The 57671-nt window shown below is 43.8% G+C and carries 50 protein-coding genes and 1 tRNA gene (2 of these 51 running past the window's edge); 23 read left to right on the forward strand and 28 right to left on the reverse strand.

Annotated elements, in window-relative coordinates; translation table 11 throughout:
• The 8 genes from acs to MINF_RS00805 form a co-directional block, all read right to left on the reverse strand.
• Positions 1–1048 carry the 5' portion of an acetate--CoA ligase gene (gene acs, locus MINF_RS00760; protein ID WP_012462510.1) on the reverse strand. The gene continues 911 nt to the left of window position 1, outside the view, so 1048 of the gene's 1959 nt are visible here — the first part of the coding sequence; the start codon lies at positions 1046–1048; the stop codon falls past the left edge of the window.
• A 76-nt stretch (positions 1049–1124) separates the two neighbouring features.
• On the reverse strand, positions 1125–2075 hold the full coding sequence (locus tag MINF_RS00765; RefSeq protein WP_012462511.1) for a sigma 54-interacting transcriptional regulator: 951 nt from the start codon (positions 2073–2075) through the stop codon (positions 1125–1127).
• A gap of 1121 nt (positions 2076–3196) precedes the next feature.
• Positions 3197–5344 (reverse strand): glycoside hydrolase family 3 N-terminal domain-containing protein, encoded by a 2148-nt coding sequence (locus tag MINF_RS00780; protein WP_048810002.1) that lies wholly within the window; start codon positions 5342–5344, stop codon positions 3197–3199.
• A gap of 292 nt (positions 5345–5636) precedes the next feature.
• Positions 5637–7019, reverse strand: a complete 1383-nt coding sequence (der, locus tag MINF_RS00785) for a ribosome biogenesis GTPase Der (protein ID WP_048810003.1) — start codon at positions 7017–7019, stop codon at positions 5637–5639.
• 12 nt (positions 7020–7031) lie between these two features.
• Positions 7032–7643: a CDP-alcohol phosphatidyltransferase family protein gene (locus tag MINF_RS00790; RefSeq protein WP_012462519.1), complete on the reverse strand. Its 612-nt coding sequence runs from the start codon at positions 7641–7643 to the stop codon at positions 7032–7034.
• On the reverse strand, positions 7640–8974 hold the full coding sequence (locus tag MINF_RS00795; protein ID WP_012462520.1) for a glutamate--tRNA ligase: 1335 nt from the start codon (positions 8972–8974) through the stop codon (positions 7640–7642). Before MINF_RS00795 ends, MINF_RS00790 begins: the two co-directional genes overlap by 4 nt.
• A 117-nt stretch (positions 8975–9091) precedes the next feature.
• A complete protein-coding gene (gene amrB / locus MINF_RS00800; protein ID WP_238523569.1) occupies positions 9092–10051 on the reverse strand; it encodes an AmmeMemoRadiSam system protein B in 960 nt (319 codons plus the stop codon).
• Between the two features lie 51 nt (positions 10052–10102).
• On the reverse strand, positions 10103–11410 hold the full coding sequence (locus tag MINF_RS00805; RefSeq protein WP_048810004.1) for a glucose-1-phosphate adenylyltransferase: 1308 nt from the start codon (positions 11408–11410) through the stop codon (positions 10103–10105).
• 43 nt (positions 11411–11453) lie between these two features.
• Between MINF_RS00805 and glmS the strand changes: the two genes are divergently transcribed.
• Entirely contained in the window at positions 11454–13307 is a 1854-nt protein-coding gene (gene glmS / locus MINF_RS00810; protein WP_012462523.1) for a glutamine--fructose-6-phosphate transaminase (isomerizing), read from the forward strand.
• A gap of 3 nt (positions 13308–13310) precedes the next feature.
• Here glmS and MINF_RS00815 read toward each other — a convergent pair whose 3' ends face one another.
• The 3 genes from MINF_RS00815 to aroC form a co-directional block, all read right to left on the reverse strand.
• Entirely contained in the window at positions 13311–14198 is an 888-nt protein-coding gene (locus tag MINF_RS00815; protein WP_012462524.1) for an NAD(P)H-dependent glycerol-3-phosphate dehydrogenase, read from the reverse strand.
• The gene (gene plsY / locus MINF_RS00820) at positions 14199–14843 is read right to left on the reverse strand and encodes a glycerol-3-phosphate 1-O-acyltransferase PlsY (RefSeq protein ID WP_012462525.1); all 645 of its coding nucleotides are present in this window, start codon (positions 14841–14843) and stop codon (positions 14199–14201) included. It lies immediately after the preceding gene.
• A 73-nt stretch (positions 14844–14916) separates the two neighbouring features.
• Positions 14917–16017 (reverse strand): chorismate synthase, encoded by a 1101-nt coding sequence (gene aroC, locus MINF_RS00825; RefSeq protein WP_012462526.1) that lies wholly within the window; start codon positions 16015–16017, stop codon positions 14917–14919.
• 250 nt (positions 16018–16267) lie between these two features.
• On the opposite strand from aroC, the gene MINF_RS00830 reads away from it, so the two are divergent.
• The 4 genes from MINF_RS00830 to trxA are packed head-to-tail and all read left to right on the forward strand — an operon-like array spanning position 16268 to position 19120.
• Positions 16268–16795 carry a shikimate kinase gene (locus MINF_RS00830; protein WP_012462527.1) on the forward strand — a complete coding sequence of 176 codons (528 nt, stop codon included), beginning with the start codon at positions 16268–16270 and terminating at the stop codon, positions 16793–16795.
• On the forward strand, positions 16753–17625 hold the full coding sequence (gene proC, locus MINF_RS00835; protein ID WP_012462528.1) for a pyrroline-5-carboxylate reductase: 873 nt from the start codon (positions 16753–16755) through the stop codon (positions 17623–17625). The genes MINF_RS00830 and proC overlap by 43 nt, the downstream gene beginning before the upstream one ends.
• Before the next feature lie 16 nt (positions 17626–17641).
• A complete protein-coding gene (locus MINF_RS00840) occupies positions 17642–18304 on the forward strand; it encodes an O-methyltransferase (protein WP_012462529.1) in 663 nt (220 codons plus the stop codon).
• A gap of 6 nt (positions 18305–18310) precedes the next feature.
• Entirely contained in the window at positions 18311–19120 is an 810-nt protein-coding gene (trxA, locus tag MINF_RS00845) for a thioredoxin (RefSeq protein ID WP_012462530.1), read from the forward strand.
• A gap of 11 nt (positions 19121–19131) precedes the next feature.
• On the opposite strand, the gene MINF_RS00850 is transcribed toward trxA, so the two are convergent.
• Entirely contained in the window at positions 19132–20004 is an 873-nt protein-coding gene (locus MINF_RS00850; RefSeq protein WP_012462531.1) for a cation diffusion facilitator family transporter, read from the reverse strand.
• 166 nt (positions 20005–20170) lie between these two features.
• Here MINF_RS00850 and MINF_RS00855 point away from each other — a divergent pair, with 166 nt between their 5' ends.
• Positions 20171–20512, forward strand: coding sequence for a hypothetical protein (locus MINF_RS00855; RefSeq protein WP_012462533.1), 342 nt, complete (start codon positions 20171–20173; stop codon positions 20510–20512).
• Between the two features lie 737 nt (positions 20513–21249).
• On the opposite strand, the gene MINF_RS10845 is transcribed toward MINF_RS00855, so the two are convergent.
• Together MINF_RS10845 and MINF_RS00870 are read right to left on the reverse strand one after the other, a co-directional pair.
• Entirely contained in the window at positions 21250–22053 is an 804-nt protein-coding gene (locus tag MINF_RS10845) for a hypothetical protein (RefSeq protein ID WP_012462535.1), read from the reverse strand.
• Between the two features lie 151 nt (positions 22054–22204).
• Positions 22205–25012, reverse strand: coding sequence for a bifunctional YncE family protein/alkaline phosphatase family protein (locus MINF_RS00870; protein ID WP_012462537.1), 2808 nt, complete (start codon positions 25010–25012; stop codon positions 22205–22207).
• A gap of 146 nt (positions 25013–25158) precedes the next feature.
• On the opposite strand from MINF_RS00870, the gene MINF_RS00875 reads away from it, so the two are divergent.
• A tRNA-Arg gene (locus MINF_RS00875) sits at positions 25159–25231 on the forward strand.
• Positions 25232–25516: 285 nt separating this feature from the next.
• Here the strand turns inward: MINF_RS00875 and rpiB are convergent.
• The 9 genes from rpiB to MINF_RS00930 all read right to left on the reverse strand — a co-directional run bounded on the left by rpiB (position 25517) and on the right by MINF_RS00930 (position 34751).
• Positions 25517–25963 (reverse strand): ribose 5-phosphate isomerase B, encoded by a 447-nt coding sequence (gene rpiB, locus MINF_RS00880; protein WP_012462539.1) that lies wholly within the window; start codon positions 25961–25963, stop codon positions 25517–25519.
• 37 nt (positions 25964–26000) lie between these two features.
• Positions 26001–27416, reverse strand: coding sequence for an NADP-dependent phosphogluconate dehydrogenase (gene gndA / locus MINF_RS00885; RefSeq protein ID WP_012462540.1), 1416 nt, complete (start codon positions 27414–27416; stop codon positions 26001–26003).
• Between the two features lie 275 nt (positions 27417–27691).
• Complete coding sequence (locus MINF_RS00890) at positions 27692–28177, reverse strand: UvrB/UvrC motif-containing protein (RefSeq protein ID WP_012462543.1); 486 nt, start codon at positions 28175–28177, stop codon at positions 27692–27694.
• A gap of 127 nt (positions 28178–28304) precedes the next feature.
• On the reverse strand, positions 28305–29177 hold the full coding sequence (gene ilvE, locus MINF_RS00895; protein WP_012462544.1) for a branched-chain-amino-acid transaminase: 873 nt from the start codon (positions 29175–29177) through the stop codon (positions 28305–28307).
• A 67-nt stretch (positions 29178–29244) separates the two neighbouring features.
• Positions 29245–29934: an ABC transporter ATP-binding protein gene (locus MINF_RS00900; RefSeq protein ID WP_012462545.1), complete on the reverse strand. Its 690-nt coding sequence runs from the start codon at positions 29932–29934 to the stop codon at positions 29245–29247.
• Positions 29927–31177: an ABC transporter permease gene (locus tag MINF_RS00905; RefSeq protein WP_012462546.1), complete on the reverse strand. Its 1251-nt coding sequence runs from the start codon at positions 31175–31177 to the stop codon at positions 29927–29929. Before MINF_RS00905 ends, MINF_RS00900 begins: the two co-directional genes overlap by 8 nt.
• A 43-nt stretch (positions 31178–31220) precedes the next feature.
• Complete coding sequence (locus tag MINF_RS00910) at positions 31221–32078, reverse strand: prephenate dehydrogenase (protein ID WP_012462547.1); 858 nt, start codon at positions 32076–32078, stop codon at positions 31221–31223.
• The gene (gene hisC / locus MINF_RS00915) at positions 32075–33199 is read right to left on the reverse strand and encodes a histidinol-phosphate transaminase (RefSeq protein WP_012462548.1); all 1125 of its coding nucleotides are present in this window, start codon (positions 33197–33199) and stop codon (positions 32075–32077) included. The genes MINF_RS00910 and hisC overlap by 4 nt, the downstream gene beginning before the upstream one ends.
• A 1069-nt stretch (positions 33200–34268) precedes the next feature.
• A complete protein-coding gene (locus MINF_RS00930; RefSeq protein WP_012462550.1) occupies positions 34269–34751 on the reverse strand; it encodes an arsenate-mycothiol transferase ArsC in 483 nt (160 codons plus the stop codon).
• A 104-nt stretch (positions 34752–34855) separates the two neighbouring features.
• On the opposite strand from MINF_RS00930, the gene nuoB reads away from it, so the two are divergent.
• The 8 genes from nuoB to MINF_RS00970 all read left to right on the forward strand — a co-directional run bounded on the left by nuoB (position 34856) and on the right by MINF_RS00970 (position 44189).
• Entirely contained in the window at positions 34856–35368 is a 513-nt protein-coding gene (gene nuoB / locus MINF_RS00935; protein ID WP_012462551.1) for an NADH-quinone oxidoreductase subunit NuoB, read from the forward strand.
• A 29-nt stretch (positions 35369–35397) separates the two neighbouring features.
• Positions 35398–36039, forward strand: a complete 642-nt coding sequence (locus MINF_RS00940; protein WP_012462552.1) for an NADH-quinone oxidoreductase subunit C — start codon at positions 35398–35400, stop codon at positions 36037–36039.
• A 4-nt stretch (positions 36040–36043) separates the two neighbouring features.
• Complete coding sequence (gene nuoD, locus MINF_RS00945; RefSeq protein ID WP_012462553.1) at positions 36044–37300, forward strand: NADH dehydrogenase (quinone) subunit D; 1257 nt, start codon at positions 36044–36046, stop codon at positions 37298–37300.
• Positions 37301–37358: 58 nt separating this feature from the next.
• Positions 37359–37874 (forward strand): NADH-quinone oxidoreductase subunit NuoE family protein, encoded by a 516-nt coding sequence (locus MINF_RS00950; protein WP_012462554.1) that lies wholly within the window; start codon positions 37359–37361, stop codon positions 37872–37874.
• 22 nt (positions 37875–37896) lie between these two features.
• Positions 37897–39273 (forward strand): NADH-quinone oxidoreductase subunit NuoF, encoded by a 1377-nt coding sequence (gene nuoF / locus MINF_RS00955; protein ID WP_012462555.1) that lies wholly within the window; start codon positions 37897–37899, stop codon positions 39271–39273.
• Positions 39274–39306: 33 nt separating this feature from the next.
• The gene (locus MINF_RS00960) at positions 39307–41001 is read left to right on the forward strand and encodes a molybdopterin-dependent oxidoreductase (RefSeq protein WP_012462556.1); all 1695 of its coding nucleotides are present in this window, start codon (positions 39307–39309) and stop codon (positions 40999–41001) included.
• A 37-nt stretch (positions 41002–41038) separates the two neighbouring features.
• Positions 41039–42166 carry a complex I subunit 1/NuoH family protein gene (locus MINF_RS00965; RefSeq protein ID WP_012462557.1) on the forward strand — a complete coding sequence of 376 codons (1128 nt, stop codon included), beginning with the start codon at positions 41039–41041 and terminating at the stop codon, positions 42164–42166.
• A gap of 103 nt (positions 42167–42269) precedes the next feature.
• Positions 42270–44189 carry a diflavin oxidoreductase gene (locus MINF_RS00970; RefSeq protein ID WP_012462558.1) on the forward strand — a complete coding sequence of 640 codons (1920 nt, stop codon included), beginning with the start codon at positions 42270–42272 and terminating at the stop codon, positions 44187–44189.
• 22 nt (positions 44190–44211) lie between these two features.
• On the opposite strand, the gene MINF_RS00975 is transcribed toward MINF_RS00970, so the two are convergent.
• Positions 44212–45051, reverse strand: coding sequence for a L,D-transpeptidase family protein (locus tag MINF_RS00975; RefSeq protein ID WP_148205072.1), 840 nt, complete (start codon positions 45049–45051; stop codon positions 44212–44214).
• A gap of 120 nt (positions 45052–45171) precedes the next feature.
• Here MINF_RS00975 and MINF_RS11285 point away from each other — a divergent pair, with 120 nt between their 5' ends.
• A complete protein-coding gene (locus tag MINF_RS11285; protein ID WP_012462560.1) occupies positions 45172–46518 on the forward strand; it encodes a hypothetical protein in 1347 nt (448 codons plus the stop codon).
• A 217-nt stretch (positions 46519–46735) separates the two neighbouring features.
• On the opposite strand, the gene MINF_RS00985 is transcribed toward MINF_RS11285, so the two are convergent.
• Positions 46736–47473, reverse strand: coding sequence for a hypothetical protein (locus MINF_RS00985; RefSeq protein WP_048810008.1), 738 nt, complete (start codon positions 47471–47473; stop codon positions 46736–46738).
• Positions 47474–47591: 118 nt separating this feature from the next.
• On the opposite strand from MINF_RS00985, the gene miaA reads away from it, so the two are divergent.
• From miaA to lpxA, 3 genes are read left to right on the forward strand one after another with little or no spacing between them, the layout of a single operon-like run.
• Positions 47592–48581: a tRNA (adenosine(37)-N6)-dimethylallyltransferase MiaA gene (gene miaA / locus MINF_RS00990; RefSeq protein ID WP_012462563.1), complete on the forward strand. Its 990-nt coding sequence runs from the start codon at positions 47592–47594 to the stop codon at positions 48579–48581.
• Between the two features lie 37 nt (positions 48582–48618).
• Positions 48619–49917, forward strand: a complete 1299-nt coding sequence (gene hflX, locus MINF_RS00995; RefSeq protein WP_012462564.1) for a GTPase HflX — start codon at positions 48619–48621, stop codon at positions 49915–49917.
• Between the two features lie 45 nt (positions 49918–49962).
• Positions 49963–50754, forward strand: coding sequence for an acyl-ACP--UDP-N-acetylglucosamine O-acyltransferase (gene lpxA, locus MINF_RS01000; RefSeq protein ID WP_012462565.1), 792 nt, complete (start codon positions 49963–49965; stop codon positions 50752–50754).
• A gap of 628 nt (positions 50755–51382) precedes the next feature.
• Here the strand turns inward: lpxA and MINF_RS01005 are convergent.
• The 3 genes from MINF_RS01005 to cysK form a co-directional block, all read right to left on the reverse strand.
• Entirely contained in the window at positions 51383–51922 is a 540-nt protein-coding gene (locus MINF_RS01005) for an adenine phosphoribosyltransferase (RefSeq protein ID WP_012462568.1), read from the reverse strand.
• 23 nt (positions 51923–51945) lie between these two features.
• Positions 51946–52809 carry a sigma-70 family RNA polymerase sigma factor gene (locus MINF_RS01010; RefSeq protein WP_012462569.1) on the reverse strand — a complete coding sequence of 288 codons (864 nt, stop codon included), beginning with the start codon at positions 52807–52809 and terminating at the stop codon, positions 51946–51948.
• 176 nt (positions 52810–52985) lie between these two features.
• Entirely contained in the window at positions 52986–53954 is a 969-nt protein-coding gene (gene cysK / locus MINF_RS01015; RefSeq protein ID WP_048810009.1) for a cysteine synthase A, read from the reverse strand.
• A gap of 108 nt (positions 53955–54062) precedes the next feature.
• On the opposite strand from cysK, the gene MINF_RS01020 reads away from it, so the two are divergent.
• From MINF_RS01020 to MINF_RS01035, 4 genes are all read left to right on the forward strand, one after another.
• Positions 54063–54803 carry a metallophosphoesterase family protein gene (locus MINF_RS01020; protein WP_048810411.1) on the forward strand — a complete coding sequence of 247 codons (741 nt, stop codon included), beginning with the start codon at positions 54063–54065 and terminating at the stop codon, positions 54801–54803.
• Between the two features lie 27 nt (positions 54804–54830).
• A complete protein-coding gene (locus MINF_RS01025; RefSeq protein ID WP_012462572.1) occupies positions 54831–55787 on the forward strand; it encodes a glycosyltransferase family 9 protein in 957 nt (318 codons plus the stop codon).
• A 95-nt stretch (positions 55788–55882) separates the two neighbouring features.
• The gene (locus MINF_RS01030) at positions 55883–56659 is read left to right on the forward strand and encodes a homing endonuclease associated repeat-containing protein (RefSeq protein WP_012462573.1); all 777 of its coding nucleotides are present in this window, start codon (positions 55883–55885) and stop codon (positions 56657–56659) included.
• 114 nt (positions 56660–56773) lie between these two features.
• Positions 56774–57671: the 5' portion of a transporter substrate-binding domain-containing protein gene (locus MINF_RS01035; RefSeq protein ID WP_012462574.1), read on the forward strand. Its footprint extends 173 nt past the window's final position; only the first 898 of its 1071 coding nucleotides appear in the window; its start codon is at positions 56774–56776; its stop codon lies off the right edge, out of view.

Here is a 57671-nt window from a genome sequence, read left to right on the forward strand (position 1 = left end):
TCAACCGCCAAAACCGATCGACTGAAGGGTAATCGGGAGCACCTTCGTAAATAAAAACCGAAGCGCCATTGGCCAAGGGACCATAAACGACATAACTATGCCCGGTAATCCATCCTATGTCAGCCGTACACCAGTATAAATCCTCTTCTTTAAGATCAAAGATCATCTTCGTGCTTAAAGCTACTTGGACTAAGTATCCTGCGGAAGAATGGACTATGCCTTTGGGTTTTCCCGTTGTTCCGCTCGTATAAAGGATGAAAAGAGGGTGTTCACTATCCAGGGCAATCGGCTCACAATGTTCTTCAACCTTTTGCAGCTCTTCTTCCATCCAGTAGTCTCTTCCTGGAATCATTTGAATAGCACAGCCCGCCCTTTTATAGACAAGGACTTTTTTGATTTGACTGCTCAGGCTTGCGGCTTCATCCACCCGAGCTTTAAGAGGAATGATCTTTCCCCTCCGAAATCCCCCGTCCGCTGTGACTACAATGCTTGCTTCACTATCCTGGATTCTTTCAAGCAGGGACTTGGCACTGAATCCGGCAAAGACAACGTTATGGATAGCCCCGATCCGTGCACAAGCCAGCATGGTGATAATGGCTTGAGGAATCAAAGGCATGTAAATGACCACCGTGTCAGATTTTCTCACTCCATGCCTTTTGAGAACATTTGCAACAATGGCTACTTCTTTGGCTAACTCTTCATAGGTATAGGAAAGGCATTCTCCATTTTCTCCTTCCCAAATGATCGCCCGCTTGTTTCTGCGATCGCCTTTCAAATGTCTATCTAGGCAATTAAAAGCTACATTGAGGCTGCCTCCGCAAAACCATTGGGAATCAACGAAACGGCCGTTGGAAACCTTGTCCCAGGATTTAAACCACTCTATATCTTGGGCAGCTTTTCCCCAAAACAGTTCCGGGTTTTCGATCGATTCTTTGTATAAAAAACTGTATTTCTCTAGGCTATCGATAAGGGCTTTTTGAGAAAACGAAGAAGGAGGATAGATCACGACAGCCGAAGCGGATTTATCTATCTTTTTTTGGGCTTCCATGAGATTACTCTAGGTTATGGCATGATTGTGATAAAAATTTTTTTTTGAGAAAATTCTTTTTTACAAAAAAAGAAATTCAGTGAATTCCGTATTTCCGCAACTTGGCATAGAGAAGAGGCCTGAGAATGCCCAGTTTTTTGGCTGCAGCCGACCGCGTTGGACATTCAGCCAGGGCTTTCTGGATAAACATTTGTTCAAGTCCTTCAAGCGCCTTCGGTAAAGGCAGATTGAAAAGATTTTGAATTTCCTTCTCTTTTGTTGCAAAAGAAGAGTTAAAAGGTATTTCTATGTCAAGGGCTTCAATGGTCTTTTTTTGTAAGGTGAGGCAAAGCCGAATGATCAAGTTTTCCAGTTCTCTTACATTGCCCGGCCAAGAATACCGGGTCAGTTGCTCGAGAGCTTTTTTGGATATCCGTTTGGGATTGCCCTTAGAGTATTTAGAGAGGAAATATTGAATGAAATCGGCTATGTCTTCTTTTCTTTCCCTGAGTGCAGGAACATGGATGCGGATGACGTTGAGTCGAAAAAAGAGTTCCTTGCGGAAATTCCCCTGTTGCATCGCCCTTTCGATATTGCCTTTGCTGGAGGCTATGATTCGGATAGAGTTGTTGAGGCTGTTCTTTACCTCTTGGTCAAAGAGCCGAAGAAACTTGGATTGTAAAAGGGGTTGGAGTTCATCTATCTCGTCAAGGAATAGTGTGCCCTTGGCCGCTGCCGCCAATTTTCCTCTTTTTTTCCCCGCTTCTTGGCGTTGTCCAGCTACCCTAAAGTTATCTCCGAATATTTCATTTTCTGCCAGCTCTTCTGGAAGAGAACTGCAGTGAATGGAAATAAAAGGATAAGCGGACCTTGGACTCTGGGAGTGAATTGCCCTGGCGATGAATTCCTTGCCGCTGCCCGTTTCTCCCGAAATCAGGACGGGTTGATCGGTGGAAGAAGCGATTGTTACCATTCTCCGAAGCTCTTCGGCTAATCTACTCTTACCGATGATGCCGTAGGGGGAAATGGCTTGAGAGGAAAGTCTCATTTTAAAGCCTTGTTAAACCGTGGAATTGATGCAAAAGGGTGTTGAAACCATAAGCCAAGTTCGGCTTGTTATTCCAGAATACACCGGTTGAATTCCATGAAGGCGGAAGGAAGAGGCATCGCAAAAAAGAAAACCGCTTGGGATACCGCATCATGTTTGTTCTTCCTATTATAAAAAAACGGGTAGGAATGATAAAGTTTCTGCTCTAAAGGACTAAAATAGTTAAAATGTCTTTTTTGGCTAGGTCTCCATTCTCTTGCTGCCCCGCTTCCTTCCTATCGCCATTGATATCCAAGCAAGCAGCAGCTATGAGTCGATAGCCTATTGCGAGATTCCATGAAGAAAAAGAATGGAAGATCTTCTCATAGGATTAAGCTGTAAGCTATAGGCCTCTTTTAAGCTTATCCCTATAGCTGAAGCAAGGAAAGAAATGAAGTGGAGGAGCAAATAAAAAGCCCTTTAGGAAGTAGCGTTGAATTTGAATTGTGGATCTAGATTCAGCTCTTCATCAAGATCCAGGACTTACCGGCCTAGACCTTGTTCATGATTCTTTTGGGACCTTTATTCCCATGATGCAGTATGACAGGAGCTTATTCAAAAAGATTGCTTTTCCATCGGCAATATGTTCTTTTGTCTCGACGAAGAAAAGCCGGATACTTCCAGCCATCTCGGGTCCCCTGTTTTTCTTGCTTGGGGGGATATCCCCCTATTTTGCCCAAGGATGTTCATTTTTGACATGGGAATTTGAGTATTTGAGTATAACAATAAACGGTAAGAAGCTAGGTCTTGATGGTTGCCCAATAAGGCTTTTTTTTTGATGAACGAGAGCTCAAACTAACCTCTTTTTTTCTATCCGGTGTCCCAATGGAATACAAAATTAACGGTCTTTTTTATCCTCCTCTACGTGGCCAATGCTAGTTCTTCATTTATCGTGGCCAAGCAAGGTCGTATCTTCTTAAGATAGCCTTAAAAATAGGGTGCCAAGAGGACCTATTTCAAAACTATTCAAAGGATTTTCCTCTATGCAGCTTCTATCCAGTTGAAACTTCCGAATCGAGGTTTTTTGACTGCAGGTTATATAGATGGCTGTGAGAGGATCTTGGAAAAGCTTTCCCTTTCTTTCACCAAGCGAGTTCAAATTGAACTTTTTTCCCTTCGACCGCGTTGGGGCCAACCCAAAGAAAGAATCGGCCCCCTTCAATTTTTCTTTTTCCTTCAAAATCTACGAAGGCAAAATCAGAAGGAAAAAGGCTGAATTTTACCTTTTGTTTTTCGCCAGGATTGAGAAAAATTTTTTTAACCCCTTTCAGTTCTTTTAGGGGCCTGGAAATAGAAGCTACAGCATCCCTAATGTAAAGCTGAACGATCTCTTCACCTGCCTTCTCCCCGCTATTTTCTATTTCCACGTAAACTTCCAAGACGTCGTCAGGACCAATCCTTGTATGATTGAGCGTGGGAAAGCCGTAATGGAAGCTGGTATAACTGAGCCCGTAACCGAAAGGGAAAAGAGGAGATATTTTTTGATCCAGGTAGCCGGTAGAGGGTATAGACCAACCGGAGGGTCGTCCCGTGGGCAGATGGCTGTAATAGATGGGAATTTGACCTACAGATCGGGGAAAGCTGATGGGCAATTTCCCAGAAGGATTGGAGAAACCAAAAAGAATTCGTCCTAAAGCATTTCCCGTTTCTGACCCTAAGAACCATGCTTGAATTATTCCCTTGACCCGGTAAAAAAATGGGGACAAATCCAACGGCCTGCCGCTGAATACGACCATGATAACGGGAAGTCCGATCTGCAAAAGGATGTCGATAAGTTTTTGCTGTGCCTTGGGAAGTTCAAGAAAGGCTCTTGATGCTGCTTCTCCTGACATGCTCGCTTTTTCACCAACGGCAACGATGATGACCTCTGCTTTTTTGGCCATCTCTAGGGCCTGCCGCAACTCTTCCTGAGATGAAGTAAAAAAATCACACCCCCTGGCCACGGCGATTTTTACCCCTAAAGGAGCATGGGCTTTCATTCCTTCGGCAAGCGAAACGACTTGTTGAGGGTCGCCTATTCCAGGCCAGGGGCCTAAATGTTCTTTCTGTTCTGTGCCGAAAGGCCCAATTAAAGCTATGGTGCGAATAGAAGGGGAAAGGGGAAGAAGAGCGTTTTCATTTTTAAGAAGCACAACGGAGTTGATTGCCGCTTCGAGGGCGATCTCCCTGTTGGTTTTAATGATGGCCTGCAGGTTTTCTTTATTCGGTTCCACCTGGGGAGAGCGGACGGAAAAGAGTCCTAGTTTATGCTTCAAGGATAAAACCCTTAAAACAGCCTGGTCGATCGTATCGATCTGGACCTTTCCTTCGAGGACAAGTTCTTTGAGGTACTTTAAGTAAAGTCCACTGGCCATATCGATATCAATCCCAGAATTGATTGCAATCTGGGCTGCCTCTTTTTCATTTTCGGCAATGCCGTGATGAACGAGTTCTTTTACGGCATTCCAATCGCTTATTACCGGTCCTTTAAAGCCTATCTCCTTTCTTAATAGGTCTTTTAGCAAGTAGGGATTGGCTGCCGGGGGCAACCCGTTGATCGCTACAAAAGCAGCCATCGTAGAGAAAGACCCCGTTTTGAAAGCTTCTAGAAAAGGAACCAAGTAAATTTCTTTAAGCTGCTTCAAGGAAACGTTAGCCGAATTATAATCTCTGCCCCCTTCGACCGCTCCATAGCCGACGAAATGCTTGGGACAAGAAGCCAGGAGACTAGATGAAGAAAGAGCATTTCCCTGGAATCCTTTGATCCAACCGGCACATAAAAGAGAGGCCAGGTAAGGATCTTCCCCTGGGCATTCCGCCACTCTTCCCCATCTCGGATCCCTGGTTATATCGAGCATTGGCGCAAAAGTCCAGTGGATACCGTAAGAACGGGCTTCTTGGGCCGATCCCCGAGCGATCTTTTCGACAAGGGAAGGATCCATGCTCGAGGCTAAGGCTAAAGGAATGGGAAAAAGGGTTTTAAATCCATGTAAAACGTCGAAAGCGAAAAGAAGAGGAATTTTTAACCGACTTTTCCTTAAAGAAATCTCCTGGGCTTCCTGGATCTGTTCAGGATCAGAAATATTTAAAAAAGATCCTACATGGCCTTTTTCAATAAGAGTTTTGAGTTCGTGATCTAAAAAATCCCCTTTGGGAGGGAGTTGGACGAGTTGTCCAATTTTTTCTTCCAATGTCATCCGGGAAAGAAGGGCAGTAAGGGTTGGCTCTTCTTTTGCCGTCCAGGAGCTCATTGCTTAAAACAGGAAGAATTTCATGATAGAACAAAATCAGGAATTTACAAGATCACACTGATCCAAGAGCCCGGGAAAAGAGAATAAATTTAAAGCTGTAGAGAAGCTCAATGGGTGTATGCGCGATTGATAATGGAGGAAATAGAATGAAGCTAAGGAGAATAAAATCGGCTCCTCAATTGCATCTGCCCTTGTAAGGCGAAGGAGGAAGCTCACGGCTTTTTGAACAGCCGCAAACGAACAGCAAAACCGGGCCAGAGGGGACCTATCGCTGAAACGATATTTTTAAGGGCTACCTGGATAAAATGACGTCTTGATGAAGAGAAGATTCTCCTTTTCCTTCAGCTTTCCTCCATTTCCAGAGGAGAGGACAACCCCTGAAACAAAAAGCTTGCCGAAATTGTTTTTCGAGAAATTTTTGATAGGTTTCCTTTATACAGTTCGGATTGTTGACAAAAAGGATAAAGGTAGGGCAAGGAGAACCGCCTGAACCCTCTTTGTCGTAAATCTGCGTGGCATAATAAATTTTAAGCCTTTTTCCCTGGACTTGTGGAGGGGGATACTGGTTCAAGGTCTCTTGGAAAAATTGGGTAAGCCGGTGAGTGGGTATTCTTTTTTTCCTTTCTTGATCAACACGAAGAAGGGTAGAAAGAAGGGTCTTAAAATTCCATTTTTTTTCTGCACTGACAACGACTACCGGAGCATAACTTAAAAAAGGGAGCTGCTCTTGGACATACAACATCCCTTTTTTATTTCCTTCTTTGAGGTTCAACCGATCTTCTAGGAGGTCAATCTTGTTAAGGATAACCATGCAAGGCTTAAAAGCTTTTTGAATTAAGCCTCCGATTTTCTTGTCTTGGAGAGTGATCCCCTTCTGACCATCGATAATAAACCACACCAAGTGGGAACGGTTAATGGAATGAACTGTTCGACCCGAAACCTTAATTTCCAAGCCTTCCTGTAGCTTGTTTTTTTTCTTTAGTCCCGCTGTGTCAATAAAGGTAAATGGAACGCCGCAAACCTCGATTCCCACCTCCACTGCATCATGGGTTGTGCCCGGTTCTTCGTGAACGACAAGACGGCTTTCTCCGATGAGGCTGTTGATGAGAGAGGATTTTCCCGCATTCGGTTGACCGATCACGGCGATCCGGGTTGAAGGAGCAAAAATAGGGTTTTCTCTCTCTTCGGCTCCCAGGGAAAAAATCTTTTCGAGGAGTTGATTGATGCCTAAGTTGTGGGCGGCGGAAACGGCAAAGATTTCTTCAAAACCCAGGTTGGCAAACTCCGCGCAGAAATGTTCCATCCCGGGATGATCAAGTTTATTGACGACGACAGTTACAGCTTTGTGCTTTTCTCTTAAAAATTTTGCTATTTGCTTGTCTAAGGGGAGCAGCCCGGTTCTACCGTCTACAACAAATAGGATGTGATGGGCTTCTTCGACGGCCATGCTGATCTGATCGAAAAGCGATTTTGCTAGATCGGTTTGACAATCAAATACCAGCCCTCCGGTATCGACGAGGACGATTTCTTTGCCCTCCTTTTTTATGCAGCAAACAATTCTATCTCGGGTTACTCCGGGCTGGTCATAAACCAAAGAGATTTCCTTCCCACACAGTCGGTTAAACAACAGAGACTTGCCGACGTTTGGTCTTCCCACTATGGCTATGGTTTTCATCCCGCAGTCAAATTACCCTTTTTTAGGCGTTGAAGGTACAGAACGACCGACTTGATCAAGAATATACTTTATGCCTCTGAAAAAATAAACCAGGGTTGAAGCAATAACAAACAGGGCACACAGGTAGACCGAGATCGCACTGAGGAAAGAAGTTCCCAAAAGAGAAAACCCGATAAGGGTAAAACTGGCAAAGGTAGCGACTTTTCCTGTCCAATGGGGGTGAATTTCTATCTCTTTATGGGTGGCTTTGAAATAAAGGAGGCCAAGGAGAAGAAGAAGATCTCGAGAAGCGATTAAAAGAGGAAGCCAAAGGGGAATTTTCGCTATTTTAGAGGCATTGATTGTTGCCAGGGAAAAGAGCATGACAAAAAGAAGAAGTTTGTCTGCAAGAGGATCGAGTATAGCGCCAAGCTTGCTTTTTTGACCGCAGTTTCTTGCTAGGTAGCCATCCAGGCCATCCGATAAGGCGGCCAGAAGGAAAAAAATGAAGGATCCCACTCTTAACTTTTCGTCTGGTTGATTCATCTCGTCGCCCTTTTCGTATTGGGCCAGAAAAGCGAGAATCAAAGGAAGAGAAAAGATCCTAAATAAGGTGATCCAGTTAGCAGGAGTCATTGCTTTCATTCTTTTGGACCAACTACCTTATATAATCTATTCAAAACCTTCTGCTTTCCCAATACTTCCAACATCGGGTAAAGACTGGGGCCAACCGTTCTTCCTGTGAGGGCTACCCTTAGCCTGTGAATGTAATCGGCTGTCTTTCTCCCCATTTTTAAGGAGAGATTTTTGATGATTGCTTCAAGCTCTTTTGCCTGGAAAGAAGAGACCTCTTCCAAGTAAGGGAGAGCTTCGCGGAGGATTTCCTTGCCTTTGTCATCGAGGTATTGTTGAACAACGGCCTCATCGTATTGTAGAGTATCACTCAAGAGGGGTTTCATCCACTCGACGAGTTCTTTGCCGGTTTTGACTTTCTCTCTAACTATTCCCACCGCCTGTTTTAAGAATGAACAATCGGTATTCTGGTCGATTAGTCCCGCTTTTTTCAGCCAGAAGAAAGCATGGGGATAGAGTTCATCCAGCGGCAAAGAACGCATGTATTCTCCATTGATCCAAAGCAGCTTTTGATGGTTAAAACGGGCATTGCTCCGGTGGATTTGCGGCAGGTCGAACTTGGCGATCGCCTCCTCGATCCCAAAAATTTCCCTGTTTTCTTTTAGAGACCATCCCAGTAAACAGAGGTAATTACGAAAGGCCTGGGGCAGAAATCCTTCGTCGATATATTCTTGGACAGAAGAACCCTTGTCTCTTTTACTCATTTTTGTACCACTGGGATTTAGGATAAGGGGGATATGAGCATAAAGAGGAGGGCTCATCCCTAGGGCTTCAAAAAGGGCGATATGTTTGGGGGTGTTCGAGAGATGATCTTCTCCTCTAATAACGTGGCTGATTTGCATTTCTAGATCGTCAACCACATTAACCAGATGAAAAACAAATGAGCCGTCTTTTCTACGGATCACAAAATCCTTCTCTAGGCTACAGTCAAAATAGATGTCTCCACAGATTAAGTCAGAAACAATAATCCTTTTCCTAGGCATCCTAAAGTAGACGGCCTCATCTTTGATATAAGCAAGCTCTTTGGCGATTAACCGGTTGCAGTACTCATTGTAGATTTCTTTCCTTTGACTCTGAAAATAGGGGCCAAATTGTCCTTTTGAACTGCCATCGGGCAGAGGTCCTTCATCCCAGTCCAAGCCCAACCAGCTAAGATTGTCAAAAATAACGGATAGAGCTTGTGGGGTATTTCTACTCTGGTCTGTATCTTCGATTCTTAAGATGAATGTGCCTTTAAAGTGTCTTGCATATAACCAGTTAAAGAGGGCGGTGCGGGCACCTCCAACGTGAAGAAAACCTGTTGGAGATGGAGCAAACCGCACCCTTGGAATCATTTTGTTCATGAAAGTCCTCGAAAGTAATTTAAGTTCATATGAGTTAATGATTCAACTCAAGTTATTAGGATAGAGAGTTTATCTTTTTTCCATCGATTTGAGGGATATTCCCGATTCGACTTTACTTTAATAAGCGATGTAGCCGCTGGAAAAAGTGACTACCGAGCTGTCCCTGCCTTCAAACCATTGTTCGTAATAAGTTCTTCTCAATGAAACTTTCTGGTCCTTGAAAATCTCCATCGTTAGGGCGATGGCGCCAACGCCATCGAAAAAACGGATATTTTTTTCTTTTTGAAGATGGCTTATAAAACCTTCAAAATTTTGTTCTTCGACATGTCTCCAGAGTTCTTTTTCCCATAAATCCGTGTTTTTAAGCATTTCTTCGGTTACTTTGAAAGGATGGCCGAATCTTGGCCCTATGTGGCATCCATCGATACTGAGGACCAGGCCAACCTTCTTTTTGTAAAAAGAGAGAATTTCTCTAAGGATGGATGCAAGCTTTTTCATCCTGAGGAGCTCTTCCCGCCCGTTGTCGTAAATGATCAGTTCATGTAATCCTCCACACAGAACGGGCAAAAAACATAACGGTTTTTGGATGCCCATCCAGTAACGTAAAGCTTGCATAAAAACGATGGGAAATTCTATGGAATGTTCTTTTTGATGCGCCAAAGGATCGGTCAGGCAAAAGTCGACTTTTCTATTGATCTCCTCGACAAGGTCTCTTTTGTTATAGGCTCTTCCTAGGGGGGTGATGTAATCCCTGGGATCAATGCTCCATTCGATGCGGCTGTGATGGCCGACGCCAAGGAGGATAAAAAAGTCAGCTTCGGCCATGGAGAACCATGGAGAAAAAGCATAAGTATAAGCCTTGGGGCTAACTTGAAAATCGATGTGAGGAGCCAAGATGGCCAAGGTTTCCTTTTTTTCTCCAGCAGTCAACCTTTCTTTGGGCCAGGAACAAGCCCCAGGAACTTCAAAAAAGGACCGAAAATGCTTTAGGCATGCGAGAGCATCCGAAGGATATGAAAATCCATGACAGCTGGCATAAATGGCACGATTTTGCATATCGATGTTTTCTAAGTTCATCACGATGAGTTGCTCAGGTTAAATAGAAATTGAAGGTTTTTAAGGGTCTCGTCAAATAACCGTCCCATGGGGGACTACTCCATCCTTGGGGATAATGACGATGCCATCCCTAATATAATAAAACTCCCCATCGTAATTTTGAGGTTTGCCCTCGGGAGAAATTTTTACGTTGTTACCAATTCGGCAGTTCTTGTCAATGATTGTCTTTTCAATTGTAGAGTGGCTGCCTATTCCTATTCTTGGCAAACCATGGCCTTCAGCAGCAAGAGCCTGGCTTTCGGTTTCATAATAATCGTTACCAAGCAGTACCGTATCCTTAAGACAAGATTGAGGCTGCACAATGCTTCTTATTCCTACGAGGGAGTGAACGATTTTTGCCCCAGAGATAATACAACCTTCAGCAATAAGGGAATTTTGAATCTCGGCATTAAGAATTTTCGATGGAGGTAGATATCGAGGACGGGTAAAGATGGGGAAGTGGCTATCGTAAAAGTCAAAGTTGGAATGGAGATCACACAGATTGAGATTAGCTTGGTAAAAAGCGGAAATTGTTCCGATGTCTTCCCAGTAGCCTGGATAAATGTAGGAATAAACGCGGTGAGAACGGATTAAAGAAGGAATGATGTCTTTACCGAAATCCGGCTCAGAGCCCATGAGAGCATTGGAAAGGGTCTTTCGATTAAAAACGTAGATTCCCATCGAGGCAAAGAAAAAAAATCGGTCTTTAGGGAGGTGATAAAGACTCAAGAAAGGGTCGTTAATGGAAAATTCCTTGAGGACTTCTTTCTCTTTAGGTTTTTCAACAAAAGCGATTATTCTTTTTTCTTCGTTGACCCTTAAGATACCTAGAGAAGAAGCCTGTTCTATAGGCACCGGCGTAATCCCCACCGTTACATCGGCACAAGTCTCGATATGTTGTTCGATCATGACCCGATAATCCATTTTATACAGTTGATCTCCGGCCAAGATTAAGACCATGTCATGGGGATGACTACTGAAATGGATAAGATTTTGCCTTACAGCATCAGCGGTTCCTTGATACCAATAGGCTCCTTTAGGAGTTTGTTGGGCAGCAAGAATTTCGACGAAACCTTGGGAATAATCATCAAATCTATAGGTTTGCTGGATATGTCGATGCAAGGAAGAACTGTTGAATTGCGTTAGTATAAAAATTCTTCTTAATCCGGAGTTAATGGACAAGCTTATGGGAATATCCACAAGACGGTATTTGCCGGCGAGGGGAACAGCAGGCTTGGCTCTTTCTTTGGTCAGGGGGAAAAGTCTTGTTCCTGCCCCTCCTCCCAGAATAACGGTGACGACATCCATTGGGGAAAACGAAAAAAGATGGGATCTATTCATAATGTTTGATATTTACTTTGATTTTATTTAAAAATAGCGCAATATGTGTGGAATTTTTGCATACCTGGGGAAAAAGGAAGCCCAGCCGATCTTGCTTGATGGGTTGAAACGGTTGGAGTACCGGGGATACGATTCCAGCGGCATTGCCATTGCCGATGGAAAAAGAATTGAAGTAATCAAAAAAAAGGGGAGAATTGCCGATCTTGTTCATCTTCTCAATTCCAAGCAACTGCACGGTAGGTTGGGAATAAGTCATACCCGCTGGGCTACTCACGGCATTCCCAGCGATGAAAATGCCCATCCCCACTTCGATCAATCCCGTCGGCTTTCTTTGGTCCATAACGGGGTTATTGAAAATTACCAGCTTTTAAAGCAAAGATTACTCAATTTCGGACATAAGTTTCAATCAGAAACGGATACAGAAGTTCTTGCCCATCTTATAGGCTATAATTATGAGCTGGAGGAAGCAGAAAGCGATCCCCGCCAAAGGCTGATTCGTGCCCTGAAACGGTCGCTTAAGGAGATCAGTGGAACCTATGGCATAGCATTAATTCATGCCGATGTGCCTAACTTGCTTCTAGGGGCGAGGCGTGGCAGTCCTTTAGTTCTAGGCATTGGCAATGAAGAGTTTTTCTTGAGCAGTGATGTTACGGCTATTTGTCCTTATGCCCACAGGGTTGTTTACCTCAACGACGGGGACCTGGTTGCCATCTCCCCCGAGACTTTTGACATCCAATCCTTAAATAAATCCAATAATGGGTTTGAGATCAGGGATGTTGATCAATTGGAAATGACGGCCAGTCTTAAAGGCTTTCCCCATTACATGCTCAAAGAAATCTATGACCAGCCTGAGGCGATTAGAAATGCATTTCGTGGGCGCTTGATTCATGAAGAAGCCACAGCCAAGCTTGGCGGCCTTAATATGAGTCCCCAGGAACTTTTGAGAATCGAAAGGATTCAAATCATTGGATGTGGGTCTGCAAGACATGCAGGGATAGTGGGGGAGTACCTCATTGAATCTCTTGCCCATGTTCCTGTTGAAGTGGAATTTTCCAGTGAATTTAGGTACAAAAATTCTCCCCTGGATAGGCATACCGTGGTTTTTGCGGTGAGCCAGTCGGGAGAAACCGCCGATACCCTTGCGGCGGTCAAAGAAGCAAAGAGGAAAGGTCTAAAGGTCTTGGGTATCTGTAATCGCGTCGGCAGTTCCATAGCCAGGGAAACAGAAGGGGGAGTTTTCATGCATGCCGGACCGGAAATCGCCGTTGCCGCGACTAAGTCTTTTAGTTCCCAGGTTCTGATTTTTTCTCTGCTTGCTTTGTTATTAGGAAGGTTGAGATTTCTTTCTGCTAGAGAAGGACATGAAATCGTTGAGGCGATCGAAGCTCTACCCGATCAGGTAACCGAAGTGCTCAAATTGGATTCCCAGGTAGAGCAGTTAGCCAAAAAATATGTTCAATGCCGAAGATTTTTGCTCTTTGGCCGACAGTTCCAATATGGGGTTGCCTTGGAAGGAGCTTTGAAGATAAAAGAGATTTCTTATTGTTGTGCGGAGGGCAATCCATCGGCGGAATTAAAACATGGCATCATAGCCTTGATCGATAAGACTACACCGAGTATTTGTCTCTGTCCAAGGGATGGGGTATATGACAAAAATATCAGTAACATGGAAGAAATAAAGGCAAGAGGAGGTCCTCTCATCGCCATTGCAACGGAAAACGACGAACAGGTTGCCCGGATCGCTGACGATGTCTTGTACATTCCCAAGGCTCCAGAGTACTTGTCCCCGATACTGACGGTCATTCCGCTCCAGTTGTTTGCTTACCACCTGGCTATTTTACTGGGAAGAGACGTGGATAAACCAAGAAACTTGGCTAAAAGCGTAACGGTGGAATAAGGTTCAGTCTTCTTCGCCGACCCGCCTTTCCAAGAGATCGACTACCGATTCATGGATTTTTTTGTTCTCATAAAGTATTCTATAAATTTCATCGGCGATCGGTTTTTTCTGTTGGGCAAAGAGCCTACTTTTGTACACGGAAATCGTCGTGGGCAGCCCTTCGATGACGGTTGGTTCCATGGCGGTTGCTTCATTTAGAGAGACACCCGAAGCAAGCCTTGCTCCCAGTCTGAAATTTCGGCTTTTCATGCTGCTTGCCGTAAGCAACAGATCTCCTACCCCGCTGAGGCCGAAAAACGTTTCCGTTTTTCCCCCGGCAGCCGTCCCCAGTCGTGTCATTTCAGATAAGGATCGAGTCAAAAGAGAAGCGTGAGCATTTTCTCCCAGCTTCAATCCATAGCAAAGACCACCGGCAATAGCATAGATATTTTTGAGCGCTCCTCCTAGTTCTACACCGACCAGATCGGTTGAACGATAAACCCGAAATCTTTTAGAATGAAAAATATTTTGAAAAAATTTTCCCAAGTTTACTTCTTCAGCGGCAACGACCGAGGCTGCTGGAAGGCCAGCAAGGATTTCTTCAGAAAAATTAGGGCCGGAAAGTGCCCCAACGATTGCATCCTTCCAAACATCCTTGATGATTTCACTGGCTCTTTTCCCCGTGCCTATTTCCAGTCCTTTACTCAAACTGATGACTGGGCAACGCGGGGAGGGAAAACGAAAGAGAGTTTCTCGAATATGCTGAACGGGTAGGGCGACACATAGGCAGTCAAGCTTTGCTCCCCAGCTAGTGTCCGTGTGGTGAAAACCAAGGACTTCGTAGTTGTTTTCTTCAAGCAGTTTTTTAATCGTTATCCCCCACCTGCCTTGGCCAAGAATACCGATCTTCATTTATTTTGTTTTTTGTTTTGAAAACTTTAGTTTTGGTTCGGTGCCCGCTAGAATTCTTTTTATGTTTGATCGATGTCTCCAGAGAGCAAGACAAGATGCGGCAATAGAGAAGAAGAAAAAGAGAGGACTTTCAGGATAAAGTAAAAAAGTAAACAGGGGAAATAATAGGGCAACGCAGATAGAACTTATCGAAACGATACGGGTTAAAAAAAAGAGGGCTACCCAAACCACAACCAGAAAAATAAATACCTTGGGCATGAGAGCGGAAAGTACGCCCGCCGAAGTGGCGATGCCCTTTCCTCCCCTGCCTTTGAGCCAAGGGGTGAAATTATGACCGAGAATAGAGAAAAGGCCGCAGAGAAGGGCAAAAAGATCCAAAGAAGTGGGGCTTAGACCGAAACGCCAGTGAACGACAATAAAAACGGGTAAAAACCCCTTGAAAAAATCAAGTATAAAAACAACAAGAGCCCATTTCCATCCCAGTATTCTTCCGACATTGGTTGCTCCGATGTTTTTGCTGCCAAGCTGCCTAATGTCTACTCCCTTGGCTTTTCCAATTAAAAATCCAAAAGGGATAGAGCCCAACAAAAACGAAAAAAGAATGCCACCTAAGAGTAAAAAAGGAGACAGAAGAGAAGAACTCATAACTTCATGATAATAAAAGCTCTAAAAGAATGTCTTGTGAATCAAAACTTGGTTTCATAACCAGCAAAAGGGGTCATGAAAAACTTCGAGGAGTTAACTCTATGGCTTTTTGTCTTAAAGCATGATCGACGAGGACGAGCTTGGTCATGGCTTCGACTATGGGTACGGCCCGGGGAAGAACACAAGGATCGTGTCTGCCTCTAGCCCGCAAGATCACTTCTTCCCCATCTACACTCACCGTCTGCTGTTCTTGGGCAATGGTAGCCACGGGTTTAAAGGCTACGCGAAAATAGAGATTTTCCCCGTTACTTATTCCTCCTTGTACCCCCCCGCTCCAGTTTGTTTTCGTCCTCACCTTATTTCCTTCCATGTAAAAAGGATCGTTATGTTCCGATCCCCTCATTAGGGCTCCCCGAAAGCCCGATCCAATTTCAAACCCTTTCGAAGCGGGAAGACTCAACATCGCTTTTGCCAGATCCGCTTCGAGTTTGTCAAAGACCGGTTCGCCTAATCCTACGGGCATTCCCCGGACAATACATTCGACAATTCCCCCTACCGTATCACCTTCTTTTTGTGCCCTTTCGATTTCTTTCAAAGCTTCTCCAAGATTCTCTGCATTAGGCCACCTCAGGATATTCGATTCGACATCTTCCCGGGTAACGGTATTAGGATCACACAAAGATTTTAGCCCGTGCACTTCGGATACCCAGGCGATGACCTCTATTTCAGGATAAAGGAATTGTAGGACTTTCCCTCCAACCGCCCCTCCTGCAACCCTACCAATTGTTTCCCTTGCCGAAGACCTGCCTCCCCCCTGCCAGTTGCGTATTCCATATTTGGCTTGATAGGTAAAATCGGCGTGGGAGGGCCTATAAATCTTTTCCATCTCGGCATAGGCTTCAGGACGGGCATCCTCGTTTTTAACCCAAATCATTATGGGGGTACCTAAAGTCATTCCATTAAAGGTTCCAGAGAGGATCGCCGCTATGTCTCTTTCTTTTCTTTGCGTTGTAATTTTGCTTTGACCGGGTCTTCTCCGGTCGAGCTCTTTCTGGATATCTTCTTCGCTCAGGGGGATCCTTGGAGGGCAACCATCGATCACTACACCTACTCCTTTGCCATGGGACTCTCCCCAGGTCGTTATACGAAATAAATGTCCGAAAGTGTTGGGCATAGAATGAGCCGTTTTATCTTAAATTAAAGACAGCCGTTCTTTTCTCGTTACCGGAAGCCAGCTTTTTCCCATTTCATGATGAAATACCTAGAAGAATAAAATAAGGGTAAAATCCAAATCAAACAAGATCGCTCATTTTTGAATTTTTCTTTATAGATAGACAGAAGAGGACGTATGGGCTTTCTCTTTAGCTTTTTCTTTTTCTTTGGAGGGAGAGAACTATAATTAAAAAGAAGAAAATTTTTGATCTATGCTTAGGCATATTGTTCTTGTGGGAATGATGGGAGCAGGGAAAACAACTGTGGGCTTGTGGCTTTCAAAAGCAAAATCGATTCCTTTTTATGATCTGGACCAGTTGATTGAAGGAAAAGAAAGGGCAACCATTCCCGAAATTTTTGCTTCCAAAGGCGTCGAATATTTTAGAGAACAGGAAAGGGAAATAGTTAAGCAGGTTGCCTATTCTTCTCCTGGCATCGTGGCCACAGGAGGAGGCACTCTACTCAACCCTTCTAACTTGTGGCTTCTGAAGCGCTATGGACGGCTTTTTTATCTGCAAGCTTCCTTGGATCTTTTATGGACGAGGTTAAAAAATAAAACCGATAGACCCCTGCTTTTAGGGAAGGAGCCAAAAGTTATCCTTGAAAAGTTGTTAAAAGAAAGAGAAGTCCTTTATAAGCAAGCCGATATCGAGATTGCGGTTGATGGGAGAACAGTCGAAGAACTTGGAGAACTTTTATGGAGCTATTGGGAAACAATGGAAAAGACAGATCCTCGCTGAAAAGTCTACGCGTGGGCTTTATTGGACCAGGGAAAATGGCAAAGGCCATTCTCCATGGCCTGACCTTCGATGCGGAAAGGCAGTGGCTTAGCAATGGAGTTTGGGTTGCCGGCCGTTCGCAACGGAGCCTTGATTTATTTGTCAAGGGTTTTGATAAAGAAAGCCTTCAACTCACCTTGGATAATAGCGAGCTGGTCAAGAATACAGAGCTTATTTTCTTATGCGTCAAGCCTTTTCAAGCAGAAGCCGTCCTGGAGCAAATAAAATCGCTGGCTGAAGATAAAATGATTATTTCGGTGGTTGCCGGGCTGTCTTTAAAGAAAATCAAACAAATTATACCCCGCTGCCTGGTTGTTCGAACGATGCCCAACCTTGCTTGTCAAATTGGCAAAGGGATCATCCCTTTTGCCTTGGAAAAGGAAGATGTTCAACGAAACAAGGGGATTATGGATCTTGTCCATTTCATCCTTTCGCCCTTGGGACACCCTTTGCCGATCAGCGAGGAGTTGATGCCGGCGGTTACGGCGTTGACGGGTTGTGGACCCGCTTATGTTTGTATGCTCTTGATAGCTCTTATCGAAAAGGCCAAAGCCTGTGGGTTTTCTGAAGTCCAGGCTAGTCAACTCATTGAAGATATGGCTTTTGGCACTGTTTTATTACTCAAGGAAATGAACAAATCCCCTCATACACTGCTTTCAGAGGTCAAGACCCCGGGAGGAATTACCGAGGCGGCTGTTCAATTCCTGGTTCGGAGGGGTTGGGAAGATATTTTAATAGAAGCGATCGAAACGGCGAACAAAAAAGCCGAAGAGTTAGAATCCCATCTTTAACAAAAATCAATGCATCATGAGCCTATCCTTTTTTCCTATAACCAAGGAAATCTACGATTATGCCGTTTGCCACAGAAGCCATGGAACTGATCCTATCATGCTAGAATTAAGGAAGGCCACGATGGCCTTGGGAGATATTGCCGAGATGGCTATACCTCCGGAAGAAGAAAGCTTCCTTTCGATTATTGTTGCCGCTTCTAAAGCGGAAACGGCGATAGAAGTGGGCACTTTTACAGGTATTGGGGCTATGGCCATAGCCAGGGCTTTGCCTCCATCGGGCAAGCTACTCTGCTGCGAAATTAATCCCCATTGGATATCTATTGCCGCTCCGTTCTGGAGAAAAGCCGGCTTGGAAAATAAAATTGAAGTTCGAATTGGACCGGCGCTGGATACGATTCGCTCTTTAAGTAAAGAGAGCCGTTTTAATTTTGCTTTTATCGATGCGGATAAACAAAATTACGAGAACTACTATGAGCTGCTCCTTCCTCGGATAAAGGAAAATGGACTGATTATTTTTGACAATATGTTATGGAGGGGTAGGGTAGTTAGTCCTGAGCCCTCTGATAAGGATTCGGTTGCCTTGAGTCGACTAAATGATAAGTTGAAGGATGATCCGAGAATTGAATCTGTTCTTATTCCCATGGCTGACGGGATCGTCATCGCTAGGAAGAAAGGATAAACCATTATGATTTTCGACGTTCAAGATTTTCAAAAAGAAGTTATTGAAAGAAGCAAAACCAAACCCATTGTTGTTGATTTTTGGGCTGCTTGGTGTGGCCCCTGTCGAATGCTTTCACCTATCCTGGAGGAGTTGGCCGAGGAAGCAAAAGAAAAATGGGATCTAGCAAAGCTAAACGTGGATGAGTGGGGTGAAGTGGCCATGGCCTATGGGGTCAGTGGCATACCCGATGTCAGGATTTTTATTGCGGGTGAAGAAAAAGATCGTTTTATTGGTTTGCAGCCTAAAGCAGCTATACAGAGCTGGCTTGAAAAAAATCTAGGCCAAGAGAAAAAAAAGATAAAGTGGAAAGAAGCGATCGATCTCTTTGAGCAAGGCCGTTTTCATGAATCTTTCCTTGCTTTTGAAAGAGACCAGCAGAAGCCTGAAAATCCTCAAGAAAGCTTGATTTGTGCACGATTATTGCTTTTAGCCAATCCCCAAAAGGCTTTGGATGTTCTTCCCCCTTCTGCAGGATTAGAAGATCCTACTCTTTTCGAGGCGATAAAGTTTTTGGCCCTTTTATTGCTTGGCAAGAGCACCGACGATTGGACGGATGGCAAGGAAAAAAGGGAATTTATGGAAGGGTTGGAAGCTCTTAAAAAAATGGATGTTGAAAAAGGACTCTCCATCGGGATTGGCCTTCTGCATCAAAACAAGAACGTGGGGGAAGGGTTGGTACTGAAAACCGTAAGGAGTTTATTCCATTATCTTGGTCCCCGCCATCCGCTTTCTCTTAAATATAGTCGAGCCTTTTCTACCGCAGTCAACATCTAGGGTTGGCCCTTTCAATCCACCGGTTCGATATGCACGACGACATCGGTTATTTTGAGCGAGCTTGAAGAGCAGAGCTTATCTTTGACCTGGTGTCCAATAGTATGTCCTTCTCTAACCGTAATCGAACCAGAGACGACGACATGGATATCCATAAGCAGTCCTTGTCCGCTCTTGCGAATGCGGCATTTTTCTATCTTCACCACTCCCGGAACTTCTTCTGCCAAGTTTCTTATTTTCAGTTCAATACTTTTGGATGGGGCTGTATCCATGATTTCTAAAAAAGAAAGCCGAAAAAGATGGATGCTATTCCAAAAAATTAAAGCCGCCGTTGCGAGAGCAGCAAGACTGTCCGCCTGCTTCCAACCCGTAATTACGGCAATAAGAATTCCAAAAAACGCGGCCAGAGAAGAAAAGGCATCGTAACGATGATGCCAGGAGTCGGCGAGCAACACAAGGCTGCCTGTTTTTTCGCCCAACTTTTTAAATATTCGATAAAGGATTTCCTTGCTTACAATAATGAGACTCAAAATCGGTAGAGTATAGAGAGAAGGCAAAGGGGAAGATTGGCCTAGGTTTCTTAGTGCTTCGAACGATACCCAAACGGTCAAAAAAATCAAAAAGGTGGATAGAGCCAAAGCGGCGATAGGATCAGCCTTTCCGTGGCCAAACGGATGATCGGGATCGGGTGGCAGCTGGGATATTTTTATGCCCAGCCATACAAGAATGGATGAGCCTATGTCGGCAACCGATTCTATGCCGTCGGCGATCAATGCAGAAGAATGACCGATCAAGCCGACAGAAATTTTACCAAGGGCAAAAAGGCAATTGATAAAAAGGCTGAGGAAAATAAAGCGGCTGAGGTTGATTTCTTGGGAAGAGCTCATGGACGATAAAAAACGCATTAATATTCAATCGAGCTGGAGCATCTTACAAATATTTTTCTCTTTCGAAAAGAAGAGTAAAAGTTGAATTTAATGAAATTTTGTTTTTAGAAAGAAAAGGAGTATGGTATAAAAGTTATAACTTTTTAATACTGAAGGAGGTAAGGCAATGAAAAAGTTTCTAGCGGTGGCATTGTTAGCAGCGTTGCAAGGTTCTTGGCTGTTTGCTGCTGAAGAGGTTACTGTTAAAGGGGAGCTTGTCGATCTTGTCTGCTACATTGATCATGCGGCACAGGGAGAAAAGCACATGAAATGTGGCCGGACCTGTATTAATGCGGGACTGCCTCCGGGTTTGAAAGGAGAGGATGGAAAGCTTTATATGCTTGTTGGGGAACATAAGCCTTTGAATAAAGAGGCGGCAAAGTATGCGGATAAAAAAGTGACGGTGAAAGGAAAACTCGTCAGCGCAGAAGGGTATCGTTTGATCGAAGATGCTGAAATCATTCCTTAAAAGGTTTTGGTTTCCTTTCAACTAGAAACGGTGGGTTCTTTGTAGGGTTTGAGCAGTTGATTGATTAGTTGATTTTATATTTTACCTCGCATTGGCTGCCCTAAAAGGCCCTACGGCGAGGTCCGCCGGAAGTTGCACCTGCGAAGAGGAAGGCTCTGGCTTGGGGCACAAGCCTTGGCTGCATCCGCATCGAGGAAGCAAGAAGGCATTTTTTCCCTTTTCGAGCAGGAATGAGCAGGTCTGACGGAACGGTCGTAGGAGACTTTTGGGTTTTTTAGAGGTGAGCTTGTTTGCTTGGGTGGCCTGTGTTTTCAAAGCAGCCCTTCCCTTCTCTCCTTGTTTTTTTAAGGCTTTGTTAATCTAGGTTTTTCCCACAAGCCTTGGAAATTTAAATGAGCTATTTCTAGAGGGCAAGAGGTATACTTTCCCCTTTTTCTTGCTCGGAACGTTTGTTTTTTTCAAAGGGGATAGGAATAGACCTGAAGAGGGAGGATTCCTTCATGGGCTACAAAAGAAAAAAGGAAGGGCCAAAAATAATCGAGTGGTCCTTTGAAGGGATTAAATAAATAACCAAGAGTAACAAAACAGGAAAAAAACCGGGATTAACTTTCAAGGCGATGCCAAGATAATAAGGAAGCTACAAGTGGGTGAAACCAAGACCTGATTTTCAAACGATCTCCCCGGCTCCACAAGAAATAGGGCTTGGATAGCCAAGGGAAGCATCCTAGCTGTTGGAATTAACAAAAGGTTGCGGGATAAGAGAAAAGATTACGGAATGCTCTTTTTTGTAACTCCTCCCATGAGGAAAAATCTCCTGCATAAGGGGTATAAACCGGATAGACCGGTAAACGCAAGATATCGGACAGTTCTATATTATAATCATAGTCCGCAAACCGAGTAATCTCGAACATGGGGTATTCAGGATCAGGAATCGATCCGTCGGTTTTCAAAAGAAAACCAAACGGGGGATAACAGAGTTCGCTTTGGATTGAAAAACATCTTTTACGGGTATCGTATATTATGCAGCCTTGTTCACCGGATAACCGGTATAAGGGCCCTACCGTGTAAGAGGCAAAGAGCCGGATGTTGTCTGGCAACCCTCTTTTATTTCTGGCAAGCACAAACTTGACCAGGTAGTCGTGCCGGTCCCGAAAGCCGGGATCGTTGAGACTAAAAAACATAGTGATGATCTGCTTGAAAACAGGAAGGGGCTTGAATCGAAATGAAGCGGGAATTCTTTGCCCCCACTGGATCTTTCCTTTTGTGTTATCCAGAACCTCCATTGCCTGCTTAACGAATTTGACGTAATGGCTCCCATACCATGAACCGGTATTATTATTGCATTTCTCGCAAAGGGTATAGACTCCAAACCCATCCTTTTTTTCATCCTTGCCAATTTTCCCAAATTGAGTCCTGAGCAACTCCTCAAGCTTGATCTTTAAGATCGGATCGCAATTAAAGGCCGATTTTGGGGGAACATGCTCGAACGATAATTTCCTTTCTTTACCACAAATTCTGCAGCGACCAATGGGAGCGTTCATTTGAAGAAGATGGATGATACTACCTCAAGACATTGCATTTTTATAACTTATATTCAATTTGGAACCTTTAAAACTAAAAAGCTCACTGCCAATGATTTTGAAGAGCGAGCTAAAAAATAAGGGAGAAGATCGAAGAAGGGTTTTGGTCAAGCTAGGGTTGTTTTTTATCCCGGTAGGCCGGGGGAAGATCCTTGCCTGTCAATCCCAGCCAGAGGGCTCTATTAAACCGCTCGGGATGGAGACGGTCTTCCCGACTGAAATCTTCATCCGAAAACAAGGTTTCCCAGAAGGATGCATTATGTTGCAAACTTTTCGTAGTTGTTTTACGGGGAATGGGCAGATCGGTTTGATGCAACACTTCGGGAACGACCGCCGTATAAGACCAGGTTTTTTGTTTAAGATCAAAGATGTTGGTCATGGGTAGGGAAAATTGGTCAAAGACGGATAATGAATCGAGCCCGAGGATTTTCTCAATCGTTTTGACGAGGTTAACCGTGGTGTATCTTGTAGAAAGAGTGATCCCCTGTTTGACAAAAGGTCCAATCACAAGGGCTATGCTTCTATGGGCATCAACGTGATCCACGCTGTTTTGGGCATCATCTTCGACGACAAAAATCAAGGTATCCTCTTTGTAAGGACTATTGGCGACTTTTTCGACGAGCAATCCTAGTGCGTAGTCGTTATCGGCCATCTGTGTTTCTACGGTGTCGACTTTGTCTATGCTCTGGCCGAACATCCCGAAATGATCGTGGGGAAGCCTGACGAGTTCCAAGGCAGGAAGGTTTTTATTTTTTACAAACTCATCAAACTCTCTTTCCCATTCCTTGAATCTCCAAAAATCGGGATATTTCATATCAAATCCCCGATAGTAAAGATCACTTACCTTGGCCAATGAAGGCTTGGTAGGGAAAAATTGAACGATGCTTTCTTTGTAAGGAAGCCTAGCAGGAGGAATAAATGCGGGGTGATCTTTGGGGAGGTGGTACCTGGTGACATCCCCAAAAAAACCGTAGTTCCGCACGGTAATCCCTTTTCTTAAAGCTTCATCCCAAAGATAGCCAAGACCTGTTTCTCCTTCTGGACTATCCGGAGCTGAAATATCGCTTTTACCCGGCAGGATGTCGGGATCGTTGGGAAGAAAAGGATCGGATTTTCTCCGGGCTTCCATATTCTCTTCTCCAACATTGATGTTTCTGTTCATTCCCTCCCAGTCATAGGTAAGACCGCGGCCGCTGTAATGCAGAGGAACGGTTTTTTCCGTTATGTCCAAGTCTCTAGCCGCCGTACTCCATAACCAACCATTACCACTGACCTCCCCGCTATCGAAAAAGTTATCCAAAAGAACAAATTGGGTAGCCAATTTCCTATGGTTCGGCGCATAGGGGGCTAAAATTGCAAGGCTAGGATCGCCGTTGCCGGATTTTAAATCTCCAAAAAGCTGGTCATACCCCCTGTTTTCTTTAATGACATAGATGACATGATGCACCAGGCCATGAAGCTTGTTGAAGAACATCTGCGTTTCCTTGGAGAGGGAAAAAAGGTTGTTGTTTTCGAATACCGTCTTTGTCAACATGCTGTAAGAGAGAGGCTTGGGTCGGGGAAAGCTTAAAAGGGTCGAACTCGACTTTTGAAGGATATATTGATTTTTGGAAAGCCATTTTTTAAAAAAATCGCTATTTAAAATCGCTGGTTTTTCCCATTGTTCGTTGTTCGGACCGTATTGGCTTTTGGCATTGCTGACATAAATCCATTTGCCATCTGAACGGATAGCCACCGCAGAGGGATACCATCCTGTGGGGACCAGGCATAAAAGCTCGGTCTTGGTTTGGGGGCTTTTAACTTTAGATGTCCCTTGATCATAAGGACTAAGCTTGATTACGGAAAGACAATTCATTCCCCCGTTGGTTACGTAGATGAATTTGCCTGAAGGATCCAGGGCAAGGTTGTTGGGAGATGCCCCTTTAAGAAGCTTAGCAGAAGAAATACCGATAGGGCTTACGGTAAAGATCGAGTCGATAATTTTATCGGATGTGGTGTCTATGATTGTCAGTCGATCCGAGTTATCTTCGGTAACGTAAGCTCGGTTCAAGGCAGGGTTGACCACGAGGCGGTTGGGTTGTCCTTGGAGGTATAACCGCCGGGTAAGTTTTAAAGTCTGGTTGTCCCAACTGACAACGTCTATTTCTCTATCTCTTAGGCTGCTTACATATATTTTATTATAGCCCGCCCAAGCAACGTCTAGGGGGTACTCTCCCCCGGCCGATCCCGAGTAACGGGGATCAATTTTGCCGGGGCGTAGATCCAGTTCCCCGATTTTCGTCCATTTTTCCAAGTCGATTAAACTGATGGAATCATTCGTGAAGTTCGCCGCAACCAGGAATTTTCCGTCCGGGCTCACCCTTATGCCGGCAACTACAGGCTTTACGTCTATGCCGTTGCCCTTTGAATGATTAAGGTAAAGAGGAGGGCGAGAAGGGGACCAGTTTTGTTCAAAACCCCTAAAAGCATATATTGCATCGTCCATTCCACCAGATACGTAAAACTCTCTCCCATCCGGATTCCAATCAATGCCCATGAAAGAATTGGAGAGACCCACTACGGCCAGTTTCCGGGGATATCCATAAGAAATGTCGTAAATAAACACCCTCTGCTTAGAAAGATCGGGGTTAGGTTTGCCCCCTGGATCAAAATACTTGTTATATCCGCTCGTAAGCAGAAGGAGGGTATCTTCGCTGGGGCTGATGGCCAAGGATATCGCCCCGGAGATGGGTATTTCCCCTTTATCTGAATCGATATGGAGATCCTCTACCTTAAAGTCGGGGATTTCCGAAAAGTTGATCCGCACTCCCGTAGGGATAGGACTGGGGGTAGAGGCCTTTTTTGCTTGTTGGCCAAAAAGATGAAAAGAAGATAAATAAAGAGAAAGACAAAAAATCAAAATGATGTTCGGATTAGACATTCCAGGATTACATTAGCTATTATGTAAAGAAGATATTTTGAAACCATTATCCCTTTTAAAGGACGATTGGAGCAAGCAAATTCTTTTTCGATTCAATTTTGTTTTTTCTTTCTTTTATGGCTCGCTAATTTATTTAAAGAAATGAAGCACTCATAGCTCAACGGCTAGAGCATCGGTCTTCGGAACCGAGGGTTGGGGGTTCGAATCCCTCTGAGTGCGCATTCTTATCTAGCCGTTTTTCAAGCACCCCTTTTACCAATGTACATTCCCTTCTCTATCCCTGTTATCTGTTCAATCCAAGGTCGGGATTAGCAGTTCCCCAAGCATTGAAATAGTCTTTTAAAGGCGGGCTTGAAGGGGCTAAGTAAACAGCATTGAGCTTGTCGAGGCACAAAGAACTTGTATTTTACTAACAGCAAAGGGGCTTGAAAATGAACGCAGGCTTGTGATTTTTTTTTTGTTCCCTTTTACTTAGCCCGAGGAGTATCCCTGCAATTAAAGATCTCATGGAGCATTTTCATATTCCATCATTTTTTTAATCCTGGGAATATGGCGACCTCCTTCAAAAGGAGTTTCTAGGAAAATTTTCACGATTTTTAAAGCCATTTCTTCTGGAATCAGCCTTTGTCCAATAGAAATAGCGTTAGCATCGTTATGCAGCCTGCCCAGCCTTGCGGATTCTTCGTTAAAGCAATAAGCACAGCGGATCCCTTTGACTTTGTTCGCCACCATCGCTTCCCCGTTACCGGAACCGCCGAAAACTATGGCTCGGTCAGCTTGACCTTGAGCAACGAGTAAGGCAGCGGGTCTTACGTAATCGGGGTAATCTACAGGAGGATCCGGGGCAAAAGTTCCACAGTCAATAACTTCCAGGCAGGATTCTTTTAAAAAATTTTTAACCTTTTCCTTGTAATTAAAACCGGCATGGTCCGATCCGAGCGCAATTTTCATGATTCTATCTTGGAAAAAATGTTGTCATGAAGTCAAGTTATTCCCAAAGGGTATGGAATATCCCTTCTACATCGATTCTTTCATAAGTATGAGAACCGAAATAATCTCTTTGCAGTTGGATTAAATTTGCGGGTAACTTTCCACAGCGGAAACTGTCAAAGTAGCTGAGCGAAGAAAGAAAAGCATAAAAAGGAAGACCGGAGTTGATAGCTAGTCCGCAGAGTTTTCTAAGAGAAAAAACAAGATTTCTTGCCTTGATTTCTTGGGAGATATCCGGATCAAGGAAAAGGTTGAGAAGTTGGGGATTTTGGCTGAAAGCCCTACGTATCTTTTCCAAAAACACGGAGCGGATGATGCAACCTCCTCTCCAAACTTTTGCCACTTTTTCCAAGGCTATTCCATATTCGTAGTGCTTGGAAGCTTCCCTAAGCAAGGAAAAACCTTGAGCATAAGTGGCTATCATGCCCAGAAAAAGGGCTTTTTTCAGTTCATCGGCAATTGAATCCAACCGCGGTTCGTCAAGAACGGGGATAGGCTCGATGCCGTTAAATAGAGCATTAAAGGCCTTTCGTTCCTCGATACGGGCAGAGAGGTTTCTCATCAGGACCGCTGCATCAATAGTTGGAGTGGGAACTTGAAGCCGAAGGGCTTCTTCTGAAGTCCAAGCTCCTGTTCCGAGCTGTTTGGCCACATCCAGAACTCTATTTAATAAAAGATCCTCACTTCTATCGTCCCTTTTCCTTAGAATAGAAACGGTAATTTCGACTAGGTATCCGCTTAATTCTTCCTTGGACCATTGTTCAAATAAATCTGCAATCTTTTTTTCATCCCATTTTAGGACTCTGTGGGCAAAATCAAAACATTCTCCTATCAATTCCATTATCCCATATTCTATGCCGTTATGCACCATTTTTACATAATGGCCTGCAGAACCTTTCCCCATGTAATCCACGCAAGCCTCTCCATCGGCTTTTGCAGAAATGGCTTCAAGCATCGGTTTTAAGAGCTCGTAGGCTTCAATAGGACCTCCTACCATGAGGCTTGGGCCATGTCTTGCCCCACTTTCTCCTCCCGATGTCCCCATACCGATAAAGAAGATCTTTTTTTCTTCAAGTTGTTTTTGTCGCCTTTCTGTATCTTGAAAAAAAGAATTACCTCCATCGATAAGGATATCTCCTTCCTCAAGGAAAGGGAGAAGTTCGTCAATTACTAGATCAACAACTTTTCCGGCCGGAACAAAAAGTAAAATTTTTCTCGGGCTTTGGAGGGAGTTTACAAATTCTTCAAGCCTATCAAAAGAAGGGGATAACCCATGGGACTCTTCCTTAAGAGCCTGGACTTTTGAGCTGTCCTTGTCATACCCAGAAATCTTGTAGCCGTGATCAAGAAAATTTAATCCTAGATTTCTTCCCATGACTCCCAAACCGATGATTCCTAGATCGCTTTTTCCCATGGCCTGCCTCGCATCCTTTGCTAAAATTTTTCTTTGTGTTAATAAAAAGATTCTTGAGGATGAAGTTGCGCTTTAAGTCAACCGGTTTACTTCCTCGAAATCTCCTGAGCTATCCACCTCTTTAGGCTTAAGCCCTCCCTTTTTTTGGACAAGCGATTTCAATGAAAAGCAAAAAGATAACCCTTTATTTTGATGCGGTGGTCCTGGCATTCTATGGATGAATGCACAAAAACAGCCAACTTGTACTTTAAGGGTTCAAGCCCCAACAAACAGCATCAAGATTTGATGAGGTTTTCTAACTGGGCAATTTCATCCCTAATTGTTGCTGCTTCTTCGTATTTTTCCTGGGCAACAGCTTTTTTTAAGTCTTCTTGAAGCCGCTTGATTTTTGACTGGTAAAACTGGACCTTGGCAAACTTTTTCGGAGTTTTTCCCCTATGAACTACTCCCTTGTGCATATCCTTGAGTATAGTCTCTATGATCTCCGCAAAGGTTTGATAGCAGGCAGGGCAACCCAGTCTACCTGTCTTCTTAAAATCTGTTTGAGTAAAACCACACTGGGGGCAACTCAGTTCTCCTTCATGAGCGATATGTTTGGACGTATCCTCTCCCAAGAGCATATCGGTAAGGGAAAAAGCCATCGAGTCGGATATCCCTTTTTCTTTGGCACATTTTTCGCAAAGATCGATTTTTTGCATTTTTTCGCCCACAATTTGGGTCAGATGAACAGTAGCCTCTTCGTTACAAAAAGCGCATTTCATAGTAGTATTATTACAATATTATAATAATCCGTAAACGGCTTATATGAAATCGACAAAAAATCAAACCATTGTCCGATCGGTACTATTAAAACCGGGATAAGCTATATCGAAAGCTCTTCTTTCCCACTCATGCATAGATCTCAACTCCACAGCTTTGGGTCAGTTCCCTGAATTTTTCCATGAGCAAAAGAGTCGTCTTTCCGGGTATCCTTTTGCCGATTGGTCTTCCATCGACTTCGACTACAGGAGCGATTTCAGCTCCTGTTCCGGTAATAAAAACTTCTTCTGAAGTCCATACATCATAAAGAATCAGATCTTTTTCTTCAGTTTTGAGTCCCAACTCCTTGGAGAGCCCCAGGACGGTTTCTCTAGTAATTCCGGGTAACAATCCGGCTGAAAGGGGAGGAGTCATGAGAGTGCCGTTTTTGAATATGAAAATGTTTTCAGAGGTACATTCAGTGATTTGATCAAATTGATTAAGCATCAGGCCTTCATCCGCCCCGGAAAGGTTGGCTTCGATTTTTGCAAGGATCTTGTTTAAATAGTTGAGAGATTTTATCGCTGGACTGACCGAAGAATGAGAGGGGATGCGTGTAGATACGGTCCTAATTTTCAATCCTTCCTGATATGTTTTAGGATTATAGAGTGAAATTTTATCGGCAATAATAAAGACCGTGGGCTTGTGGCAGTGTAAGGGATTGAGCCCTAGATCTCCTACTCCACGGGTTACTACAGCCCGTATATAACCATTGTCTATGGCGTTTTGCCTGCATGTTTCAAGGATAGCTTCGGAAAATTCTTGCGGGGAAAGAGGGATGGATAGGTTTATGGCTTTTGCAGAATAAAATAGCCTTTCAATGTGTCGATCCAATAGAAATACTCTTTTGTTATAGGCCCTTATTCCTTCGAATACTCCATCACCGTAAAGTAATCCATGGTCGAATACGGAAATTTTAGCGTCTTCCTTTGAGTAAAAAAGGCCGTTGATATAAATTTTCATCTTGATTCTACCTCATGTTCTCCTTTTAATGTTTTTTTCTAGAGCAAAAACCCTTGCAGCTTGTAGCTTAGCTCGAAATTTTACTCTCAATTTCAGTTAATTTCCCGTTGCAGAGGAGAAGTTGTTTATCTCCTAAAGAGGCGATTTCTTTTTCGTGGGTGACAAGGATAAGGGTTTTGTTTTTTTCTCTTTGAATAGACAACAGTAAATGAATAATCTGCTTGCCCGTTTCTTCATCAAGATTTCCCGTAGGTTCATCAGCAAGGATGATGGAAGGATCGTTTCTCAATGCCCGGGCTATAGCCACCCTCTGTTGTTCCCCACCGGAAAGCTCATTGGGCCTATGATGAACTCTTTTATCAAGGCCGACAGCTTCCAAAAGTTCCACGGCTTTTTTCCTGTTTCCTTTTCCTAAAATTAAGGCGGGGAGTTCCACGTTTTCTAGAGCAGACAGTTCCGGGAGCAGGTAATAAGATTGGAAAACAAATCCGATCGTTTCAGCTCTCCATCTTGACAATACCTTGGGAGAAAACTGGGATATATTTTGACCGCGAAAGAGGATCATTCCCTTGTCCGGTTTTTCTAATCCGCCGAGAAGTTGCAGAAGTGTCGTTTTCCCCGATCCGGAAGCTCCTTGAATAGTAATAAAAAGCCCCTCTTCGAATCGAACATGCAGTTTAGAAAACACTTCAATGCGTGTTGGACCAAGAACATAAGACTTGTTGATGGAGCGGGCTTCAAGGACATAATCATTCATAGCGGAGGGCTTTTGCTGGAGTCAACTTGGCTGCATTCATGGCCGGTATCCATGCAGCCAATACACAAATAGTCATTGCACCTAGACTAATGCCGGCTACAAGCAGGGGATCTATTTCCATGGGTATTTTAGCGAAATGATACACATCGGCAGAGAAAAGGTCTATGCCTAAATGTCTTCCGATAAAATCTCGGAAACTATTCCGGTAATAAAGGGCTAAGCTGGCGATCAAAAGCCCTATCAAAGTTCCGCAGATACCAACGACAAGCCCGTGAAGAATAAAAATGGCAAGGACCTGGTCATCCCTGGCTCCAAGGGCTTTGAGCAGTCCAATCTCTTTGCTTTTCTGCACGGTGATGGTAATCAGCGTGCTGCATAGGCCGAAAGCGGCAACGATGATGATAAAAAATAAGATAAAAGTCATGGCTATACGTTCAATGGCTATGGCTGAAAAAAGAGGCCTATTTTGATCTATCCAGGTCAAGGCTTCTACGGGTGGCTGAAGTTGAAGATTGAGTCGTTCTTTGACTTTGCTCGCCGCCAATGGATCTTTTATTCGAATGGAAATGCCATGAACCCCGTTGCCTAGGCTATACAGATACTGGGCATTGGCCAAGGAAGTAATAAAATAGCTGGAGTCATACTCATAAAGTCCGGTTCGAAAAATCCCGGTAATGGTAAATTCCGAGGGTAAAATGGTCGTTTGCTTGCCTTTTTGAAAATTGTCTCGGAAAGCTTGAAAATGCCTAGGAGCATAAATAAGGACTTTATCTCCCAGGTAGGCATCGGTGTGTTTTGCCCATTCTTCTCCAACGATGACCGATTCTCCTTCCAAATCATAACTTCCAGCTATGAGAAACTTTTTTATCGGGATAACTTTTTCTTCCATGTCGAGGTTTATCCCCCGTAAAATGGGTGTTGTAATCCGGCTGGCGTATTCCACCATTACCGGTCCGCTGACAAAGGGAGCAGCCCCTACAACAAAAGGGTCTTTTTCTGCTAGGGCTATAAAATTTTGGGGACGATGGAGAATTTCACCATTGGAGATAACGAGGTGAGCGTTAAATCCGATAATCTTTTTTTCAAGCTCGTGGCTGAAGCCGGCCATGACGGAAAGAACGATAACCAGCACCGCTACTCCAAGGCTGACGCCCAAAATAGACAAGAAAGTAATGACCGAAACAAAACTTCTTCTTGGGCGAAGGTAGCGAAGGGCTAAAAAAAGACTAAAGGGCAACTGCATAGCTTAGTTTTTTTGTCGTGCAAAAGAAAAATATAAAATCAATTTATTTTTTCTCTAATCCTTTTCTACGGATATGGGCTTTATTGAGCAATTCCAGGAGAGCTTTTTCGTCTCCGATTTGTAAAATTTTTAAGGCTTCTTCCAGCTCCAAGATAAATTTTTTTCCCGCTTCGCATACCGAATGTCGATTCGCCAGGAGGATCGATTTCCATAAATGAGGACAGCCTGAGGCAACCCGGGTAATATCTCTAAAACCCGGTCCGGCAAGAGTTAAACTGCGCAGGCTGACGGCCGTCATGAGTACTGCAGATAAAAGATGCGGCAAGTGGCTTATTTCCGAAACCAGGGCGTCATGTTCTTCTGCAGAAAGGGTTATCGTTTTTGAGCCGAGTTTTTCCCAAAAAGTTATGACAATGTCCAGAGCCTGAGAACCAACATGCAACCCGGGAGTAAGGATGGTAATTGACCCTTCGAATAACCGGCTTGTAGAAGATTCAAAACCCGATTTTTCGCTGCCGGCCATGGGATGGCCGCCGATCCACTGTACTTTTTCAGTTAATATTTCGGAAAACAAGCTTATAACTTCCCTTTTTACACTCGTGACATCTGTGACTATGGTTTCAGGTCCTATAAAATCTTTTATTTCAAGCAAAATGGGTTTTAAGGCTTCCAAGGGAACACAGAGCACGACCAAATCGGATCCTTTGACGGAAAGGCCGAAATCGTTATAAAAAGCGGCATTTAATCCCGATTTTTTTAAAAGATCAAGTTCATCTTCCCGGGCGCCGATCACAAGCCTTTTAGATAGCGCTCTTTCCATGCAGGCTTTGGCTATCGAACCTCCCATAAGCCCCGGTCCAATAACGGTAATTTGATTTACAAGCCAAGGCTTATCTTTCACTGGGGTCGATTGTTTTTAAAAGAGAGTAGAGCTAAAGGCAGCTCTTCCAATAGCCGTGAAAGTTGATCCTCTGTTCCGATAGTAATCCTTACCCATTCGGCTAATCCGTAACTTTTCATGGACCTAACAATGATTCCTTTCTTTAAAAGCGCACGAAAAATAAAATCTCCGTCTCCTACATGAACAAGAATAAAGTTGGCACTCGAAGGAATAAATGGTAAGCCTAACCGATCAAAGTTTTCTTCGAGTCTCTTTTTCCCTTCTTCGGTAATTTTTAAAGTCAACAGCCTATGCTGGGTGTCCTCAAGACTGGCCGTTGCCGCAATTTGGGCTAGGGAATTCGTATTAAAAGGCTGTCTAGCCCTTTCCAAATAGCGGGCGACATATTTTGAAGCCACCCCATAGCCTATCCTCAAGCCGGCTAACCCGTACATCTTGGAAAAAGTCCGTAGGATGACAATGTTGTCCCTTTTCTTCACAAAGGAAAGGGTTTGAGGAGGATCTGGAACGAAATCGATATAAGCCTCGTCAATAGCGACAATGACTTCATCGGGAACCCGTTCTAAAAATAAATAAAGATCTTCATTGGATACTCTTGTTCCCGTTGGATTGTTGGGATTAGCAATAAAAATCAATTTAGTCTTGGGCCCGATTGCCTCCAGCATGGCTTTAAGATCATGGTTGAAAGAGACGTCGGCAATTTCTTTAAAAGGAACCCCAAAAAGCTCTGCCATCAATTTGTAAACGGCAAAGGCATACTTGGAAAAAAGGACTTCATCTTCTTCGTTCGTGGCGAAGACATGGAAGAGAAGCTCGATGATTTCATTGGACCCGTTGCCTAAGACGATGTTCTCCGCATCGATGTCCAAGTGATGAGAGAGAGCTTCTTTGAGATAATATCCATAGCCGTCGGGATAAAGATGGATCTTGTGAAGGTTTCTTCCAAGGGCGTCTAAAGCTCTTGGGGATGGACCGAGAGGATTTTCATTGGATGCCAGCTTGATGATTTGAGAAGGGCTAAATCCATACTCTCTTGCTAAATCTTCGATGGGTTTCCCCGGCTCATAGGGGATGAGTCTTTGAAGAGAAGGTTTGACCTGCGACAGAATTTTATTTGTCATGATATTGCGCGGGAAGCCCCAAACCCTAGGTCGGGGGGGATAGCACCGTTCCCGCCTCTCCTTTCCCTAATTGCTATCTTTGGTAATATTTATATACCCGTCTGCTCGCTCTATTTAAAGATAAGAAACGGGAATAGCTCCATTATAGCAAATGGATGATGGTCTGTATAGGGAAACTTCTGCGGCTTACAAAGGAGATCATCGCCTCTTTCCCAAGCATCATTGCCATGGTTTTACTGGCAGAATCAATCTTGAGTCAAGTCCTCATGATCTATTATCCTCTTGCAGAGGACTACAGGTCCGCTCGCCAATCTTTCCAGCCGGTGCTTCCAGGCTCCTTTATCCCTATGCCCCTCGTTAAGGCCTGCCTTCTTTTATTGAATATGAGCCCATCTCTTTTTTATCGAACAGCCCTAAGTCGGTGGCTAAAAGCTTTGGTGCTTTATTTCTTGTCCGCACAATCAAGACTCTGTCGATTCCCGATATAGAGAGGAAACCCGGATGGGAGCTTTTCGGAGCTGTTCTGAGTCGGGGCAGGATTATCACCGCTTTTTCTAGGAAATTTTTCTGCCGGTCTTTTAACCGTTTGCCTTTCAAGGTAGAACGGTTGAAGTGGGTTTTGTCCTTTTTAACTGAATTTACGCTCCAGGACCCCTTCCGTAAGGGTGGAAATTAAGAGACATACCCACAAGGGCGGTAGGCAGAGAGTCGGTTCTGCCTTGGATTATCGTCATGGAATATCAGCTAGACAAAGGCTGGCATTCCGTCTATACAGGGAGGGTAATCCATCTTGGCTGGGGCAGGGCCTGAGTGAGCCCAGCTTACGCCTGTGGAGAGGGGGCTTGTGAGGGGTACTTTCGGAAGCGGCTGTTAGCTCTCTCTCGCAGAAGCAGCACCCCCCTTGCGGTTCTTCCGGGGGGAGTAAGTTCTAGCGGATGCTTAGACTGTGAGGAAGGATAAGTTCAGTCGTTTTTCATCTCGGCTGGGATCGGAGTCGAATCCTGCTCTAGCCGATGTAGGCAAAAGGCTATTTGCTTTAGCTTGCTTGGGGTATTGTCTTTAGAACTATTCAGGCTTGGTGGTTAAACAGGGGCTTGGCTGTTGAAAGCGGGGATATTTCTGCTTTGAGAAGTGTTTCTAGGAGTTCTAAGATTGACTTTTCAATCCTGTTCAAAGCCTGGTTGGGGGGCAAAAGATCGACATCGGCAATTTGCCAGTAAAAGCATTTATTTTCCCATCCCGGGAAAAGCTTTCTTAAGGCTTCCTTGTGCTCCTCTTCTCTAAGAGCGATTCTGAGGGTGGCCTTTTGGAGATCGTTAAGGGTAAGCTGGGTGGGATCTTTCCCGGCATGAAATAAAGGGATATTTTTTTGGATTAATGCTTCTTTAACATAGGGAGAAAGCAGGCCAGCGGCATTGGAGGCGGCTGTGCCCCGGGAAAACGCTTCCCACGGCAAAGCATAATTGGGTGCATAGAAATTGAAAAGAGCTTGTGCGTACCGACTCCTATAAATATTTCCTGTGCATATAAATAAAATTAATTTTTTTTGCATCGCCTTTCTTTTTTAAAAAAGTTGAAAAAAGGATTATAATTCATTACAAGTATTCCTTCTTTTTTCCTTGATTGAATAATTTTTTTTAATTTAGTTTCATTAGTATGGTGCAGACAAAAACCCTTACTTACAACTCCCCGATCGAAGGCGATGTTGTCGTTACTCGACTCGATGCAGCAATTAACTGGATGAGAAAAAATTCGTTATGGCCGATGCCTATGGGACTTGCTTGCTGTGCAATAGAGTTAATGGCTTCGGCATGCGCCCGCTTTGACATTTCTCGTTTTGGAGCGGAGGTCATGCGTTTTTCGCCTCGACAATGCGATGTCATGATAGTTGCTGGAACGGTGACTTACAAAATGGCTTATTCGGTAAAAAGAATATACGAGCAGATGCCCGATCCCAAGTGGGTTATATCCATGGGAGCGTGTGCCTCCAGTGGGGGGATGTATAGGAGTTATTCTGTTCTTCAAGGCATCGACCAGCTTATCCCTGTTGACGTCTATGTGTCTGGCTGTCCACCAAGGCCAGAGGCCCTGCTTGATGCTTTGATAAAGCTTCAGGAAAAAATAGATAAGGAAGCTTCTTTGCGTCGTTTGAAACAATCGGCGGCATAAGGATCTGAGAAGGGATTATTTTTAAGATTATGCCTGTTTTATCTTTACCTTTAGCTGAAGAAATCCAAAAAGTTTTTAGTATTAAGCTCTTGGAAGTAAAAGAGTTTCGAGGGGAGTGGACCCTTGTCATGGATCTGTCCATAATCCAACAGGTTGCTCGATATTTAAAAGAAGAAAAGGGTTTTGGCCTTCTTCTCGATATTTCCGGGGTAGATCATTGGGGAGAAGAACCTCGATTTGAGGTTGTATATCATTTTTATAACCTGCAAAAGGCTACCCTTTTGAGGGTCAAGGGTAGAGTAAGCGAGGCCAATCCTATCGTTCCGACTCTTTCTTTTATTTATCCTACGGCCAATTGGCATGAAAGGGAAGCCTACGATATGTTTGGGATTATTTTTGAAGGCCATCCCGATTTGCGCCGTATTTTAATGTGGGAAGGTTATCCTTATTATCCTTTAAGAAAGGATTTTCCCGTGGAAGGAAAGGAAACCGATCAAAGCCCGGTAGCCTTTGCCAAGCCAGCACCCCTTGATGGAGGGCCTTTTGTCAGTCGTCCGGCAAAGCTCAGCGTGGAGAGGGAGCCAAGAGCCAGGGAAGATGAAGAGCTTTTAGAAGAACTTGAAGAATTGAAAGAGCAACAAGAGAACACCACTTTATCCAAAAAAGAATAATAATATGGCTGAGGGTTTAACGAGAGAAGTTCGAATGGAAGTTCCAGATACAGCTGAACTTCTAAGAAGATCAGAAGATATTTCGGGTGCACCTGAAGGAGAAAGACTTATCCTCAACATGGGACCTTCGCATCCGAGTACCCATGGTGTATTTCAACTTTTGCTTGAACTGGATGGCGAGGTGATCACGAAGGCTATTCCCGAGGTCGGATACCTGCATCGGGGAGATGAGAAAATAGCTGAAAATATGCAGTATAATCAATTCGTTCCGTATACGGATCGACTAGACTACCTTGCCCCTCTTGCCAATAACGTGGTGTATGCCTGTGCTGTAGAAAAACTGTTGGGGTGGGAAATTCCTGCCCGTGCTCAAGTAATCCGGGTCATTTGTTCGGAAATGGCAAGAATTTCTTCTCATTTGATGGGATTGGGGGCTTATGCGATGGATTGTGGAGCTGTCTCCGTGTTCTTGTACACTTTTACGGAAAGAGAAAAGATCTATTTGCTCATTGAGGAGCTTACCGGTGCCCGTTTTACAACATCTTATACGAGGATAGGAGGATTGACTAGGGATCTTCCTCCGGGTTGGACAGAAAAGCTTAAAGATTTTATTAAGCAGTTTTTACCCAAGGTTGATGAAATTGAAGGGTTGTTAACGAAAAACAAGATCTTTGTCGATCGTACCCAGGATATTGGAATCATCTCCAAGGAAGACGCGATCGATTATGGCCTGACGGGACCAAACTTGAGGGGGAGCGGAGTCGATCATGACTTGAGGAAAAAAAACCCTTACCTTGGATATGAAAAATATGATTTCGAAGTTCCCCTGGGGAGTGTTGGGGATTGTTTCGATAGGTACATGGTCAGGATCGAGGAAATGAGGCAGAGTTGTAGGATACTCGATCAAGCCTTGGCGGATATTCCTCCCGGCCCCATCGCTGTTGATGAACCTAGGGGTTATCTTCCCAAGAAGTCTGCAGTTTTAACGAAAATGGAGGAGCTTATCCAGCACTTTATTGTTGTTACTCAAGGGGTGGATGTGCCTCCCGGTGAAGTCTATTTTGGTGGTGAAAATCCAAAAGGAGAACTGGGGTTTTATATTGTAAGCAAAGGGGGTGGGGTCCCCTACCGCTTGAAAATACGTTCTCCTTCATTTGTCAATTTAAGTATATTGCCCAAAATTCTTCCCGGTCATCTCTTAAGCGACGTTGTGGCTATTCTCGGCAGTTTGGACTTTGTCATGGGAGAATGCGATAGATAACAAGGAGGAGAGTTTTTTAAAGGTTGTTGGAGTTTCAATATAAACTTAAAGCTTAAAAATGAATACGGTTGAAACAGTGCCACCGCATTTGGATCAAGGATTTATCGATGAGGCGGAGAAGATCATCAGCCAATATCCGGTCTCTAAAAGGAGTGCTTCCCTGCCTTTGCTGCATTTATGGCAGAAACACTTTGGATATGTTTCCAGAGAAGGAGTGGAATGGATAGCGCAAAAATTGGAATTGGAGCCCATAGCTGTTGAAGAGATTGCCACCTTTTATCCCATGATTCGTCATAGGCCCCTAGGTAAATATCAATTTAAAGTCTGTAGGACTCTTTCTTGTGCGTTAGCGGGCAGCTACCAACTTTTTGATTATATCAAGCAGAACTGTAATGCTCTTCAGGAAGTGGGCCATCATGTTTATCTCAGCGAGGACGGTCAATTTTCAGTAGAGTTTGTTGAATGCCTTGCCGCTTGTGGAAATGCTCCCGTGATGATGATTAACGAGGAGGAGTGGATGGATGTGACCAAAGAAAAAATTCAAGGAATCCTGGCCCAGTTAAGAAAAAAATAAAGTTAAGGAGAGTTTTTTATCCATGTCCTTTAAGCCTGAATATCGACTCATTCTAAAATACGCCGATAGTCCCGGTTATACCGTAGACATAGATTGCTACTTGCAACACGGAGGCTACCAAGTCTTAAAAAAAGCCCTCAGTTTGGATCCTTTCTTTATAGTTCAAGAAGTTAAGAAATCGGGTTTAAGGGGGAGGGGAGGAGCCGGGTTCCCTACGGGTGTAAAATGGGGATTTATCAATCATGAAAAGAATACAAAGCCCGTGTATCTGCTTTGCAATGCCGATGAATCCGAACCGGGTACATTCAAGGATAGGCAGATTATTTACAAAGATCCCCATCAGCTAATCGAGGGTATGATCATTAGTGCTTATGCTAATCGGGCACACCTGGGTTATATCTACATAAGAGGGGAGTTTGCAAGGGGGGCTGAAATTTTAGAAAAAGCGCTCTCGGAAGCAAGGGAAAGAAATTTTTTAGGCAAAAACATCCTCGGTAGCGGTTACGATTTGGAGATTTACGTTTTTCGTGGAGCAGGAGCTTACATATGCGGCGAGGAAACAGGTCTTATTGAATCCTTGGAAGGGAAAAGGGCCTACCCGAGGATAAAACCCCCCTATTTTCCCGCTGTCTTAGGATTGTATATGTGCCCTACCATCGTGAATAACGTGGAGACTCTTTGTCATGTCAAGCACATTGTGGATATGGGTGGAGAGGCCTTTGCCCAAATAGGGACTCCCAACAATACGGGAACCCGGATATGGTGCGTGAGTGGAGATGTCAATAAACCAGGGTATTATGAGTATCCTTGTGGGGCGATTACTTTTGGTGAGCTTCTTTACGAGGTATGCGGGGGGATTAGAAACGGCAATAAGCTTAAGGCGGTAATTCCCGGGGGGTCATCGGCTAAGGTGTTGCGAGCGGATAAAAAATACAAGATACCGAAGAAAAAAAGCGATGGAACGACCGAAATGGTTGAAGTGGGACTGGAAGATATTCCCTTGGATTTTGATACCGTGGCCGCTACAGGTTCCATGTCCGGCTCAGGGGGAATCATCGTCATGGATGACACCCGCGATATGGTCGAATGCCTGAGGAATATAGCGGAGTTTTATGCTCATGAATCTTGTGGACAGTGTACCCCCTGTAGGGAAGGCTCCCTATGGATGAAAAAAATACTTGATAGGATATGCAGAGGTAAGGGAAGAAAGGAAGACAGCCAACTTCTTCTCGATGTGGCCAACCATATTGCAGGCAGAACTATCTGTGCCTTTGGAGAAGCCTGTTCCTGGCCTGTGCAGAGTTTTGTGGAAATGTTTGAAGAAGAATTTACAGCTAAAGTAAAAGAAGAACCTCCGCCGATGGAAATTTTAGGACCGGCGGTAGGGACAGTTTCTTAACGAAGCTCGTAAGGGAAAACAAAAGAAAAAACTATGAGTGCGGCGATCAAAAATCCCTTCAATCATGATTTAGTCCCTGCGGATACTCCTCTTGTCAACGTTCAACTCGATGGGCAATGGGTGAAGGTCCCCAAGGGACTGAACGTGATCGAAATTGCCAAGCGCTTTGGTAAATTTATCCCCCATTATTGTTACCATCCCAAGCTTTCCATAGCGGGTAACTGCCGCATGTGTCTTTTCGAGATGGGAGTCCCCAAATTAGATGCCCAACGGAAGCCCCTCCTCGATGACAAGGGCATGCCCCTCATCAATTGGTTACCTAGACCCCAGATTGCTTGTGCTACTCAAGCCACCGAGGGCATGGCTATCAAGACCAACTCCTTCCTTACTCGGGATTGTCAGGAAGGAGTAACGGAGTTTCTCCTCATCAATCATCCCTTGGACTGTCCTATATGCGACCAGGCTGGGGAATGTCGGTTGCAGGAGTATTCTTATGATTTTGGAAGAGGGAGGAGTCGCTTTGTTGAAGAAAAGGTAAAGAAACCTAAACGGGTGGAGCTAGGCCCTAGGATTGTGCTCGATGACGAGAGATGCATCCTTTGTTCTCGGTGTATCCGTTTTGCCCGTGAAATAGCCAAACAAGACGTCATTGGTTTTCTCAGCCGTGGCAGTTATTCGACCTTGACCGTCTATCCGGGTAGGCCCTTTGATAGCAACTATTCTCTCAATACCGTGGATATATGCCCGGTTGGGGCATTGACGAGCAAGGATTTCCGCTTCAAGATGAGAGTTTGGTTTTTAAGGGAAACCAAGAGTATATGCACCGATTGTGGGACCGGTTGTAACGTGATCATAGGAAGTAGGGAAAATGTCGTTTATAGGCTGACTCCTCGGGTAAACGAAGAGGTTAATTCCCATTGGATGTGTGATCAGGGTAGATTAGGGTTTCATTATATTCATAGCAAAAAAAGAATTATCGAACCGGCTACACATCTAAACGGTTCCTTGTTTCCCCTGGAATGGAAAGAAGCGCTTCGTACGGTAGCGCAAAGACTTAGAGAATTTTCTCCTTCGGAAATCGCCTTTTTGGTTTCAGCAAAGCTGACCTGTGAAGAGCTTTTCCTCCTGAAAAAACTCATGGAAGTTTTAGGGAAAGAGGGGACAGTATTTTCAGAAATTGTTCCCAGGAAAGGAGTAGCCGATTTTTTGCTTAGAAGCGAAGACCTCAATCCAAATACTCTGGGGACTGTTTACATGGGTATTGGGAAAAAAGGGGAAAAGTTGACTGCATTGAAGGAGAAGATTCGGGCAAAAGAGATAAAATGCCTCTGGGCTATTCATGAGAACCCTGAAGAAATCGAGATATCCGAGGATCTTCTGAGTTCGCTTTCCTTTTATGTTTGGCAAGGATTGATCCCTGGACCCTCTATCCACACCGCCCATGTTCTTTTAGCCGGAGCAAGTTTTGCCGAGAAGAGCGGCACGATGATCAATATTGCGGGAAGGCTGCAAAAACTGCACAAGGCGATATTGTGCCCGGGAAGGGCGAGGGAAGATTGGAGAATTTTTAGGGACCTTCTGGGAGAAGTAGGATGGAATGAGAGGTCCTTTGAGAACATAGGGCAAGTTTTTGAAGCGATGGCTCAAGAGGTAGAGATCTTTAAAGGTCTTGCTTGGACAAGCATTGGAGATCTGGGGATCGATTTAAGTCAAAAATGCAAAGCTTGATTTTCTTTGCGACGAGAAATTACTGGAAAAGTCAACAATGAACGACGCAATGGTTATTTTTATTGTCAGTACCCTTGTTAAAATCATCCTGGTAGTAGGGATACTCTTGGGTGTTGTGGCTTATACGGTTTTGGCCGAGAGGAAAATTTGTGCGGCTATCCAGGATAGAGTGGGGCCTAACCGGGTGGGACTTCCTTTTTTAAAAAGCCGTCTTTGGGGGTTGGGGCAACCTATTGCTGATGCCTTCAAGCTCATGCTTAAAGAACAATTTGTTCCTCGTGTTGTAAAAAAATTTTATTATTCTCTAGCCCCTTTTTTTGTCATTGTTCCCCCCTTGATTATTATCGGGTTCATTCCCTTTGCTTCCATAGATCCGGTTACCCTTTCTTCTTTAAAAATAATTATACCTCAACCAGGGGTAATTATCAATTCGGGAACCGGGGTTCTCTGGGCGTTTGCCATTAGTTCGCTCAGCGTTTATGGGATTGTTCTGGCCGGATGGTCTTCTAATTCAAAATATGCTTTTCTTGGAGGGATACGGTCTACCGCCCAGATGATCTCTTATGAGGTGGCTTTGGGCTTTTCGATCATTCCCGTTTTTCTTTTAACGGGCAGTTTGAATTTTTCAGAAATTGTTCAGTACCAGATTGAACACGGCTGGTTGCTCTTTCCTTTTCTGGGTAAACATCCAGATTTTCGACTGTTTGTCTTTTGGCCCTTTCTTTTTCTTTCTTTTTTGATTTTTATGGTGGCTTTGTTTGCAGAAACGAACCGCGCTCCCTTTGATCTCCCCGAAAGCGAACAGGAACTTGTCGCGGGATATAATACCGAGTACGGAGGCATGAAATTCGGCATGTTTTTCTTGGGGGAATATGCCGCGATGATTGCGGCCAGTTCTTTGATCATCACCTTATTTCTCGGAGGGTGGAGCTTGCCTTTTGGTTGGTTATCTGAAGGGAAAAGTCTTGGAGTCATTTTGCTCCAGGCCCTTGTTTTCTTGTTAAAAATACTGATTTTTTTGTTTCTCTTCATATGGGTTCGATGGACGTTACCGCGCTTTAGGTACGACCAACTCATGAATCTGGGCTGGAAGATTTTTCTTCCCTTGGCAATGGTGAACATCGGATGTGTAGCCACTCTCTTGGCTTTCATTAAATCTCCCTAAATATCCTCCTCTTTTGGGTTTTGGAAGAAAACAGGAAAAAAATAGGAAGAAAATAAAATAGGCTGTATTTTTTTTAAATTTTTTAAGGCTTTAAAATTTTTTTTTGTGGGAAATTTTACTTTTTTTTGAATTGTATGATGATTTTAGAAACTTTTTGTTTTCATTTTTTTGTATTAGAAAATTTAAAAAATTGGAGGAACCTTTAGAATTGGCACCGAACGACTCTATCAATAATATAAGTAAACTTCCCGAGGTGGCTCCGCTCACAATCCTCGAAAGAGCATGGATCAGCGGTTATTTAGCCGGTATAATGGAGTATGCCAAAGCAGGAGCTCCCCTTCCTTCTATTCCCAAGTGGGCTCCTATTTCAGAAACAGCCAGGCAATGGGCTGAACAATTTATATTCAATCTGCTTGTTTTCTCTCCCCTTCCGGAAGAAGAAAAAAAAGAAGAACTTTCAATTGCTCAAACTCCACCTCAAACAACGATTAGGATTTTTTATGGAAGTCAGACGGGAAATGCTGAAGAACTGGCAAAAAGGATGGGTAGAAAACTTCAATCCGTCAATTTTCCCGTAACCGTTATCGACCTTGCTGATTATAAAAGCGTGGATTTAACAAAAGAATCGTATGCATTGTTTTGTGTAAGTACTTTTGGGGAAGGGGAGCCTCCAGACAATGCACGGGAGTTCTGGGAATTTTTATCCTCCCCCCAAGCGCCAAGGCTGGATAATCTAAAGTATGCCCTGCTGGCCCTAGGAGATTCAGCCTATCCTGATTTTTGTCAAGCGGGTAAGAATATAGATAAAAGATTGGAAGAACTAGGTGCTCAACGAATTTTCCCGAGAATCGATTGTGACGTCGATTACGAAGAGTCGGCATCGAAATGGATTGAAAATGTTTTCGAAATATTACCTCGGACTTTACAGGTTAACGTTGGAGAAAATAGGCATGTAGGAGAATTAAGGGAAGAAGGTCCAAAAACCCTGGCCTCTCCCTCTCTTGCCCCAAAAATACCCCAAGCTCCCTTTACCAAGCACAATCCTTTCCCTTCCAGGGTGTTAGAGAACAGGCGGTTGACATTGATGGGGTCTGAGAAAGAGACAAGGCACATAGAACTTTCCTTGGAAGGCTCGGAACTTTGTTATCTACCTGGAGATGCGGTTGGAGTCTATCCAACAAACTGGCCTGTACTTGTCCAGGAAATTATAGAAACCTTGGGATATACGGGAGAAGAAATTGTCCCCACGCCAAGTGGTGAAAACGTTCCCTTGAGAGAGGCTCTTTATCGATATTATGAGATAAATTCTATACTGGATGACTTTCCTAAAAAAGGGATCGGGGCGGTTGAACTTGTTCAAAACTTGAGATCTCTTTCTCCAAGATACTACTCTATTGCTTCCAGTCCAAAAGTACACGAGATGGAACTCCACCTTACTGTTGTGGTTGTAAGGTATATTCAGCATGGCCGCTGGAGAAGAGGAGTATGTTCGAACTTTCTGGCTGAAGCTACACCCAAGGTGCCTATCCCGATCTTTATTCGGCCGAATCCTAATTTTAGGCTACCTGCCGATCCTTCGATCCCCATCATTATGATTGGACCCGGGACCGGGATTGCTCCCTTTAGAGCTTTTTTGCAGGAAAGGGCAGCAATAGGGGCGAAAGGAAAAAATTGGCTTTTTTTTGGAGAACAACACCGTTCTACGGATTTCTTTTATCAAGAGGAATTAGAAAATTATCTTAAAGAAGGCATATTGACTCGGCTTGATACCGCTTTTTCTCGTGATCAATCTTATAAAATTTATGTTCAGCACCGCATGCTCGAGAAGGCGCAAGAGATTTGGGCATGGCTTCAGGAGGGAGCTTTTATTTATGTGTGTGGAGATGCCCATAGGATGGCCAAGGACGTTGACATCGCGCTTCACCAGATATGCGAAAAGGCCGGAGGTCTCTCTAAAGAGAAAGCGCAAGAGTACATGCAGAATTTGCGCTCTACAAAAAGGTATTTACGTGACGTCTACTGATCACCGTCCAACTAGGAGCTGTTTATTGCTTGGCTTGATTCACGATTAAAGGAGGATGAGGAAAGGCTAAATAGAGAGGAGGAAGATCCCATGGACTTTGCAATCTGGCATAATCCGGGACCGAAAGGATAACAATTTTGGGCTTGGAAGAATAGGATATCCACCGGATCAGTTCGACTAACTTCTCTTTTTGCATCGCCACGCAACCTGAAGTAGGAACATGTTCTCCATAGCGTTCATGAAGAAAAATAGCACTCCCTAGTCCGGGTATAGAATCCGGATAATTATGTTCTATAAAGACCATCCATTCTAAGTGAGGATCTTCTATCCTCAACCTCTGTTTTTCAAACCAATCTGGAGGAGAAGTGCTATCTTGAATAGTGACGAGATGGTTGTAGTGTGCAAGCGTTGGATCTTCCACCCAGGCATCCAGGGAGGTCTTCTTGTGATAGAGAGGCCACTGGCTTCCAGGAGGTAACTCGTCGGCAATGCCCATGATCAGCCCCAAGTTGAAAATTCCTGCAGGGGTTTTCCCATCCCCTTCTTTTTTCTGTTCCCCTTGCTGGGGCTCGTGCAGACCTTTTCCCCAACTTAAGCCGTTTCTACCAATGAGAACAGGAACAAAATCCGAATCAGCAATCCATTGTTCCCCCTCGCCAATTCTTTGAAAAAATCTCATGTAACCTTCAAAAACATTTGAAGAAGGAACGACAACGGTAATGAGCTGTTGGATGGGGAATTTTTTCTGCAACATCTTTTCGATCTTATCGGCAAGATATAAAAGGAAAAGAGAAAAAATCAGGAATACGGAGAGGGTCGTTATGCCCAAAATCCAAACCCGGTTTTTAGATTGAATCCTCATAAAGGGTAGGCAATCAATATCTAAAAATAAAAATGCTCTATAATAACGCAACGGAGAAGTGATTGTCTCTTGACTTTGGACCTTCCCAGGTTTATTTAAAATCAAGGACTTAAGACATATATGCTGACAAAGGTTGGGGCTGCTTTAGGGGCATTGGTTCTTGTTCTGTTATCCTACTTAACCCTGTCTCAAACTTACCACGCCCACCAGTTGCAAAAAGCCAAGAATGAATTTTCTTCTGTCTTCAGTTCTTCTCTTGCCTCTCTCCCCCAAGAATCGGAACAACAGAATAGAATGAGTCAAGTTCAAGGTCTTTTGTCCGATCCTGCTCATGCTTCAGAGTCTACTATTTTACAGCTACAAATGGCGGCTAGTAATTCTAAAAGCTATGCCCAGTCAATTCGTCGGGTCATTGACCAGGTCCGTATGAAGCAAAACGAAATTGCTTCACGTTACCATGTGAATGCCGATGATCTCATTTCCGTTCCCCAAGCCTTGAAACTGGAACAACTCTCAAGTACGGCCGATGGAGCTGATCAGTTTGCTCAATTCGTCGAAGCCCAGATCCCTCTTGTTCAAAAAGCCATTAGCCAAGGGAGAAGGGGAGAAAACCAGCCTTCTTCTGGCGAGCAATCCAGGAGCAATGCTTCTAATGGCGTTTTCCAGGGATCTACGGCTGCCTCTTATTCTTATCCTCCTCCTTATTATCCTTATTGGTATCCTCCTTACTGGGCTTATTCTCCATGGGTTTATGGCCCTTATTGGTGGGCACCCTTGTGGTATCCCTGGTATGGCTGGGGTTGGGGTTGGGGAATAGGTTTAGGGTTTGGTTTTTGGGGAGGGGGATGGGGGATCGGTTTTGGTTTGGGCTATCCCCTTTTACCGGGAATTTCCTTGGGATTCTTTTTTGGCAGGCCTTGGTGGGGGATGCCCTGGTTTTCTGTGGCTAATTTTAATAGAACGACGATCATTAACAACAATACTTTCATCAATCGAAGTATCACTTCTTCGACCAGAAATTTTAATTCCTTTGGTAATGGATGGAATAGATTTGGTGGACAAAACAGCTGGGCGGCCCATAATTTTGGACAGGCTTACAACATGGGACTTGCCCAACGGAATTTTGCTACGCAGCCTTTTAATTCCGCAAGAAATTCTTCTTCTTTCTCCCGTTTTTCTCAACCTTCAGCCTCCTCGTCCCGATTGGGGACTTCTCCAGTTCAACGGGGAGCTTCTTGGGGAAGGTGGGGAGGGCCAAGCATGAGCGGCTATGGCAGAACCTTCAATCATGGAGGACCCGCTTTTCATGGTTATCCGGCAGTTAGAGGACCTATCGGCGGTGGCCAGGTCGGGGCCTTTCATGGAGGAGGGTTCCGCGGTGGCGGGGGATTCCATGGGGGAGGAGGATTGCATGGAGGAGGTTTCCATGGTGGAGGGTTCCATGGCGGGGGCGGGTTCCATAGGTAAGATAGATCAGGGCCAATGTTGGACTGTTTCTTTGTTTTCCCATTGAATAAAAATAGAAAACTTAAAAAAAGTTTGTCTTTCAACAGGTTCACCATTAGCTATTTCCTAAAAAGAGAGGAGCAAGCTTTTTAAAAACGGCTTTAAGAGCTGGAGCTTGATAGCAATCAAAAAGGATATGTTTTAAATTCTGGTGGCTAACTGCTGTTTTCTTAGAGAATCAGGGCGCTCGACTGTCTTTTTTTCTTTCGGATAAACCCCTGTTCTGAACAGCCGTTGAAAATCCAAACCATATCGACCACCTTTCTTTTTCATTAGCTGTTTGGAGATAAGAAGAGAAATCCTCTTTTGACTTTTTTTCTTTAGCTTGTTGATCCGCTTTTGATTGAGAAATTTCTTTGTAGGCCGCTTTTGCCACACGGATACAGTTTTTAAGCATAAGCTTAATCCATGGAGAAACTAAAAAGTTATTTTCTTTATCTTGTTCAGGGAATTTAGGCAAAGCCCTTTTTTTGTGGGCTCTTTCTTGGGCTTTGGCGGCCATTTTCTGGGCTGCGTTCGCCGTTTCAGAAATTTGCTTTTGAGATTCGGTCTCATCAAGACTGTTTTTCTGCTTTGGATTTTTACCGGAGGCAGGTTTGCCGTCTTTTTTATCGCTTGGAGAGAAATTTTTTTGGGTGGACTGATGAGTTTGTTTGCTATTTTTCCTTATTTTTTCTGCTTCATCCGGTAGGTTAGACGGTTGGAAATATCGGTATATTTGTTTTGCCCAATGGGAAAGATTTAAAAAGAGGGAATGAAGAGATTTGGCGCAATCGGCAACATCTTTCCAATTGATGAACCCTTGATCAAAGTCTATTTTTTTATTGATGTTCCACAAGGGATGAAATTGGGCATGGAGTTGGTAATTTCCTCCTTCGGTCGCCGTGATTTTTACATGAAAATGTTTATAATCCATGGGGTATTTCCTTTTTGTTGCTTAAAAAAAGAGTGAGACGATAAGCCCAACAATAGGATGGAATTAGGGATGATTTCGATGGCGGTATAAAAGAGAGGGTCTAAAATTTATTTTCTCCATGGTTCAGGATATAAAAAGGGCGGAAATTGCTTTGGACTTCAAAAACAAGCCTGTTTTCTTTTTGGTAGGATCTACGGGTATAGGAAAGACTGCAATTGCTCATCGCATCGCCGATGAAATAGGTCTTTCTCTCTTGTCAATCGATTCGATGCAGGTTTACAGAAAACTCGATATTGGGACAGCGAAGCCCTCTCTTAGCGAACGGATCCGTTATCGTTATGGGGGGATCGATCTCGTCGATTGGAAAGATTCATTTAATGCCTTTCTATTTGTCCAGCAGGCTTGCCATTATTTAGCCAAAGAATGGGAAAACCGTCGCGGAGTTCTAGCCGTTGGCGGCTGTGGGTTATATTTCCGGGCGATGACCCGGGGTCTTTGTAATGCCCCTCCCGCCAATTTGCAGCTAAGAACAGAACTTGAAAAAATGGATAGGATAACCCTTCTTGAAAGGTTAACAAGGATTGATCCTTCGGCAGTTGCTTGGGTAGATTGTTCAAATCCCAGGAGAATCATAAGAGCGATAGAGGTGAAAGAAACTTCGGGTATTTCCCTGATCGAGTGGCAAAAAAAGACGACTTTACCTCTCGTTACTCCATTCCTTGCTTTCTGGATAGATCGACCTCAACCCGAAGCAGAAATCCGCCTGCGCCGTAGAATTAAAAAAATGTTTGAAAGGGGATGGGAGGAGGAGACTTTAATGCTGATTGAAGAGGGGGGAATGGAAGCTGTCGAAAAATGCAAGGCTATTGGGTACAAGCTCATCGGACAATTCTTGTTGCAAAAGAGAAAAAACCGGGAGGAACTTGAAGAGGCGATATACAGGCAACAACATGGCTATGCGAAGAGGCAAAAGACTTGGTTTAAAAAAGAACCTTCCTTATGTTATTACCTATTGAAAAATCCTGAAGAGGAGTATCGTTTTATCAAAAGTTGCATAGAAAAAATAGCTTTTTTTATTCGAAGAAATCACCAAGATTTTCTTTATTGATGATGGGAAGAAAAAAAGGAGTTATAAACTATAAAGCATGATTGCAACAGTTGAAGAGGCAAGACTGGAAAGAGGAATTCTTGTTGGGCTGGATAGAGGGGAAAGAGATTTTGAAGAATCTTTTAAGGAATTAGCGCAGTTAGCCTCTTCTGCAGGAGCAGTGATCGTTGAAAGACTGGTCCAGAAGATGTCTTCTCCCACTGCTCCTTATTATATCGGTAAAGGAAAGGCAAAAGAGATCGCCGAAATTTGCAGGCAAAAAAAGGTTTCTTTCGTGCTTTTCAACGAGGAGCTTTCACCTATCCAGTGTCGGAACTTAAGTTCTCTTTTCGGCTGCAAAGTTCTTGATAGGACACAGCTCATTTTAGATATATTTGCGCAAAGGGCGAAAACCAGGGAAGGGAAACTTCAAATTGAATTAGCCCAACTGCTCTATCTTCTTCCCCGATTGACTCGGTTGTGGACCCATCTTTCCCGCCAAACGGGGGGCATTGGCACACGGGGACCTGGAGAAACCCAACTTGAGGTTGACAGGCGGCGCATACTGGAAAAGATCCATAGGCTCAAAAAAGAGCTTGAGGAAGTAAAAAAAACGCGTTTTATCCAAAGAAGCAGTCGGCAAAAATTTCCATGGCCTACGGCTTGTCTTGTAGGGTATACGAATGCGGGAAAATCGACTTTGTTTAACCGCCTGACTAATGCCCATGTTTTAGTCGAGGATAAGCTTTTTGCAACCTTGGACCCTACTATCAGGCTTTTCGAATTCTCGGGCGGATATAAAATATTTTTGTCGGATACTGTTGGTTTTATTCAAAAATTGCCCCATCATTTGATTGAATCCTTTAAAGCCACATTGGAAGAGGTTACAGAAGCTGACTTATTGATACACCTTGTAGATGTTTCTCATCCGTGGGCTGAAACCCAGATTAACGAAGTCAACAAGGTCTTGGAACAGATTGGGGCCATTCACAAACCGACCATCTTGGTTTGGAATAAGATCGATTTGGTCAATACGAGCGGATTGATCAAGAGAAGGATCGAAGAATATCCAGGAAGTGTCCCCATTTCGGCGGCAACGGGGTTTGGATGTGAAAATCTATTGGTTAAAATCGAAGAATGGTTAAAATCCCAAAGACGGTTTCTTTCTTTAAAGTTACCCCTTGAAAGAACAGATATTGTTGCAAAATTGCACCGTATCGGTTCGGGAATCGTGACTGATTACCAACCCGATGGAATTTGGGTATACGGCTGGATACCCCTTTCTCTTAGCTCTTTTTTAGAACAATTTGATGGGGCTGCGGGGGTATATCGAAACGGTATCTCTGAAAGTCATTAAAGTTTAATGGGTTTTTAGCTCTCGGTTTTTTAATTACTCCTACTTATGATCCATCCAACGGCGATTGTTAGTTCTAAGGCCGAAATCGGCAAAAATGTATCCATCGGCCCATGGGCAATTGTTGAAGAAGGCTGTTTTATTGGTGATGAATCGGAGATTAGGGCTCATGCGGTAATTACCGGCTGCAGCTACATTGGACAAAGAAACCAGATCGGTTATGGAGCCATCATTGGGGCAGAACCGCAGGATGTTTCCTTTAAAGGGGGTAGTTCTTCCGTGCTTATCGGCAATGACAATATTATTCGTGAATATGTGACCATACACCGGGGTTCGGCTCAATCCTCGATTACAAAAATCGGTAACGGTTGTTTTTTGATGGCGGGCAGTCATGTTGCCCATAACTGCTTGTTGGAAGATCAAGTTGTTCTCGTTAACAACGTGCTGCTTGCCGGTTACGTTCACGTGGAAAGGAAAGCGTTTTTAGGAGGAGCAGCGGTAGTCCATCAACATGTCAGAATAGGGGAGTTAACCATGACTCGGGGGCAGACCCGCATTGGGAAAGACCTTCCTCCCTATTTCATGGCTGTGGATACCAACGAGGTTTCCGGAATTAATCGAGTAGGATTAAAAAGGGCGGGGATATCCGAAGAAATAAGAAGAAAAATAGAAGAGGCGTATAAAATTCTTTACTTTAAAGGACTTAACGTTTCACAAGCTTTGGAGATGATTGAGAATATCAGCGACTGCTCCGAGATAAAAAAACTCGTGGCTTTCATCCGGAGCACGAAAAGAGGAATTTGCCTAGCCCGAAAGAAAAAAATAACCGAGGAAGAATAACCTTTTGCCCTTTCGGTTCTTTTTAAAGGAGCCGGATTTTTTAGAACCCCTCTTTTTCTTTTAGAGAAACCGTGGGTAGAGTCTCCCTTCGTTTTTTTTACTAAAACTTTAAACCAGTTCCTCCAAGAGCCAAGGAGCTAACAACCGCTTGGATTGCCAGGGCCCTTTGAAAATAGAAAAAGATAGGATGGGGATGCATCCGAATATTTAAGATTCTTTATGAAGCGTTGGAGAAGCTTTTTTCAACGCTGCTTTTAGTTTCATATTCAAAATAGGCAATGGGGAATGCTCAGTCAGTCCTTTCCCATGATCTTGTTGCGCAAGCTCTTACGGCTATTGGGGCAATGAATTTGAATTTTTTAACAGCTCTTATCTTCCTCATGGTAACTCCAAAAAAAGACCCCATCCAGCCTAAGAATGGCTACTTTTGAGAAGGTGATCCTTGGGTCGGCGGGAAGCGTCTACAAGCTCATTGTCGGGAAAAGAAGGCTATTGCATTTTCCTTTTTTTTTACCTTTTTTAGATTCTTTTTAGGGCCACTCTTGGAAGCGCTCTTTCTTCTTGGAGGGATGAGTCCTTCCGTTCAATGATCTTGATTGAACCCAAAGAGCGAGAAAATAAAGGGGCATTAGAACTGGAGGATCGAATAGCAGGGAAAGGGAAAGAGCCTTTCCCTGCCTTTTAAATTGGATAACTCTGCAAGAAATCCCAGTTCCATCAAGTTTCCGCCGCATTTTTCTACCAACAAGGCTGCCGTACGCGCCGTGTTTCCCGTGGCCAAAACGTCATCTACAATCAAGATGTTTTCACCCTTGGATATGGCATCCTGGTGTATTGTCAGGACTTCTTCCCCATACTCGCTTTTGTAATGCAGTTCATAGGTTTTGTAAGGTAATTTCCCTTTCTTCCGAATGGGGATAATACCTACTCCAAGAGCATGAGCAAGGGCTCCTGCAAAAATAAACCCTCGGGCATCAATTGCCGCTATTTTATCAATCTTTTTCTTTTGATAACGGGCAATGAATATGGTCAAGATTAGCCTGAAAAACTGCCCTTCTCCAATGGCTGGGGTAATATCCTTAAACATTACTCCGGGACGGGGAAAATCGGGAATCGTCCGAATTTTTTCCTTTAATCTTTCGATTGAGCTACTTAAAACAAAAGTCATGGAAAAGAGTTTTCCTCTTTTTTTTATTCCGTTTTTAAGGGTTGTTTTGTTGGGAAACGGTTCTTTCCTTTTTCTTGTTTTTCTAGCTCCTTTCGAATTTTTCGTAAAGCAATATTTTGAAGTTGCCGAATTCTTTCCCGGGTAACGTGAAATTCCTTGCCAATTTCCTCTAATGTCATCTGTTCGTTGCCTTCCAAACCAAACCTAAGACTTAATATTTTTCTCTCTCTCTCGTCGAGCTTAGGAAGCAATTCCATGATGGTATTTTTAAGGTTTTGATCGAGAACAGACTGGTCGGGACTTGCTGCAGATTCATCCTTGACGAGCTCACCTAAAGCAGTCCCATCTTCTTCTTCACCGACGGTAGCATCAAGAGAAGCTGGTCTTATGGCTATTGTTCTGAGCTCAGCAACCTTCGTAGTGGACATGCCCAATTCTTCAGCCAGTTCTTCATCCGTTGGGTCTCTTCCAAGAATTTCGGACAGTTGCATGGCAACTCTCCTCATCTTGGCTATCTTGTCAACAAGATGAACCGGGAGTCGAATCGTCTTGCTTTGATTCGCTAAAGCTCTTTTGATCGACTGTTTGATCCACCATGCAGCATAAGTGCTGAGTTTTCCTCCTTTTGAAGGATCAAAGCGGTCTACAGCTTTCATAAGACCGATGTTCCCTTCCGAGATCAAATCGGGAAGAGGCAGCCCGCTATTGGCATAGTCATGGGCTATTTTAACAACAAGGCGTAGGTTGGCTTGGATCATTTGGCGTCTTGCCTCTTGATCGCCTTGTTGTATTCTTTTAGCCAATTCCACCTCTTTTTCCTTTGTTAAGAGGGGAATTTGACTTATTTCCCTTAAATAAAGCTTGAGTGCAGAATCGTTATTATCCATTTCTAATTATTGATACGCTTAGAATTATTGAAAAGTTGAGAAGGTAAATACGTAATTTAAGAAATAACTTTCGTTATTGGAGAGATTACACTACCAAAAGAAAACAAAGGTTTTCGTTTTTACTTTAAATAATAATAAGTGGGGATGAGAAATCAAGAAAAAATTTTCAATAATGATTAAATTATTCCTCCGGCAAATTTTTTTGCTTGTTCTGCAAGGGCGGTACTCAAGTACCTTTCACCGGTACTAGCGGCTATAGCTACGATTAATTTTCCTTTGTTTTCCTTGCGTTTTGCAATTTCTAAAGCAGCAAAAACAGTCGCTCCGGAAGAAATTCCCGCTAGGATCCCTTCCTCGGAAGCAAGTCTTTGAGCTGTAGCAATCGCTTCTTGGTCAGAAACAGTAAAAACCTCGTCAATGATTTTGAGATTTAAATTCTTGGGGACAAAGCCCGCTCCAATACCTTGAATTTTATGGGGGCCGGGTTTTAAGGGTTCTCCGCGAAGAGTTTGAGTAATGACCGGGGAGGCCGAGGGTTCTACGGCAACCGAATATAATGAAGGTTTTCTTTTTTTAATCACTTCACTTACTCCCGTGATGGTGCCTCCGGTTCCGACTCCTGAAACAAAAATATCGACTTTGCCGTTGGTATCGTTCCAGATCTCTTCAGCCGTAGTTTTCCTATGGATTTCCGGGTTTGCGGGATTTTCAAATTGCTGAGGAATCCAACTCTTTTCCATTTTCGATGCGATTTCCATCGCTTTTTCGACCGCTCCTCTCATCCCTAGTTGTGCAGGAGTGAGTATGAGCCTAGCCCCGAGCAGGGCTAAAAGAGTCCTGCGTTCTATGCTCATACTTTCAGGCATGGTTAAAATAAGGGGATAGCCTTTTGCTGCGGCCACGAAAGCAAGGGCAATGCCTGTGTTTCCAGAAGTAGGCTCGATGATAGTAGTCTTTGTATCGATTTTACCTTCTCTTTCCGCTTGCTCGATCATCGCAATGCCAATGCGATCTTTGACGCTGCTTAGAGGGTTAAAAAATTCGCATTTTATGACTACCTCGGCTTCAAGATCCTTGGTCAATTTGTTTAAGCGGACAAGGGGGGTTCTCCCAATGGTTTGAATGATAGAAGGGAAAATGAGCATAGAAATTCTCCAGTAATGCAATAGACTAGATATAGTCAAGAAAATTATAATCAAAATGAAAATATTATCAATGATTTCATTTTCTATGGATATTTATTGAACAAGAAGATGAAAATAGCTTTGTTAAGCGATATTCATGGAAACAAAGAGGCCCTGGAATCGGTTCTTGAAGATCTAGAGGATAAAAGAATAGATAAGGTTTTATGCCTGGGAGACATTGTTGGGTATGGAGCTGACCCTTCCTTTTGCTTGCGAACGATAAGAGAGCGTTCCGATACGATATTGTTAGGCAATCATGATTACTACTGTTCTGTTCCTCAACTGCCGGAAGAAATAGCAAGCAGGCTCAATCCCTTAGCCCTTGATGCGATCAATATGACGAGGAAAATGCTTTCGGAAGAAGAAAAACGGTTTTTAATTTCTCTTCCCTTGATTTGGGAACAAGAAGAGTTGATGGCTACCCATGCCAGTTTTCGTGACCCTAAAAGCTGGCGATACCTTTTATCGGGCGAAGAGGCAAAAGAAAATTTTGACGCTTATCCTTTTCGCATTGGATTTTTGGGACATACCCATATTGTTACTTTGTTTGTGCAAAATACGGATTGTTCTGTCTACCAATTTCGATTTAAAAGGTTATTTCTTAAAAAAAATCTCCGTTTTCTTCTCAACGTGGGTAGCGTGGGCCAACCCCGAGACGGTGATCCTAGGGCTGCATTTGTTGTTTACGATACTGAAAGTTACGAAGCCATTGTCTACAGGATTGCCTATGATATTGAAAAAGCCGCACTAAAGATAAAAAACGCAGGATTGCCCTTGCAATTGGCCGAAAGGCTTAAATGGGGCGTTTAACTGCTTCCCTCCTATAGCCTTTAAAAGGTGAAAATTTTGATCATCAAGCTCAGTTCCTTTGGAGACATAATACAATGTTTTCCTGTAGCCAGCGGATTGGCTAAAAAATTCCCCTCTGCTCGAATTGACTGGGTAAGCTATGATAACTATAGAGAACTGATAAGCTATCAACCCGCAATTAGCCGCATCTATACCCTGCCTCATTATGCTTCGGCTGGAATATTCCCTTCGGTCGTCCACTTTCTCAAGCTCCTTTATGAAATCAAAAAGGAAAGCTATGATATTGTTTTAGATCTTCAAGGCCTTTTTCGCAGTGGGATTCTGTGTGGATTGAGTGGGGCGAAAAGAAAGATAGGCCCATGGAATGCCCGGGAAGGTTCGGTCTTTTTTTATCGAGAAAGGATTATGCCCCCTCCACCACCGGCTCAAGAAAGATACCTGGAGTTTTTACGTTATCTAGGGATAGAGCCCGATCCTTACGAGTTCAACTTGCCCGTTCTTCCACAAGTCTTGAATGTAAAAAATTACGTGGTCGTCCATCCCTATTCCCGTTGGAGATCGAAAATATGGCCATGGAGAAATTACTTAGAGCTGACCAAGAAACTGCCTCAATACCAGTTTGTTTTTATCGGCATAGGCCCCTGGTTCCCGATCAATGATTCCAATTGCATAGATTGCCGTGGAGAAATTCCCTTGAATGTTCTCATGGCGATCATTGGTAATGCTCAAGCCACGATCAGTGGAGATTCCGGCCCCGCGCATCTTTCTGCTGCTTTAGGTTGTCCGACCCTGGTCATGTTCGGTCCCACAGATGCTTCAGAAGCACGTCCCATTGGGAAAAAAGTGATCGTGGTTCAAAGCGATGTGCCCTGCTCTCCATGTTGGCATGATATATGCTTAAACAAAAAATATCCTATGTGTTGCTTATCAGAAATTTCGGTTGAAATAGTTATAAAAAAATTAATGATTCTGATTAAAAATTAATAACGAGTTGAACAATGGTATATATTAATTTTACTTTATTAATTGACTTGACAGGATAGGTATTTTACAATATTAGCTTTTAAAAAGGTTATAATATGAAATCTTCTCATGTAGATCAAGCTTCCAAGAAAAACAAGGAATGGACAGAAGCGGTGGTTATTGAAGAAATCAAAAAATGGCATGCAGCCGGAAAGCCATTGTTTTCCCATTACATGAGAAAACACTATCAAGAATTGCTCGCTGCGGCCGTCCGTTATTTTGGGAACTGGGGCAAGGCGGTTCATGCTGCCGGTTTTACTTATGATGAGATCCGTCGTTATAGAGCCTGGTCTAAAGAAAAGATCATCCAGATGATTCAACAACTCTACCGCCAGGGCACCGATCTTTCTTTTCGATCCATGATGCTCAGCGAATATGCACCGATGGTTTATGCGGCTATACGACCCAATTACTTTGGCAGTTGGAAGAATGCCCTTCTTGCGGCGGGACTAGCTCCCGAGGATATTTATAGGTATAAATCTTGGAAAAATGAAAATATCCTCGAGGAGATTAGGAGGTTGTATAACGAGGGAGCAGATTTGAGCTCTAAGCAGATGGAAAAAAATGCGAGCTCTTTGATCGCCATAGCCAGGCGCAGGTTTGGGAGTTGGTCTGCCGCCGTCGAACAAGCTGGGCTTAATTATGATGCCATTCGTAACCGCAAGAGGTGGTCCAGGGAGCTTATCATTCAAGGCATAAGATCCTTGAAGGATAAGGGTATACCTTTAACCAGCACTCGGGTTAGGGAAGTGGATCCCTCGCTTTTTGCCGCTGCTTGTAAGAAAAGGTTTTTTGGCAGTTGGAAAAAGGCCGTTCAAAGCGCTTTAGTTTAGGATAATCGTTTTGTTGGGAAAAAGAGCCTCCTATTTGCAAGACCGAGGAATAAAGAAGGTAAAACTCTTGCAATTTTTTTTACCATGAGAAAAATTACTTTTCTACTTTAAAAGTTGAAAAGTATTTTCTTTATTCCTCTTTTGCTTTTTTCTTTTTTCCCATTGTCCTTTGCGGCTGAAGTTTCACATTCCTTAAAAACCCACCTCAAGCTCAGAGTGGCGACCAGGAATGATCCCCCTTTTTCCTTTAAAGGGGTCGATGGAGAATGGGAAGGGATAGCGGTTGATTTATGGAGAAGGATTACCGCCGATTTAAGCATCCCCTTTGAGTTTGTTGAACTGCCCGCAGACCAGGATGTGATGATCCACAACCTGGTGAATGGGAAAGTCGATGTTGTTGTTACAGGAATAGGGGTAGATACGAACCTTTTAAAAAGAGTCGCCTTTAGTTATCCATTTCTTACCTCGGGGTTGGGGGTTGCCTATAAATCCAGTCCTGTCAGTTCGTTGCAGGCTGTTTTTCGTTTTATGCTCAGTTCGGAATTTTTGGCTGTCGTTTGTGGAATGGGATTTTTGACTTTTATTGCGGGATTGGGGGTATGGATTTTTGAAAGGAAAAAAAATCCTCATTTTGGAGGAAGTTTTATTCACGGGATAGGGAACTCTTTTTGGTGGGCTGCGGTAACCATGACTACCATCGGTTATGGAGATAAAGTGCCAAGAACCGTGGGGGGAAGGACCGTCGCCATGGTTTGGATGTTCGTCGGTGTTGTACTCCTCTCTTTTTTTACAGCCTGGATTACTGCTGGAGTGGCTTTGGAAAAAGTCAGTTTAGATATAGTCAAGCTTAAAGATCTTTCGCAGATCCGTGTGGCCACGGTAAGAGATTCTCTAGGAAGCTATTATCTAAAGAAAAGACATATTCGGGCTATCCTCTTTAACAATCTGGAAGAAGCCCTTGAAGCTGTTAAAGAGAGGAAAGCCGATGCCGTCCTAGACGAAATCGAAGAGA

This window comes from Methylacidiphilum infernorum V4, assembly GCF_000019665.1.
Taxonomy (GTDB): Bacteria; Verrucomicrobiota; Verrucomicrobiia; order Methylacidiphilales; family Methylacidiphilaceae; genus Methylacidiphilum; species Methylacidiphilum infernorum.

What these genes read in the sequence shown, in the direction of transcription:
- MINF_RS00765 (WP_012462511.1), bottom strand. Translation starts at nt 2,075, where the DNA reads ATGAGACTTTCCTCTCAAGCCATTTCCCCCTACGGCATCATCGGTAAG.
- MINF_RS00780 (WP_048810002.1), bottom strand. Translation starts at nt 5,344, where the DNA reads ATGAGCTCCTGGACGGCAAAAGAAGAGCCAACCCTTACTGCCCTTCTT.
- der (WP_048810003.1), bottom strand. Translation starts at nt 7,019, where the DNA reads ATGAAAACCATAGCCATAGTGGGAAGACCAAACGTCGGCAAGTCTCTG.
- MINF_RS00790 (WP_012462519.1), bottom strand. Translation starts at nt 7,643, where the DNA reads ATGAAAGCAATGACTCCTGCTAACTGGATCACCTTATTTAGGATCTTT.
- MINF_RS00795 (WP_012462520.1), bottom strand. Translation starts at nt 8,974, where the DNA reads ATGAACAAAATGATTCCAAGGGTGCGGTTTGCTCCATCTCCAACAGGT.
- amrB (WP_238523569.1), bottom strand. Translation starts at nt 10,051, where the DNA reads ATGAACTTAGAAAACATCGATATGCAAAATCGTGCCATTTATGCCAGC.
- MINF_RS00805 (WP_048810004.1), bottom strand. Translation starts at nt 11,410, where the DNA reads ATGAATAGATCCCATCTTTTTTCGTTTTCCCCAATGGATGTCGTCACC.
- glmS (WP_012462523.1), top strand. Translation starts at nt 11,454, where the DNA reads ATGTGTGGAATTTTTGCATACCTGGGGAAAAAGGAAGCCCAGCCGATC.
- MINF_RS00815 (WP_012462524.1), bottom strand. Translation starts at nt 14,198, where the DNA reads ATGAAGATCGGTATTCTTGGCCAAGGCAGGTGGGGGATAACGATTAAA.
- plsY (WP_012462525.1), bottom strand. Translation starts at nt 14,843, where the DNA reads ATGAGTTCTTCTCTTCTGTCTCCTTTTTTACTCTTAGGTGGCATTCTT.
- aroC (WP_012462526.1), bottom strand. Translation starts at nt 16,017, where the DNA reads ATGCCCAACACTTTCGGACATTTATTTCGTATAACGACCTGGGGAGAG.
- MINF_RS00830 (WP_012462527.1), top strand. Translation starts at nt 16,268, where the DNA reads ATGCTTAGGCATATTGTTCTTGTGGGAATGATGGGAGCAGGGAAAACA.
- proC (WP_012462528.1), top strand. Translation starts at nt 16,753, where the DNA reads ATGGAGCTATTGGGAAACAATGGAAAAGACAGATCCTCGCTGAAAAGT.
- MINF_RS00840 (WP_012462529.1), top strand. Translation starts at nt 17,642, where the DNA reads ATGAGCCTATCCTTTTTTCCTATAACCAAGGAAATCTACGATTATGCC.
- trxA (WP_012462530.1), top strand. Translation starts at nt 18,311, where the DNA reads ATGATTTTCGACGTTCAAGATTTTCAAAAAGAAGTTATTGAAAGAAGC.
- MINF_RS00850 (WP_012462531.1), bottom strand. Translation starts at nt 20,004, where the DNA reads ATGAGCTCTTCCCAAGAAATCAACCTCAGCCGCTTTATTTTCCTCAGC.
- MINF_RS00855 (WP_012462533.1), top strand. Translation starts at nt 20,171, where the DNA reads ATGAAAAAGTTTCTAGCGGTGGCATTGTTAGCAGCGTTGCAAGGTTCT.
- MINF_RS10845 (WP_012462535.1), bottom strand. Translation starts at nt 22,053, where the DNA reads ATGAACGCTCCCATTGGTCGCTGCAGAATTTGTGGTAAAGAAAGGAAA.
- MINF_RS00870 (WP_012462537.1), bottom strand. Translation starts at nt 25,012, where the DNA reads ATGTCTAATCCGAACATCATTTTGATTTTTTGTCTTTCTCTTTATTTA.
- rpiB (WP_012462539.1), bottom strand. Translation starts at nt 25,963, where the DNA reads ATGAAAATTGCGCTCGGATCGGACCATGCCGGTTTTAATTACAAGGAA.
- gndA (WP_012462540.1), bottom strand. Translation starts at nt 27,416, where the DNA reads ATGGGAAAAAGCGATCTAGGAATCATCGGTTTGGGAGTCATGGGAAGA.
- MINF_RS00890 (WP_012462543.1), bottom strand. Translation starts at nt 28,177, where the DNA reads ATGAAATGCGCTTTTTGTAACGAAGAGGCTACTGTTCATCTGACCCAA.
- ilvE (WP_012462544.1), bottom strand. Translation starts at nt 29,177, where the DNA reads ATGAAAATTTATATCAACGGCCTTTTTTACTCAAAGGAAGACGCTAAA.
- MINF_RS00900 (WP_012462545.1), bottom strand. Translation starts at nt 29,934, where the DNA reads ATGAATGATTATGTCCTTGAAGCCCGCTCCATCAACAAGTCTTATGTT.
- MINF_RS00905 (WP_012462546.1), bottom strand. Translation starts at nt 31,177, where the DNA reads ATGCAGTTGCCCTTTAGTCTTTTTTTAGCCCTTCGCTACCTTCGCCCA.
- hisC (WP_012462548.1), bottom strand. Translation starts at nt 33,199, where the DNA reads ATGACAAATAAAATTCTGTCGCAGGTCAAACCTTCTCTTCAAAGACTC.
- MINF_RS00930 (WP_012462550.1), bottom strand. Translation starts at nt 34,751, where the DNA reads ATGCAAAAAAAATTAATTTTATTTATATGCACAGGAAATATTTATAGG.
- nuoB (WP_012462551.1), top strand. Translation starts at nt 34,856, where the DNA reads ATGGTGCAGACAAAAACCCTTACTTACAACTCCCCGATCGAAGGCGAT.
- MINF_RS00940 (WP_012462552.1), top strand. Translation starts at nt 35,398, where the DNA reads ATGCCTGTTTTATCTTTACCTTTAGCTGAAGAAATCCAAAAAGTTTTT.
- nuoD (WP_012462553.1), top strand. Translation starts at nt 36,044, where the DNA reads ATGGCTGAGGGTTTAACGAGAGAAGTTCGAATGGAAGTTCCAGATACA.
- MINF_RS00950 (WP_012462554.1), top strand. Translation starts at nt 37,359, where the DNA reads ATGAATACGGTTGAAACAGTGCCACCGCATTTGGATCAAGGATTTATC.
- nuoF (WP_012462555.1), top strand. Translation starts at nt 37,897, where the DNA reads ATGTCCTTTAAGCCTGAATATCGACTCATTCTAAAATACGCCGATAGT.
- MINF_RS00960 (WP_012462556.1), top strand. Translation starts at nt 39,307, where the DNA reads ATGAGTGCGGCGATCAAAAATCCCTTCAATCATGATTTAGTCCCTGCG.
- MINF_RS00965 (WP_012462557.1), top strand. Translation starts at nt 41,039, where the DNA reads ATGAACGACGCAATGGTTATTTTTATTGTCAGTACCCTTGTTAAAATC.
- MINF_RS00975 (WP_148205072.1), bottom strand. Translation starts at nt 45,051, where the DNA reads ATGAGGATTCAATCTAAAAACCGGGTTTGGATTTTGGGCATAACGACC.
- MINF_RS11285 (WP_012462560.1), top strand. Translation starts at nt 45,172, where the DNA reads ATGCTGACAAAGGTTGGGGCTGCTTTAGGGGCATTGGTTCTTGTTCTG.
- MINF_RS00985 (WP_048810008.1), bottom strand. Translation starts at nt 47,473, where the DNA reads ATGGATTATAAACATTTTCATGTAAAAATCACGGCGACCGAAGGAGGA.
- miaA (WP_012462563.1), top strand. Translation starts at nt 47,592, where the DNA reads ATGGTTCAGGATATAAAAAGGGCGGAAATTGCTTTGGACTTCAAAAAC.
- hflX (WP_012462564.1), top strand. Translation starts at nt 48,619, where the DNA reads ATGATTGCAACAGTTGAAGAGGCAAGACTGGAAAGAGGAATTCTTGTT.
- lpxA (WP_012462565.1), top strand. Translation starts at nt 49,963, where the DNA reads ATGATCCATCCAACGGCGATTGTTAGTTCTAAGGCCGAAATCGGCAAA.
- MINF_RS01005 (WP_012462568.1), bottom strand. Translation starts at nt 51,922, where the DNA reads ATGACTTTTGTTTTAAGTAGCTCAATCGAAAGATTAAAGGAAAAAATT.
- MINF_RS01010 (WP_012462569.1), bottom strand. Translation starts at nt 52,809, where the DNA reads ATGGATAATAACGATTCTGCACTCAAGCTTTATTTAAGGGAAATAAGT.
- cysK (WP_048810009.1), bottom strand. Translation starts at nt 53,954, where the DNA reads ATGCTCATTTTCCCTTCTATCATTCAAACCATTGGGAGAACCCCCCTT.
- MINF_RS01020 (WP_048810411.1), top strand. Translation starts at nt 54,063, where the DNA reads ATGAAAATAGCTTTGTTAAGCGATATTCATGGAAACAAAGAGGCCCTG.
- MINF_RS01030 (WP_012462573.1), top strand. Translation starts at nt 55,883, where the DNA reads ATGAAATCTTCTCATGTAGATCAAGCTTCCAAGAAAAACAAGGAATGG.